Origin of the sequence: Thiohalocapsa marina (assembly GCF_008632335.1) — a bacterium.
Taxonomy (GTDB): domain Bacteria; phylum Pseudomonadota; class Gammaproteobacteria; order Chromatiales; family Chromatiaceae; genus Thiohalocapsa; species Thiohalocapsa marina.
Genome location: NZ_VWXX01000028.1, coordinates 1 through 50,549, shown reverse-complemented (window position 1 = coordinate 50,549; position 50,549 = coordinate 1). Strand labels below are relative to the sequence as shown.

The window sequence follows — 50,549 nt, the reverse complement described above, 5'->3', positions numbered from 1 at the left end:
TTCAACTGTGTCGGGCTTAAACCCCACCCCCCCCGGCGGTGGGGGCGGGGGGCGGTGGCGGTGGTTTAACCCGCCCTACCGTGCTCGACCGCGAATGATCTCCCCAGTGGCGAAACAGTCGCCGTCAGCCTCAGCGCCTCGGACCCAAGTCAGTCCACAGGACTGCCCCAAACAAGCGAGGTATCGAAGCCGGGTGATCGCGGTCAGATAAGCCCGGCAAGGCGACGACACCCCAAACGCCAGTCAAGGCCCGGAGCTGACCTGAGCGGGCTGGGTGGTCGTGGTCGGGGGTCTCGATCGCATGGATGCGATCGTGAAGCCTCCACGGACGGATTCACGGCGTCCCCCGACCGCGACCACCCAGCCCACTCAGGTCGAAACACCCCAACAAAACCCGAAGTACCCCAGCAAAACCCCAGTTCAGCTCAACCACCCCCGGTCCGCAACCGAACCCGTACCTGTCGAAGCGCCTCCGAGGAAACGGCACCCTCCGTCAAAACCACGGAGCGCCGCCGAAAACGCCCCACACGGAAATTCAACACCACCAGCCCAACGCCGACATAGGTGCTGGGCAACAACCGCGCCTGCTCCAGACCGCCATCCGCCCTGGTCAGCACCCAGCCCTCATCATCGTGCGCCACCTCCACAACAGACCACGGCGCCCGATGCAACACATGACACCAGAGCGAAAAGCCCAGACTCCCCAACACCAGCGCCCCAACGCCCAAGCGCATCGGCCACACCAGCGACGAAGCCTCCGGCGGCAACAGCCAGAGCACCGCCAGCGCCATCCCATGCACCAGCAATACATAACCCAGCAACCGCCGAGACAACGCCAGACGCAGCCTCAGCGGCGGTTTCAGTCGATGATCGCTCACCCCGGAGGGCCCGAGCCGGAAAGCCCGACCCGGGAAACCAGGTGATCAGCTCAACACCGTGCCCGCATAATCCGCCAGACCCGGATTACCCTGCACACCCTTCAGCTTCGGCGTATTGAGCTTGGCCAGCTTCACCGTCTTCACATCGCGCAGATAGGTGGCCACCGTCTCCCAGATCGGCTCATCCGGCGCCTGGCTGCCCACCGTGGCCCAGCCCGCCACCACGTACTTCTTGTCCGCCTCGATCCGGGTGCCGTCGTCGAGCTGCATCTCGGTGATGCGCTCACCCATGCCGGCGGCCGGATCGCAGACATAGTCCAGTCCGCCCACGCGCACCATGTCGCCGCCCTGCTGCACATAGGGGTCCTTGTTGAACAGGTTGTCGCAGACATCCTCCAGGATCGCCTTGATCTCCGCGCCCGACATCTCCCGACGATAGGTCTCCGGATAGGTGATGCAGGTCTGATCCATCACGTTGTCCATGGTGATCTTCTGCCCCGGCAGCACCGTGGTACCCCAGCGGAAGCCCGGCGACAGGCTGATCTGCGCGTCCTTCACCTTGCGCAACGCATCACAGATCACCTGATCGAAGGTCCCGTTGAAGTTGCCGCGCCGATACAGCAGCTCCTCGGCAGTGGCCAGCTCCTCGGTGAGCCTGTCCTTGTAGGGGGCGCGGACCTCCTCGATGTACGCCGCCATCTCCGCATCCGCCGGCAGCAGGTTCGAGAACACCGGCAGCAGGCGATAGCGGTAGTCGCGCAGCTTGCCGTCGCGTACGTCCAGATCCATGACACCGAGGAACTTGCCGTTGGAACCCGCATTGGTGACCAGCGTCTTGCCCCCGGCATTGTCGACCACGGTCGGCGCGGGCATGCCGTCGTGGGTGTGACCGCCAAAGATCACGTCGATGCCGGTGACGCGGGAGGCCATCTTCAGATCCACGTCCATGCCGTTGTGGGAGATCACCACCACCAGGTCCGGCGACTCCTCGGCGCGCACCTGGTCGACGATCTCCTGCATGCGCGCGTCCTGGATGCCGAAGGTCCAGTCCGGGATGAAGCGCGACGGATTCGCGATGGGCGTGTACGGGAAGGCCTGACCGACCACGGCCACCTTCACGCCGCCCACCTCCTTGAGGGTGTAGGGCTTGAACGCCAGCCCGGCATCCTCATCGAAACCGCCGAAGTCGGCGAAGCGGTAGTCGAACAGCGCCTCCTCGCGCACCTTGACGTTCTGGGCGACAAAGTCGCCGTTGAAGGCGCCGATGTTCTTGATCACCTCCTCGTCGCGGTAGGTGAACTCCCAGTGGCCGGTCATCACATCGACACCCAGCCGGTTGCAGGCGCCGACCATGTCCATGCCGCGGGTCCAGTAGGCGGTGCCCGAGCCCTGCCAGGTATCGCCGCCGTCCAGCAGCAGGGAATTGCCGTCGCCGCGTTCGGCGCGGATGCGGTCCACCAGGGTCTTCAGATGCGCGAAGCCGCCGACGGCGCCGAACTTCTCCGCCGCCTCGGGAAAGTTCAGGAAGCTGAAGGCATGCGCCTCGATGCCGCCCGGTTCGATGCCAAAGTGCTGCAGCAGGGCGTTACCCACCAGGTGCGGCGCCTTGCCGAAGGCCGGCCCGATGCCGATGTTCACGTTCGGCTCGCGAAAGTAGATCGGGTTGAGCTGGGCGTGGGTGTCGGTGATGTGCAGCAGCGAGACATTGCCGAACCGGGGCACCTCGTACAGATCGCTCGGCTGCCTTGCCTGCGCGAACACCGAACCCGGCAACATGCCGGCCGCACCGGCCAGGCCCACCAGCCGCATGAACTCGCGTCGTGAAATGGTCATTGGGGTATCATCTCCTCTGTCTCTGGTTCTTTGACTTCACCGGCATCCGGGCGCTGCGGCCGTCGCGTTTCGTGAGCGGCGCAATACCTGCCGGAAACAACCGACCGCCCGTCTGTCACAGGCGCGCTAGTATGCACATGCCCTCACCCGGTTTGCCATCTGTAGAATCACGACCAAATGCCGGGAAATGGCCAAGGGCCCTGCAGATCGCGCTCCGCTGGCGGCTGCCGCACCCCCGTTTCATCCGTCTGCCTGCTCCCTTGCTGGCCCCCTGGCCGGCGCTGATGGTGCCGGCGCTCCTGCTTGTTAGCGGCAGCGCGGCCGCGGACACCCCGGCCCCCTTCACCCTTGGTGATGCGCTGACCCGGTACTGGATCGCCGTGGTCGGCGGCGCCACCGTGCTGGTACTGCTGGTGGGCCTCACCAGCCGCACGCTGCAGCTCAACCAGCAGCTGAGCCGGGCCAACGCCAGGCTGGAGCAGCGCCAGCAGCTGATCCTCGACTCGGTTGCCGAGGGCATCTACGGCATCGATCGCGACGGTCGCACTACCTTCGCCAACAAGGCCATGGAACGCATGAGCGGCTGGCGCGCCGCAGAGATCATCGGCCAGAACAGCCATGAGTTGCTGCATCACACGCGCCCCGACGGCGAGCCCCATCCGCAGGAGACCTGCCCGGTGCACGCCACCTGCATGGACAGCCAGCCCCGGTTCGTCGACGACGACGTCTTCTGGCGCCGCGACGGCACCAGCTTTCCGGTGGAATACAGCGTCACGCCACTGCTGGGCGAGCGCGGTGAGACCATCGGCTCCGTCGTGGTCTTTCGCAACATCGCCGAGCGGCGTCGGCAGGCGGAGCGCATCCGCCAGTACGAGGTGGAGCAGGCCCACAACATGCGACTGAGCACCCTGGGGGAGATGGCCTCGGGCATCGCGCACGAGCTCAACCAGCCACTCACGGCCATCACCACCAATGCCCGCGCCTGCATCCGCCTGATCGAAGCCGGCCGCAGCGATGCCGAGCACTGCATCCAGATCGTCTCCAAGATCGCCGCCCAGGCGGAACGCGCCGGCGAGGTGATCCGTCACATCCGCAGCTTCGTGCGCAAGGAACTGCCGGAGGTGGCCCCGGTGGCCGTGGCGGAGATGTTCGAGACCGTGATGGTGCTGCTGGGGGCGGATGCGCGTCGCGCGAGCGTAGTGCTGACCCAGCGCATCAGCGCCGACGTCGACCAGGTGCTGGCACAGCGCACACAGATCGAGCAGGTTCTGCTGAACCTTGCGCGCAACGCCATCGAGGCCATGGCCGAGCAGATCGGCGAGCGCCGCGTGCTGCTGCTGGCACGGCGTCAGGGGTCCATGGTGGAGTTTCGCGTCGTCGACACCGGTCCAGGGCTGGGCCAGGGCTCACCAGAGTACCTGTTCGAGGCATTCGTGACCACCAAGCCTCAGGGGCTCGGTGTCGGGCTGTCCATCAGCGCCGGCATCGTCGAGGCCCACGGCGGCCGGTTGCGAGCGGATTCCACCCCCGGCATCGGCGCCACCTTCTACTTCAGCCTGCCCTGCGCGAGCAACGCAGGCGCGGAAACGATGGCAGTCACCACCGCGGATAGTGAAAAACCAGAGAAAGAAGCAGTACAATCCATGGCCGCTACAGTAGATTCCGCCGGAGACCGAGCATGAATGAAGAGCCGACGGTGTTTATCGTCGACGACGACAATGAAGTCCGCGAATCCATCGCGCTACTGATGGACTCGGTTGGTTTGCCCAGCGCCAGCTTCGATTCCGCCTGGGCCTATCTGAACTGTTTCGACCCGATGCGGCCGGGCTGTCTCGTGCTCGACGTGCGCATGCGCCAGATGAGCGGGCTGGAGCTTCAGGAACGCCTGGCCGAAGAGCCCATTCATCCCCCCATCATTATCATCACCGGTCACGGCGACGTACCGATGGCGGTGCGCGCGGTCAAGAACGGCGCGGTGGACTTCATAGAAAAGCCCTTCAACGATCAGACACTGCTGGACGCGGTGCAACGCGCCATCGACATCGACGCCGAGCGACGCGGCCATGCCGCAGAACTGGCCAACATCCAGGAGCGGCTGGAGCGGCTCACCAAGCGCGAGCGCGAGGTGCTGGAGCAGATCATCGACGGCAAGCGCAACAAGGTGATCGCCGCGGACCTCGGCATCAGCCAGTCCACGGTGGAGGCCCATCGCGCCAAGGTGATGGAAAAGCTGCAGGCGCGTTCGCTCTCCGAGCTCATGCGCCTGATGCTGGCAACCGACACGGATACCGCCCGGAGCCGGGACAGCGCCTGAGAATACACTGATCTGTTCGGCGTTCCTGGCGAGTGTCCACCGCATTCCGGCCTACCCCACTTTATTAGCAATAATCAACCTTGAGTTTGTTAGGCAGCGGGCCGATCATCTGCCGACGCGAAACCGACAACCAATACCGATCGAGGAGGATCTTCCATGCTGTCAAGACACAGCACCCTCAAGGGCGCACTGGCAGCCGCGTCGCTGACCCTGTTCAGCGCGGGCGCGTACGCCGAGATGCCGGCCATGCAGCTCGACGGCGACGTCGAAGCCGGCAAGGCGGTCGCCATGGACCGCGCCAAGGGCAACTGCATCGCCTGCCACGTGATCCCCGGTGGCGATTCGCCGGGGGCCATCGGCCCCGCGCTGGTGGCCATCCAGACGCGCTTCCCGAGCAAGGAGGAAGTGGCTCGCCAGATCTGGGATCCCACCGTGAAGAACCCTGAGGTGGTGATGCCGCCATTCGGCAAGCACGGCATCCTCAGCAACCAGGACTTCGTCAACGTCGTCGAGTACATCTGGTCCCTGTAACGGCCCGCCATCGAGCCCCATCCTGAGGAAGACTCGAAACAATGAACAAGACCACCGCCCTACTGACCGCTGCCTGCATCGGCGGCCTGCTCACCACCCCGCTCATCGCCAGCACCCCGGCCGAAGACCAGGCGGACTGGCAGGCCTACTTCCAGCAACGTTTCCCGCAGGTGCCAAAGGACGATTTCGTCAACGGCGTCTACTCCATCGACCCGGTGGGCCGCGAGAACTGGGAGGCCATCGAGGAGTTTCCGCCCTACGAGGCCGCCATCTCCGATGGTGAATCCATGTGGAACACCCCCTTCGCCAACGGCAAGACCTATGCCGACTGCTTTCCCGAAGGTCCCGGCGTGGCCGGTCAATATCCGCACTGGGACAAGGAACAGGGCCTGGTCATGACCCTGCCGCTCGCCATCAACCAGTGCCGCGAGGCCAATGACGAGAAGCCGCTAAAATACAAGAAGGGGCCCATCGCCGATCTGCTCGCCTACATGACCTATGAGTCCCGCGGTCAGGTCATCGACGTCGTGATCCCGGAGGATGACCCCCGTGCGCTCGAGGCCTACGAGCAGGGCAAGCAGTTCTACTTTGCTCGCCGCGGCCAGCTCAACTTCTCCTGCGCCAGCTGCCATGCGGGCAACTCCGGCACCACGCTGCGCACCGAGATCCTGAGCCCGGCCTTCGGCCACACCACGCACTTCCCGGTCTACCGCTCCAAGTGGGGCGAGATGGGCACGCTGCACCGGCGCTTCTCCGGCTGCAACAAGCAGGTGCGCGCCAAGGACTTCGAGGCCCAGGGCGAGGAATACCGCAACCTGGAATACTTCATGACCTACATGAACAACGGCCTGGCCTTGAATGGCCCCGGCGCCCGCAAATAACAACCGACTGACGCCCGGCGACCCGAGCGCCGGGTGTCTTTCCAGCACGATCGAGGAGTGACCCCATGAAGTTGAACAACCTGGCCACACGGCTGGTCATCGCCGTCCTGCTGATTGCAGTGCCGGTCACCGCGGCCTGGGCAACCACCCGGCAGGAGGCGGAAGACGCCATCGCCGAGGCCAAGGCCATGCGTGAGAAGGCCGCCGCCGCCGGCGTCACCGACAGCCAGGCGACGGAGATGATCGAAGAGGCCGAGGGCCTGATGCCAAGCCGGCAATACACCCGTGCCCGCATGATCTCCTACTGGGCGGTGCGTCAGGACGAGTTCGCCATGCAGGCGCTGGCCGGCGAAACCGCGGCCACCGACGACAAGGCAGCCCTGGCCGAGGCCATGATTGCGTCCGCTGAAGAGGCTCGCCAGAAGGCCGCGTCCGTCGGCGGCGAATGGCGCGACATCGGCAGCATGATCAAGTCTGCCCAGACGCTGGCCGGTGCCGGCGAGTTCGACCAGGCCATCGAGGCGGCCAGTGCCGCCAAGTTCCAGGCCGAGCGGGGCTACGAGCAGGCGCTGGCAGAACGCAATGCCGACTTCCCCGCGTTCATGCGCAAGTCCGCCGACTAGCCCCAAGGCCATGCCCCGGCCTGTGTCCGGCGCATCCCCCCACCCGCCCGAACATGCTCCCTCGAGAAGAGACGACATCACCATGAATACCACCGCCCCTGTCGGCTCCGGCCTGTTCCTTGGCCTTCTGCTCATCGGCAACTCGGCGTTCGCCGCCGACAACCGCATCTCCGCCTCCATCGAGACGGTGGAGGTCAAGCACAACGGCGAGACTGTCATCATCCAGCGCGGTCATGACCGCGGCGCCACGCTGCCGGAGATCTTCCAGAAGTCCGAGCGCGGCTGCCCGCCCTTCTGCATCCAGCCCATGGAGGCCGCGCCCGGTGTCGAGACCGTCGGCGAACTGGAGGTGCTCGACTACCTGAGCCGCATGTCCAAGGGAGACGACCGCATCCTGCTGATCGATTCGCGCACGCCGGACTGGGTCATGCGCGGCACCATCCCCGGCGCGGTCAACATCCCCTGGAACCGCATCAATACCGATACCGCCGGCACCTTCGAGACCCCTACCGAGGCCGAGGGTCTGGTGCATATCCTGGCCGACGAATTCGGCGCCTCGTACGACCCGGCCAATGAGACCTGGGACTTCAGCAACGCCAAGACCTTGATCCTGTTCTGCAATGGCATCTGGTGTCCGCAGTCCACCGCCAATCTGCAGACCCTGGTGGAACTGGGCTACCCGGTGCACAAGCTCAAGTGGTACCGCGGCGGCATGCAGGACTGGGTCAGCGTCGGCCTGACCTCGGTCAAGCCCTAGCGATTCGCCGGACAATCGCTTGACAGCAAGGCGCCTTCGGGCGCCTTTTTGCTTTCTGGATCGGGAGTTGCCGGCAAGAAACCGTCGGGGTAAATACGCGCAACCTTGCCACCACCGGCCGGCCAGGCGACCGGCAACCAGCCCGAAACAATACTTTCGATTTATAAATAGCAATCCCAAACGTATCATAATTCCGTAATATTCGAACGGACATCTGTCCCGAACCGCGCTTTCCCTGATGGGCCCCGCATGCTGAGTATCCTCACCGCCGTCGGATTCATGGCCACGCTCGGCCTGCTGCTCGCGATCATCCTGATCGTCGCCAACCGATGGCTGTATGTCTATGAAGACCCGCGCATCGATCAGGTCGAAGATCTGCTGCCGCGCGCCAATTGCGGCGCCTGCGGCACCGCCGGCTGCCGCCCCTTTGCCGAGATGCTGGTCAAGGGCGAGATAGAGCCGGGCCGGTGTACCGTCAATTCAACCGAGATGAATCAGGTCATCGCCGATTTCCTGGGGGTCGACCTGGGTGCCGGCGAGAAGCGCGTGGCGCGCCTGGCCTGCGCCGGCGGCGACCACGTGGCCGGGATGCGGGCCGCCTACCAGGGGCTGCACACCTGCCGCGCCGCGGCGCTGGTGTCGGGTGGCGGCAAGGGCTGTGCCTGGGGCTGCCTGGGCCTGGGCGACTGCGAGGTGGTCTGCGACTTCAACGCCATCCAGCTGGACCGTCACGGCCTGCCGGTGGTGGACGAGAGCAAGTGTACCGCCTGCGGCGACTGCGTGGATGTCTGTCCGAAAGACCTGTTCAGCCTGCATCCGGTGAGCCATCGGCTCTGGGTCGCCTGCAAGAATCTGGACTTCGGTGACGAGGCCGAGCGCCAGTGCGCCGTCGTCTGCACCGCCTGCGGGCGCTGCGCCCAGGACTCGCCGGAAGGCTTGATCGAAATCCGTGACAACCTGGCCCAGGTCGACTATGGCAAGAATGCGCTCGCCTCCAAGGTCGCCATCGAGCGCTGCCCAACCGGCGCCATCGTCTGGCTGGAGCCCGGCGGGCTGGTCCTGAAGGGGCGCGATGCCCGAAAGGTGATCCGCAAAGAGGCCTTGCCGATCACCTGATCGCCTGCAGAACCCAAATCGTGCAACACGTCAGGTGGACAGGCGCAGCGCCACCCACCGACGGGCCACTCACTCCAACCCCGCATTGGCTCGCTCGACGGGAGCCGACAGGGCGGGATCCAACACAGAGAAGTACCATGCTCGGCAAGAAAGACGAACAGCAGGTCAAGTATCCCGGCAAGCGGATGGCGATGGACGGCAACACCGCCGTCATCATGTGCGAACGCGAGGCCTCCGATGCTGCCGGCGCCTACCCCATCACCCCCTCCACCCAGATGGGCGAATACTGGGCCGAGGAGATGGCCAAGGGCCACCTGAACGTCTCCGGAAATCCGCTGATCTTCGTCGAGCCCGAGTCCGAGCACGCCGCCGCGGCGGTGACCGCCGGCATGTCCATGACCGGCCTGCGCGCCACCAATTTCTCCTCGGCCCAGGGCGTGGCCTTCATGCACGAGTCGCTGTACTCGGCGGTCGGCAAGCGCCTGCCCTATGTGCTGAACATCGGCGCCCGCGCCATCACCAAGGCCAGCCTGAACGTCCACTGCGCACACGACGACTATCACTGCATCGACGACACCGGCTTCCTGCAGGTGTTCGGCAAGAGCGCCCAGGAGGCGGCCGACCTGAACCTGATCGCGCGCAAGGTCGCCGAACTGACCCTGACGCCGGCCGCAGTGGGCCAGGACGGCTTCCTCACCACCCATCTGATCGAGCCCCTGCAGGTGCCTGAGCGTGGGCTGGTGGAAGAGTTCCTGGGTCGCCCGGACGACATCATCGACTGCCCGACCCCGGCGCAGAAGCTGGTCTATGGCGAGACGCGCCGGCGCGTGCCCCTGGTGTGGGACGTCGATAACCCCTTCACCTCGGGCTCGGTGCAGAATCAGGACGCCTACATGCAGGCCGTGGCCGCCCAGCGGCCCTATTTCTTCGACCATATCGCGGCCATCACCGATCAGGTCATGGATGAGTTCCATGGGCTTACCGGCCGTCGGTACCAGCGCGCCAGCGGCTATCGGCTGAAGGATGCGGACTACATCATCGTCGGTCAGGGCAGCATGATCACCCAGGCCGAGGCGGTGGCAGACTACCTGCGCGACACCCGCAAGCTCAAGGTCGGCGTCATCAACCTGACCATGTGGCGCCCCTTCCCCGGCGACCTGGTCGGCCAGCTGCTCAAGGGCCGAAAGGGCGTGGCTGTGCTCGAGCGTACCGACCAGCCCCTGGCCGAAGACCTGCCGATGATGCGCGAGGTACGCGCCGCGCTGACCAAGTGCCTGGAGAACGGCGCCGTCGGCAAGGGCGAGGCACTGCCCTATCCGGATTACGTCGCCTACCGCCAGGGCGACATGCCGCGGCTGTACTCCGGCTCCTACGGCCTGGGCTCCCGCGATCTGCAGCCCGAGGGCCTGATCGCGGCGGTGGAAAACATGATCCCTGGTGGCGCCCGGCGCCCCTTCTTCTACCTGTCCGTGGACTTCGTCCGCGAGCCCTTCGATCCCAAGGACGAGATCCGCATCCAGCGGCTCAAGGACGCCTACCCGCACATCGGCGACCTGGCCCTGCGCGGCAGCGAGAATCCGAACCTGCTGCCCAAGGGCGCCATCACCGTGCGCATGCACTCGGTCGGCGGCTGGGGCGCCGTGACCACGGGCAAGAACCTGGCCATGACCCTGTATGACCTGCTGGGCTTCGACATCCGCGCGAACCCCAAGTACGGCTCGGAGAAGAAGGGCCAGCCCACCACCTACTTCCTGTCGGCGGCACCTGAGCCGATCCGGCTGAACTGCGAATACACCTACGTGGACGTGGTGCTGAGCCCGGATCCGAACGTCTTCACCCACTCCAACCCGCTGGCGGGTCTGGACCGTGGCGGCAGCTTCATCATCCAGTCCAGCCTCGACAACGCCGAGCAGGTCTGGGCCAGCTTCCCGCCAGCGGCGCGCAAGTTCATCGTCGATCACGAGATCCGCGTATTCTTCATCGACGGCTTCCGCATCGCCCGCGAGGAGGCGTCCGATCCTGAACTGCAGTTCCGCATGCAGGGCATCGCCTTTCAGGGTGCCTTCTTTGCCGCCTCGCCGCTGATGCAGCGGGCCGGGCTCGATGAGACCGGCCTGTTCAAGGCCATCGAGGACCAGATCCGCAGCAAGTTCGGCGCCAAGGGCGAGCGCGTGGTGCAGGACAACCTGCGCATCGTGCGCCGCGGCTTCGACGAGATCGTCGAGATCACCGACAAGCCGGTCATCAGCGGCCAGCTCATGTCGCGCAAGGCGCCCGGCCTGCCGGTCATGCTCAAGCAATTGCCCGAGGGCGACGGCGGCGTTGGCGACGTGCACCGCTTCTGGGAGCAGACCGGCGCCTTCTACGCCAGCGGTCGCGGCAGCGACAACCTGGCCGATCCGCACATGGCCCTGTCGCTGATGCCCGCCTCCAGCGGCGTCTACCGCGACATGACCCAGATCCGCTTCAGCTATCCGAAATACCTGCCGGAGAACTGCACCGCCTGCGGCAACTGCTTCGCGGTCTGCCCGGACAGCGCCATCCCGGGGCTGGTCAACAAGGTCTCCGATGTCTTCGCCGCCGCCATCGCCAAGGTGGAGCGCGGCCTGCCCACCCAGCACCTGCGCCGCGAGACGCGCAACGTCGAGAAGCGCCTGCGCGCACTGGTGGAAGCCGCCGGCGAGGCCGCCGACATGCACGCGCTGATGGATCAGGCCGTGCTCGAGACACTGGCCGCCTACGAGGGCGAGCCGGAGCAGAAGGCGCAGATGGAGCAGGAGTTCGGCCTGCTGCTGCAGGCCCTGGGCGACTACCAGTTCGCCATCACCAAGCCCTACTGGAACAACCGCGAGAAGAAGCAGAAGGGCAGCGGCGGGCTGTTCAGCATCACCGTCAACCCCTACACCTGCAAGGGCTGCATGGAGTGCATCGAGGTCTGCGACGACGGCGCGCTGATCTCGGAGCCGCAGACCGACGAGGCCATCGAGCAGATGCGCGCGCGCTGGGATACCTGGCTGTCGCTGCCGACCACGGACCCGGACTTCATCCGCATCGACGACCTGGACGACAAGGTCGGCGCGCTGGAGACCCTGCTGCTGGACAAGTCAAACTACCAGGCCATGGTCTCCGGCGACGGCGCCTGCATGGGCTGCGGCGAGAAGACTGTCATTCACCTGTTCACGAGCACCGTCAGCGCACTGATGCAGGGCCGCGTGAAGCGCCATGTGGCGGAACTGGACGACCTGATCAATCGACTGGAGACCCAGGTGCGGCTCAAGCTGGCGGCCAACATCGACCTGGGCAACACCGCAGCCATCAACAAGGCCGTGGCGGCACACAAGGATGCCGACCTGCACCTGTCGGACCTGTCCGCCGAGCTGGACCAGGCCCAGCGCGGCGAGCCGGTGGATCAGGAATGGCTGACCTGGGTCACCGGCGTGCTCGACAAGCTGCGCCATCTGAAGGCCCAGTACACCGCGCCGCAGCCCCGCACCAACATGGGCATCGTCAATGCCACCGGCTGCACCTCGGTGTGGGGCGCCACCTTCCCGTACAATCCCTATCCCTTCCCCTGGGCCAACCATCTGTTCCAGGACTCACCCTCCATGGCGCTGGGCCTGTTCGAGGGGCACATGCGCAAGATGGCCGAGGGCTTCAAGGCCATCCGCATGGCACGGCTGGAACTGGACGGCGGCTACAACCCGGCGGAGCACGCCGAGGCCCTGACCTACTTCGACTGGCGCGCCTTCTCCGACGAGGAGTGGCTGCTCTGCCCGCCAGTGGTTGCCGTGGGCGGCGACGGCGCCATGTACGACATCGGCTTCCAGAACCTGTCGCGGGCCCTGATGACCGGCCATCCGGTGAAGATCCTGGTGCTCGACACCCAGGTCTATTCCAACACCGGCGGCCAGGCCTGCACCTCGGGCTTCATCGGCCAGGTGGCGGACATGACCCCCTACGGCAAGTCCATGAAGGGCAAGGTCGAGATCCGCAAGGAGATGGGCCTGATCGGCATGGCCCATCGCACCAGCTTCGTGCTGAACAGCAGCGCCGGCAACCTGACCCACCTGCTGGAGGGCTTCATCGACGGCCTCAATGCCCGCCGTCCGGCCCTGTTCAACGTCTACACCAGCTGCCAGCCGGAGCACGGCATCGGCGATGACATGTCCACGCACCAGGCGCGCATGGTCATCGAGTCCCGCGCCTATCCGCTGTTCCGCTATGACCCGGACGCCGGTACCAGCTTCGAGGAATGCTGCTCCATCGAGGGCAACCCGAACATCGACCAGGACTGGATCAGCTGGACCCTGAAATACACCGACGCCAAGGGCGAGCCGGCGGAGATGGAGGTGCCCTTCACCTTTGTCGACTTCGCCATGACCGAGGGCCGTTTCCGCAAGCACTTCCGCAAGGCACCGCCGGAGACCTGGAACGACAGCATGGTGCCCATCGCCGAGTTCCTGCAGCTGGACGAGGACGAGCGGGAAGGCCACTTCCCGTACGTCTGGGGCGTGGATGCCAAGAACCGGCTCATGCGGGTGCTGGTGAGCCAGGAGCTGGTCGCCTCCTGCGAGGAGCGCCTGGGCTTCTGGACCCAGCTGCGCGGCCTCTGCGGCGAGCTGAACAAGGTGGACATCGAGCAGGTACGCAACGAGGCCAAGGCCGACATGGCGCAAAGGCTCACCAGCAGCCTGCTGGCCATGGCCGGCGGCGACGCGTCCGCCCTGTCGGCGCTGACCGGCGGCGGCAACGGCCATGGCGGCAATGGCGCCGCCGCCGGCGGCAACGGCGCGGCCCAGCCTGCCGGCGCAGCATCAGGCGACTGGGAGCCGGTCTGGGTGGAAACGCCCGAGTGCACCGCCTGCGACGAGTGCGTGGTGATCAACCCCAAGATCTTCAAGTACAACGCCGACAAGAAGGTGGAGGTCATCGACCCCAAGGGCGGCTCGTTCAAGGACATCGTCAAGGCCGCCGAGAAGTGCACCGCTGGCTGCATCCATCCCGGCACGCCCTGGAACCCCGCCGAGGCCGGCCTGGACAAGCTGGTGAAACGGGCGGAGAAGTATCAGTAGAAGCCGCCAGCCGCCAGCTGCCAGCCACCAGCGCCAAGCCCTCCGCAGCCAGCAGACAGGACCTTCTGGCTGGAGGCTGGAGGCTGGCAGCTCCCCACCCAACCAACCTGAACGCCACACATGGGTCTTCAAAGCCTTTTCCATCGCCACCCGACGTTCGAGCACGGCATCTATCCCGTCGAGCACAAGGAGCTGACGGCGGACAAGCCGATCCGCCGGTTATCGTTTGCGCCTGAGCTGGTGATTCCGCTGGCGCAGCACAAGGGTGCGCCAGCGGTGCCCCTGGTCAAGGTGGGCCAGGAGGTGGTGCGCGGCGAGCCCATCGCGCGGGCCGAGGGATTCGTGTCCGTGCCGATGCATGCGCCGGCCACCGGCATCATCAGCGCCATCGAGCGGGTGCCCACCGCCGAGGGGCCGAAGGCGCCGGCCATCCGGCTCAAGGTCTACGAGGCTGCTAGCCAGCAGGTGCTCTATGACTTCGAGCGCGACCTGGAGGTCATGACCCCGGATTCGATCATCAGCGCCGTGCAGGACGCCGGCCTGGTCGGCCTGGGGGGCGCGGCCTTCCCCAGCCATGTGAAGATGCGCCCGCCGGAGGGCCGCACGATCCACACCGTCATCGTCAACGGTTGCGAGTGCGAGCCCTACCTGACCTGCGATCACCGCATCATGCTCGAGCAGACGGATGCGCTGTTCCGCGGTATCCGGCTGGCGATGAAGGCCACCGGCGCCCAGCGTGCCATCATCGGCGTCGAGGACAACAAGCTCGATGCCGTGGCACACCTGCGCAAGTACCTGGCCGGGGAAGCGGCCCGCGACCCGTCCGCCGCATCGGTCATCACCGCCCAGGCCGTTGAGACCAAGTACCCCCAGGGCGCCGAGAAGATGCTGATCAGCAGCCTGCTCGGCAAGGAGGTGCCGATGGGCGGCCTGCCGGCGGATCTCGGCGTCGCCGTCTACAACGTCGGCACCCTGGCGCAGATGGGCGACCTGCTGCCCAAGGGCCGCGGGCTCATCGAGCGCGTGGTCACCGTGAGCGGCCCCGCCGTGGAGCATCCGGGCAACTTCATGGTGCCCATCGGCACGCCGGTGCGCTTCCTGCTAGAGCAGGTGGGGCTCGCCGACGACGTCGGCGAGGTGATCCTGGGCGGCCCGATGATGGGCATGGCCGTCGCCTCGCTGGATGTGCCGGTGACCAAGGCCGTGTCGGGAGTGGTGGCGCTGCGGCAGGAAGACCCTGACCTGCACCAGCGCAAGGTCTACCCCTGCATCAAGTGCGGCGAGTGCCTGAAGGCCTGCCCCATTTCGCTCAACCCGTCCATGCTCGGTGAGCTGGCCCAGGCCCGCCAGTACCCGCGCATGGCCGAAGAGTTCAATCTGGATCAATGTTTCGAGTGCGGCTGCTGCGCCTATGTCTGTCCGTCAAACATCCCGCTGACCCAGTACTTTCGCATTGCGAAGTCGATCAACAGGGATCTGGCGAATGGATGAGATGCAAGGCCACAGCCTCCAGCCGCCGGCCGCCAAGCCGGCAGCGCTGACGTCTCCGCGCCCGGCCCTGAACAGGACCCCCGAACATGCCCGCTAAGCCCATCGAGATCCGGACCTCCCCGCACCTGAAGCGGGCCATGAGCGTGGATCGCATCATGCGCAGCGTGGTCATCGCGTTGCTGCCGATCTGTGCCTTCTCGATCTATCAGTTCGGCCTCAGTGCCCTGCTCTTGATCCTTACCACCACCGCCGTGGCCATGGCCACCGAGTGGCTGTTCGCACGGTTGAGCGGTCAGGGCAATACCCTGACGGACTGGTCCGTGGTCATCACCGGCATCCTGCTGGCCCTGACCCTGCCGCCGGGCTTCCCGTTGTGGATGGCGGCGGTGGCGGCCTTCGTCGGTGTGGCGCTGGGAAAGGCGCTGTTCGGCGGGCTCGGCTTCAATGTCATGAACGCGGCCCTGGTCGGCCGCGCCTTCGTGCAGGCGGCCTTCCCGGTGGCCATCACCACCTGGACGCCGGCCTTTGCACCCGGGCGTTTCACCGAGGTCATCCCCTCGACCCTGACCATGCCCTTCATGCAACCCGTCCCGGTGGCGGACTGGATCGCCGGACTACAACTGGACGCCTGGTCCGGGGCGACCCCGCTGGCGCTGCAGAAGTTCCAGCAGATCGAGCCGCCCGTGACCGAGGTCTTCACCGGCATGATCGCCGGCTCCGCCGGCGAGACCTCCGCCCTGCTGATCCTGCTCTGCGGGCTCTGGCTGGCGTTCAAGCGCGTGCTGGACTGGCGCATCCCGGTGGCGGTGATGGCCGGCGCCGCCCTCACCGCGCTGCCGTTCTGGCTGCTGGACAGCAGTGCCAACCCCAGCCCCGGTTTCGTGCTGTTCACCGGCGGTCTGATGCTCGGTGCCTGGTTCATGGCCAGCGATCTTGTGGGTTCACCGGTCACCGTCAGCGGCATGGTCATCTATGGCGTCTTCATTGGCGCACTGACCGTGATCATTCGACTGTTCGGTGGCCTGGTGGAGGGCGTCATGTATGCCATCCTGCTCGCCAACGCCGCGGCACCGCTGATCTCCAGCTGGACCCAGCCCAAGGTCTATGGCGCGGTCAAGCAGTCGCGCAAGGTGAAATAACGCCATGAACATCAAGGTCGAAGTCCAGGCCCAACAGCCGGCCACACCGAGCTGGGCCATGCTGCGCACCCTCGCCGGCATCGCCCTGTTGTCCGGCCTGCTGGTGGTGCTGATCTATCAGTACACCAAGCCCATCATCGCCGAGAACCAGCGCGTGCTGACCGAGCAGGCAGTGTTCGAGGTGCTGCCTGGCGCGGTCACCAAGGTCGATCTGCGGCTCACCGATGCCGGGCTGTCACCGGCGGACGCTGGCACCGAAGGTCTGCGGCTGTTTGCGGGCTTCAATGCCGACGGCACGCTACGGGGCGTGGCCTTCCCGGCGGCGGCACGGGGCTATCAGGACATCATCGAATTCCTGTTCGGTTACGACCCGGCCTGTGCCTGCATCATCGGCAGCAAGGTGCTGCGCTCCACCGAGACGCCGGGGCTTGGGGACAAGATCGACACCGACCCGGCCTTTCTGCAGAACTTCGAGGCCCTGGATGCCCGGCTGAATGCCGCAGGGACGGGCCTGGCCAATGCCATCGTGCTGGTCAAGCACGGCACCAAGACCGAGCCCTGGCAGATCGACGGCATCTCCGGCGCCACCATCTCCGGCAATGCCATGGCACGGGCACTGAACCAGTCCGCGCAACAGATCGTCCCGGTCATACAGCGCGACCGCGACGTGCTAAGTGCGGCGACACCGCGTCCTTGACGCGCGACGTCTGAAAGAAAACCGCAAAGACGCAGAGAACACAGAGAAACACGCAGAGCAAAGCAGTACGCATTCCTCTGGTCTTCCCTCCGCGCCCTCTGCGCCTCTGTGGTTGATACAGTTATCCATACAAGATGAGTACAAGGTGAGTCATGGCTAACCTGCCCAACACCACCGAGAACCTGAGCCTGGACACCTTTGTCCGCGGGCTCTGGCGCGAGAACCCGGTGTTCGTGATGCTGCTCGGCATGTGCCCGGTGCTGGCGGTGACCAACACCACGATGAACGCCCTGGCCATGGGGCTGGCCACCACCTTCGTGCTGGTCTGCTCAAGCGTGCTGGTGTCGCTGCTGCGCAACTGGATCCCCAAGCAGGTACGCATCGCCAGTTACATCGTCATCATCGCCACCTTCGTCACCATCGTCGACTACGGCATCCAGGCCATCAGCCTGGAGCTGTATGCGGCGCTGGGGGCCTTCATCCAGCTCATCGTCGCCAATTGCGTCATCCTGGGCCGCGCCGAGGCCTATGCCTCCAAGCAGCGTCTGCACACCACCCTGATCAACAGCCTGGGCATGGGCGCCGGCTTCACCATTGCCCTGCTCTCCCTCGGCACCGTGCGCGAGGTACTGGGCAACGGCACCCTGCTTGGCATCCCGCTGTTCGGCGAGAACTTCCAGCCCTGGGTGGTCATGATCCTGCCGCCGGGAGGCTTCTTCGTGCTCGGCACCTGGCTGCTGCTATTCAACTGGCTGCGCCTGCGCAAGGAGCGCAAGGCCCTGCAACACGCCGGAGTCCCCGCCAATGCAGGCTGAATCCCTCTACTCCATTTTTCTCAACGCCGCCATCGTCAACAACTTCGTGCTGGCGCTGTTTCTGGGCATCTGTCCATTCCTCGGCGTCTCGGCCAAGAAGGAGACCGCATGGAACATGGGTCTGGCAACCATGTTCGTGATGCTGGTCAGCTCGGCCGCCGCCTACGGCATCAACTGGTTGCTGACCGAGCTGGAGCTGGAGTTCCTGCGCCTGATCTGCTACATCGCTGTCATCGCCTCGGCGGTGCAGCTGGTGGAGATGTTCGTCAAGCGCTTCAGCCCGGCGCTGTTCCGCTCCCTTGGCATCTTCCTGCCGCTGATCACCACCAACTGCGCCATCCTGGGTCTGGCCCTGTTCCAGACCGCCAAGGAATACAGCTTCGTCCAGAGCCTGGTCTATGCGCTGGGCGCTGGCGTCGGCTTCATGCTGGCCCTGATGCTGATGGCCGGTCTGCGCGAGAAGCTGGAGCTGGCGCGGGTGCCGGACGTGAGCCAGGGCGCGGCCATGAGCCTGATGCTGGCGGGCCTGCTGTCGCTGGCCTTCATGGGCTTTGCCGGCCTGGGAGGCTCCGTTGGCTAAGCTCGCACTTGCCGTGCTGATCATCTTCACCGTGCTCGCGGGCTGGGTCTGGGTGCAGCAGCGCTATGCCCGCTTCGCGCGCCAGCACCCGGAGCTCGGGCCCTATCGCCCCGAGGGCGGCGGCTGCTCCTGCGGCAGCGGCCACTGCGAACGCTCCAGCGGTGGCGGTTGTTGACTCGCCAGGCCCCGAAAACTTTACCCCGCAGAGACCTAAAGCCGACAGAGGCAAGACAGGGACTCCGTCGAATCATTCCTGCCCTCTGCGTTCTCTGCACCTCTGCGGTTAGTTTCATCGACTTATCACGCTCACCAGGAGTCGAGACATCATGACTGAAGCCCCGGCCAACATCGGCCCGACCACCCAGGCGGTAATCAAGGACTCGCAGCGCATCACGCCGGACAACACCGCAGAGGTGCGCCACATCAAGCTGCAGGTACTCGACCCGGCCTTCCAGTTCGTCGAGGGCCAGAGCATCGGCGTGCTGGTGCCGGGACCGCATCCCTTCGGCAACCCCTACCACCTGCGTCGCTACTCCATCGCCAACGCGCGCAATCTGCCCGGCAGCGACGGTGTCGATATCGACCTGCTGGTGCGCCGCTGTTTCTACGTGGACGAGATCAGCGGCGAGCGCTACCCGGGCATCGCCTCGAACTACCTCTGCGATGCCGGGCCAGGCGCCGAGCTCACCATCAGCGGCCCGTATCACAGCCCGTTCAAACTGCCGCAGGACAATACCGCGAACCTGCTCATGATCGGCACCGGCACCGGCATTGCGCCCTTCCGCGCCTTCGCCCAGTTGATCTACGAGCGCCGCGGCGACTGGCAGGGCCAGGTCCGTCTCTATTACGGCGGTCGTAGCGGTCTGGACCTGATGTACGCCAACGACGAAACCAGCGATCTGGCCAACTACTACGACGAGAAGACCTTCAAGGCCTTCAAGGCCCTGGGTACACGGCCGCTCATGACCTCGTCCGAGGCCCTGGCGCAGGGCATCAACCAGAATGCCGAAGATGCGCTGAGCCTGATCCAGGCGCCCAATACCCACGTCTTCCTGTCCGGTCTGGAGAAGATCGCGCGGGTCTTCGACAAGGTCATGGCCGAGAAGCTCGGCAGCGACGATGACTGGAGCGCCTTGAAACGGCGCATGATCGACCAGGGCCGCTGGTCCGAACTCATCTACGAGTGACAACCGCGGCGAACCGCAAGGGCAAAAAAATCGCACAAACCCTTGCGCACCAGACAAAGCAGCAGTATACTGCGAAGCTCAGATGCGGGGTGGAGCAGTCAGGCAGCTCGTCGGGCTCATAACCCGAAGGTCGTAGGTTCAAATCCTGCCCCCGCTACCACTGAAATCTATCTGTACGGTCTGCGCCAATGCCTGATTGGCGCACATGACCGCAACAGCCATCCCGTACTTCCCCCTCACGATGAACTCGTCCAAGGTATTGCCTAGGGTTGCACCCAGGGCTTGCCGGATTACCCTGCGGGCTTACACGTCCCCCAGGTACTGCGACAAGGCGACGGCGCTCCTGGGCGTACCATGAGTTCCACAGCGGACAAGATCCTGTTCTCCATCATCGAATCCCCCGCCCACCCGCGGCTGGAGGGGCTCTGCCAGCGCCTGGGCATCCAGCAGGTGCGCCTGCCCTCCCAGCGCAAGGCATTGAAGGCGCTCAAGCGGACCATGCCCGACTGGGTGGTGGCGGAGTTCTTCTACGGCTTCGGCAACAACTACGCCGGCGCCAATGTCAGCAATCTGGATGTATTCCTTGCGAGTCTGCGCGCCACGGCACCGGCGGCGCGCGTGATCGTGCTGGTCGACAAGGCGCAGACTCAGTACGTCCCCCTGCTCGCCGAGCGCTTTGTGCTGCATGCGGTGCTGACGCTGCCGGTGACCGAGGAGGACATGGCGGCCATTCTGCGCGATGCCTAGGGTTCTTGATCGGGGCATGGCGTCTGAGTAGCCGTTTTCCGCACAAAGGGGTTGCACAGGTGAAAGCGATTTATTGGCCCCTGTGGTGTGGGAGGGGAGGATCTGGGGTTCATCAATGACGGACAACAACCATCGGTAGCATCATGATTGCACGGTACCCATCGCGATCATCATAGCGAGCCGACAATTCGTCATCCATGGCCTGCGGACTCAAACAGGCCCCAAACTTCAATGCCCCGATAAAATCCTCATCCAAAGGCACGGCATAGGCGTCAGCCCCTTGTGCTTGCAGGGCCCTGACGGCATCGATGATTGCCCCGGCATGGCTGAACCCATGCATGCCAACGCAGAAATCATCAGCAGTCAGCTTGTCGGCGATCCTCGCCAATTGATTCGCGATCACCGCATTGATCAACTTTCCGCCAAAGGTCCACCAGACAGCGGTTTCCTGGTCGGCAAACTCCAGCTGGGTTTTGCCCTGCTCAACCCAGTCGAAGCTCAGTTTCAACGTCTCCAGCATCTCCAGCGCCCGGCGGGAAAACCGGGCCGGTGGCTCCGGCTGCAGCATCACCCGGGGTACCGCCTGCGCCATGTCGAAGTGCATCGGCTGACCGCTGCTGAGCCATTGCGACCGCCCCTTGTGCTCTGACGGCTCGACATAAGCGATCCGTCGCGTCCAGTCGATGTATCGGGTTTGCCAATGCCGACCGGCCAGCACGATGACGGCTGGTCCTTCCTGTTTCACGGCAAAGGAGCGCTGATCCACCTCACCGATCTCCTGGCGTCCGTGAAACACCTTGACCAGCGGTGGCGACAGGAAGACCGAGAACAGCGCCAAGTAATTCTTGGGTCCAAACCGCTGCTCCCCCGCTGCCCCCATGCTGATCAAGCCCTGATCCTCATGCAGGATGCCAGTCTCCAGCATGTGGTCCAGCACAGCGTCGAGCCGCGCCTCTGCCAGTCCATCCAGCCCGGGCAGGCTCGGCAACCAGGACCGCCAATCGGCCCGCGTGATGCTCGATTCCTGCAAGGCCAGCCCCATGAGCTGCTGGGCCAGGATATGCAGCGGTAACGGAGGCGGGCGAATGGGCTCCACAAAACCTTCGGACCAGAGCTGCAGCAAGGCGGCGGCCTGGAGAAAGGCGGCCTCTCGGGTGATCAGAAACAGGCAATTGCGCGAGGTGCCGGCGCGGCGCCCGGTTCGGCCGATCCGTTGCAGAAAGGAGGAGACCGTCGCCGGTGCATCGATCTGAATCACCCGATCCAGATCACCGACATCGATGCCCAACTCCAGCGTGCTGGTGGCCACGATGACGCAATTGCTGCCGGCGCTGAATGCCTTCTCGGCGGCGGTGCGCTCCTCCAGGCTCAGGCAACTGTGGGACACATAGGTATCGACGCCCAAGGCCCGCAACTCCACCGCCAGCTGCTCGACCCTGGCCCGGCTGTCGCAAAAGACCAGGCGTTTCTCACCTCGGTGCAGCCGCGAGATCACGATGGCCGCATTTTTCAGGGTGCCGACCCAATCCAGTTCGACCTCGGGCTGGAGACCCGTCTCCGCCGGTGGCTTCAGGACATGGCCCGGCCGCTCACAGCCATGCGTCAGCCAGTCGCGCAATCGTTCCGGATTCCCCACCGTCGCCGACAACCCGAGCCGCTGCAGCTCACGCCCAGCAATGCGCGACAAGCGTTCCAGCAGGTACATCAGGTGCCAGCCACGATCGTCCCCGGCGAAGGCATGCACCTCGTCGATAATCAGGGTCTGCAGATGGGCGAAGAACAGCCAGTGGTCGATGCGTCGCGACACCAGCATCACTTCCAGAGACTCCGGCGTGGTCAGCAGGATATCCGGGGGGTCGACCACCAGCCTGGACTTCCTGGAGGGGCTGACATCCCCATGCCAGAGGGCGACCCGGCGCCCCAGCAGTCCCGCATAATAGGCCAGGCGTTGCTCGAGATTATTCAGCAGCGCCTTGATCGGACAGACATAGAGAACGCTCAAGCCCTGCCAGTGCTCGCTCAGCATCCGCGACAGCACAGGAAAGATCGCCGCCTCGGTCTTGCCACCGGCGGTGGGCGCCAGGAGGATGGCATGCTCGCCCCGTAAACCGGGCACGATGGTCGCCTCCTGCAGCGGACGCAGCCGCTTCCAGCCGAGACTATTGACGATGTGGTGCTGGAGTGCCGGGTGGAGCTGGTCAAAGGCGCTCATAGCTCGAGATCGATGTCGTCCACCCGATTCGCACCCCGGGCAGTACGCTCAGTGCCGGTCAGCTCATGGTCTTGCAGGGTCAAGACATAGTGCTGACGAGGATCGAAGTCCTCGAACTGATCCACCCGGTCCAGCACCTCACCCACCAGCTTCTTCAAGAAGATGCGTGGTGCGATCCCGACCTTGCCTCCCAGATCACCGGTCACCGCCTTTGCCAGCTGTTCGATGTAGCCATCATCCACCCGCCTGGCGATGCGATCCGTTGCCGCCTGTTGGGCGTAGAGATCCCGGACCTTGCGCCCGACTTCGCTGAGGGAATCCAGGTCGAAGCCCTTCAGGCGTATCTGCACGGCCCGGGGATTGTCAAAGCGCGCATCGGTGCTGAAGTCCACCGCCAGGCGTTGCGCCAATGGCGGCAAGCGCGGCACCCCCATGGGGCCCTCGAAGAAGGCCGCGGTCCCGGTGATCACCACATAGAGTCCCGGGAAACGGCCACTGTCGAGCTCGTCCATGATTTGCCTCAGGGCGTTCAGGCTCTTGTCACGCACGTCACTGCGCATCCGCTGCAGTGTCTCCACCTCATCCAGCACCAGCAACAGGCCGGGATGACCGGAATCCTTCAGGATGGTCAGCACCCCCTGCAGGAAACTCAGCGCCCCGAAATGATCGATATCGCCCTTGATCCTGGCGTAGCGCTTCACCGCTGCCGCAATGTTGGGTTGCCCGGCCATCCAGGCCAACAGACCGTCTGCGATCTCCTCCTGCTCTTCCATCAGGGCGCGACGGTAGGCACGCAGGGTCAGGGCAAAGGTCGGGGCATTGCGCACCACCTCGCCCAGGCGTTTCTCCATCAAGGCATCCGTGGCTGCAACCAGCGCCTCGACATCATCCGGATCGACCGCCCCCTGGGCGATGACATCCTCTTCCAGAGTGAAGAACCAGGCCTCGATGACCGTGCGGAAGGCGCCCGAGGGCGTATCCGGCGTGGTCAGGCGTTCCATCAAGCGCCGGTAGACCGTCTCCAGGCGGTGCAAGGGCGTCTCCGTTTCCGAGACCTGGACCTCAGAGCAGGCGAACCCCAGCTGATGGGCACGTTCGCGCAACCAGCGACAGATAAAGGTCTTGCCGCTGCCGTATTCGCCCCGGATCGCCTTGAACTGGCCTGACCCCCGGGCCACTTTCTTCAATTCGGCATCAAAGGCGGGCTCGAAACCGGACAAGCCAACGGCCAGCGCATCCAGCCCGTACTGCGGAACGGTGCCGCGCCGCAGCGCGTCGATGATCTCCTCCCGTCGCTGCTGACTGATGCTCATAGCTCAAACTGGGTCTTCAGGGAATCGACATTGAGCCGGACCGATTTCGCGGCCCGATCGATCGACAGCACCGGGTAACCGTCCAGGTTGAGCAGCTTCTGCACATTGGCCAGAAACCCATTGATGCGCAGGCCGGGAATGCCCAGTGCCTTGCCCAGGGCGCCCAGCATCTGTTGCCCGCCCCGCTCGGACAGATGGCGCAGCAGTCGCTCCAGCTGCGCGTCGTCGATGCCGCTGCGGCCATGGCGCGCCTTCATCTGTTGATAGACCGAGGACGCCAATAGCTGGCCGATCCAGTCGCTCTCCGCGTCGGTCGCCGCTTTGGGCTCCAGGGCGGCAAACAGGTCGGCCTGTCGCTGCTCAGGCTGCTTCGCTGTTGACGGGACTGCCGCAGGCGGCGCTTCAGCAACCCCCTCGCGGGCGTCTTCCCACTGCCACCAGTCAGGCACGCGGTGCGGCACCTCTGTCCAGTGTTCGATGGGATCCGTCTCACCGCCATTGCGATACACACCGAGCGGGATGACCAATTCCTGCAGACTGGCACCGCCGTGGTAGCCCTTTTTCTTGGCGGCATAGCGGATCTTTTCGGACCAGGGCAGCACCACCGCGTGACCGGGCTGTATCACTCGCTGACCCCGCACCCGCACTTCGCCGGATTCCACCTTTGCCTCCCCCGGCTTGAAGCGTTCCGCCTCGGACTCCGTCGCCCGGTAGGTCATGTCGTGATCGAGCACATGCCCATGATCACTGGTCATGACCAGCAGCCGTCCCGACTCCCGGGCCGCCTCCAGTATCTGCCGCAACAGGTGAACCGCTGCGACCGACCAGTGCAGGGCAACCTGTGCCCCACCGCCCAGATCATCGTCGATGGCGTTGATCACCGCAGCCACCACCCGATGCTCCTGACCGGCAATCACCTCGCGCACGCTGCTCGACAAGGCGCCGCTGCCTGGCTGCTGCAGGTCACTCTTGTGAAACAGGGTCGGCGGGTACTTGTTCGAGGCCAGGGACTTCAGCCCCTGATGGCCGGCAAAGGCCTTCTTTTCGTCATTGGCCACGCCCTCCCCCAGGGTGCCCGCCAGCAGGGAATACCGACTCACGCGGGTGATCGACGGCAGCGCAGCAAGCAGGCAGCCGGGGCCATCAGTGCCCTCCCGCTGCAGTTCGACCCAAGTGTGCCGCACCAGGTCATCGGACAACTCGCGATAGACCGCCTGGCTCATCCCATCGAGCACCAGCAGCAAGACCGGCCGCTGCTTGGCCAGGGGCACCAGAATCTCATCCAGGGCGCGTTCCACCGGGCAGATGCCCTGCCCCATGGAGTCACCCTGGGCCAGGGCAGCCAGGTGTTGGCCAAAGCCCTCGTTCATCTGCTCACGCCGCTCCGTCAGCCGCTGGTTGAGCGCCCTGTAGGCCGCGCTGACCCCTTCGTGCTCATCGCCCAGCCAGACATGACTGCGCGCCCAATCCACGAAGCCCCCTTCGCGGACAAAGTCCTGGATCATGCCCGCCGCGCTGTCCAGGGGCGTCGTCTCTCTGTTCAGCCAGGCACAGGCGCGCACCGCCAGCTCGGCGCGTCGCACCTGGTCCCTGCGCGCATCGGCCAACTGGTGGCGCTGCATTTGCCGCAAGGCCGCCTGAGCGGGGATCAGGGGTTTGCCCTTGATGGCCCGCTGCAGCGCCTTGGCGAACCGGTCCAGGCGTTGACCGAAGGCCATCGGCAGCAGATCGGAATCGATCGCCAGGTCCGCCAGGTCCAGGCTGGCCAGTATCTGTTCGGCCAGGGTCAAGCAGGCGGAGATCGACGGGGCACCGGACTGGCGCCTCTGTCGGACCAGGAAATCGGCCGTCTGCTGTCCGAAGCGGGTCAAGGTGTCTTCCGTCAGCCTGGCCCCACCCAGGTAGCGTTCACTCAACCGGCCCCGTGCCAGGAACAACGACTGGGAGGGCTTCAGCCCTGGTCGGTAGAGCATCGAGCAGATCAGCCCGACAGCGGCCATGTCACCGGCATGCCCCTGCTGCCAGAGACTCAGCACCACCGGGAACTGATCCCCGAGCCGGGGCTTCAACCAATCGCCCAGATGGTTCAGCACCTCCGCAGGCAGCGCCTTCACTCGGCTGTTGGTGGCGGGGTCCAACGACCAGCGCAACAACAGGTCCAGATCGACCTCGGCCTCGGTGTATCCCAGCCAGCCCAGCGCCAGGGCTTGCCAGGCCTGATCAAAGTCCAGTACCTCGCCAAAGCGGATGGCGCCCCGATAGGCCTCGTAGCTGTTCAGCAAGGCGTCCGCGATCCAGCGATAGTGCTTGACGGTCAGACGCGGATCGATCTGGCGTACCTGCAGCAACTGCTCCAGGGTGCGCCAGGGGCTGATGCGCTTGGGCTCGTTGCCCCAGAGGCGGGCCAGCACATCCTTGCCCAGCCGGGACTCGTCGAAGGGCGTCAACAACACCAGGTTGCGCTCGTTGGGTTGATGGCCGACCAGGCGCTCGCGCAGGGCCAGCTCCGACGGGCAGAACACCAGGCGGACCTCACGCCCGGCGACCTGGATGACGGACTCGATCGGCTCGATCGGCTCGGGCCAGACCAAGGCCACCGGGTCGGCGCCGGGCTCTGCGTTGAAGATCGCCTTGAGCTGGGTCAGTACCGGGTTCGGGATCACCGCATCGACCATCAGTCCGCCTCGCCGACGATCTGGTAGCTGATATCCACCAGCACCCCTTCATTCAGCTCTGCCTGAATATCATCGAGCAGGCAATGGGCCTCATGGGCACCCAGCCCCTGGTGTGCGCCGGACTTCAAGATCTTCTTTCCCTTGGATAGCGGCGGGTGTACCGTCGGGTTAACCTGTGGATTCACTGGCGGATTCACGGGCGGCGTTCGCCGCGTGATGATGCCGGTTGCCTCTTTTTGCGCCTGCCGCAAGGCATCGGCCAATGCGGTCACCAACTCGTCGGCCTGCAGCGCCTGAGTCACGCGCACCTTGACCTGCGCGCCCGCCGGGTCCGGACCGGTCCAGACCGTCTGCAGCAAGTCCCAGTTGTTGTCGGCCAGGGCGTTGCTCACGCGACTTGCGGAACGGATGCTTTTGCCCAGCGCCTGCAGGCTGGTCACCGGGGTCACCGCCGCCAGGCTGTCCACCAGGGCCACGCCTTCCAGGTCCTTCAGCCGTTCCAACAGGGTCAGGGCCAGCGCCGCGTTCTGGTAGCGGTGGCAGGACTTGTCGATGCCGAGCCGGTCCAGATGGCTGTCCAGATCGGCCTGCAGGTTGCGGCAATTCTCCAGGTCGGCGCTCACCGCCTCCTGAACCTGCCGTTGCAGCTGGTTCTGGTTGTTCGCCGTCAACAAGGGACTCGGTGTCAGCCCAAACAGGGCACCGGCATGCTCCAGGGCCGCCTGCCAAGGTTCCGGCTCCGCCAGTTCCTGCTTGACCAGCACCAGATCATCGGGGATCGACTTCAGGGTGACATCGTCATAGTCATTCCCATACCGGCTGTAGGCATACTGCCCCTGCTCGGCGAAGACCATGATCAGCAGATTCTGCACCGCCACCGGCAGCCCCCTGGGCCTGGGCTGATCCATGGCCTCGCGCAGCGCCTGCACCGTCACCGCCCCGCCCTGCCTGGCCAGTTCCCGACTGAGATGCTGGGGCCAATCCGTCTTGAAGATGAAATGCCGCTCGTGCATCTCGCCCAGGCCCAGCGGCTGGGCAATCTGGGCCATCAGGCCGCGCAGCCCGGCATCCACGTCGATCCGCCCGTGCGCGGCGCGGATGGCTCGACGAATCTGCTCATAGACCTTGCCCAGATCGGTCAGCTTGACCTCCGTCGAGAACTCGGGATGGTCGGGGTACTGGAAGGCCAGCGCCTGCCCCAGCAGTTGCTCGAACGCCATCCCCAGGGTCACGCCCTGCGGCGGACGCGGACTGAACCCCGGCTGCAGGGACAGGAACTGACTGGCCAGGTGCGCGTGATCATCCAGCGAACCGGGCAAGGGCTCCGCCACCCCGTAGGCGCCCAGCAGATAATCCTTGATCTGCTGGCGCAACTGGCTGCGCTGGTTGTCCAGCAGGCTCTTGGCACTGGCCCGATCTTGCGGGCTGAGGTGATCGCTGTACTGGTTGAAGCGGTCGTCGCTCTTGAAGATGTCCTCCAGGATGACGAGCTTGCCCAGGTTTCTCTGGGCCGCCTGGCTCAGGAAATAGGGCAACCAGCAGAGCGTGCGCGCCTGCCCGTCCTGGTCCTCGTACTCCTTGATCCGCGCCTGATCGTCCACCGGCGAATAGCCCCGGCTGTCGAAGGGATAGTCGATGATCACCTTCCAGTCGTCATCGCGGGACTCGAAGGTCTGGTTGTCAGTGATCTCGCGGATGTTCTGAAAGACCAGTTCGACCTGGCGACGGGTACCCCGCCACTTGAACTCGTGCTCGACGAACAGCTGATTGTCGTCCCGCACCCCGAAGGCCTCGAACAGCAGGCGCTTGATCAGCAGCCGTCGGTTCCCCTCGTTGTCATTGATCTGTGCCTTCTCCAGGATGCTTTCCGTGTCCACGCCGGACAGCTGGATGCCGATGGTCGGGCTGGCTCCGTCACTGATCTTGATCTCCCCCACCTGACCGGCCCACTTGCGGCACTTCTGCAAGACCGTCTGCGCCTCCCGACCGAGAATCGGCGACCGAATGGTGCCGTGGTTGAGGGCGGCCAACTTGTGGGCGGTGAGCTGCTTGAAGCTCTCGATCTCGGGCGCCAGGGCCGCCAGCAGCAGGGTCTTCAGCAGGCGCATGTCGTTACCAAAGGCGACCCGTCTGGGATCGCTGGCCGGCAGCTCGGTCAGGCCGGCAAAGGTCAGACCGTGCTCCGCCTCCAGCAAGGGGATCAGCTTGCGCTCGAACAGCCGCTTGGCGTTGTCGAAGTGCAGCCGCATCTGCTCGGAAAAGGGCTCGGCCTCGGAGGCGATCACGTCGTACAGGTCGCCCACCGGGATGATCCCGCCCAGGGTCAGGGTGTCGCGCTGCTCCACCAACAGGATCAGCATCACCTTCAGGGCGGTGCGCTCCCGCTGCAGGGCAGAGGACAGCGCCACCAGCGCCTGTACCAGGGCCGGGCTGAAGGGATAGAGGCTGCGGAACATCTGCCGGTCGCCGTGGCTGGTCAGCAGGATATTGAAGGCATCGGCCCGCATCTGCTCGGTCTGGGCGAAGGCCTCGGAAATCTGCGCCCGCGCCGACGCGTCGATCGGCCGCAGCAGGCGCCGCTCCGCGATCACCGGCAGGTTGCGATCCTCCAGGGTGATGGTATGAAAACGCCCCTCCCAGTGCTTGAGGGAATCGCTCAGCACCACCTGCTGGGCGCCCGAGTACTGGTCACCGACGAACTCGCGCAGGTCCCGCTGGCGGGCGATGAAGCTCACCATCGGCAGTTCCCGGGGGATGCCGGTCTCCACCAGCTTCACCACCTTCTGAATCTCGCGCTGGACGAAGCCCTGGTCCGACAAGTGACTGGCCAGCCACAGGATCAGCTCGTCCAGGAACAGGATGATGGCATCGTAGCCCAGGGCCTTGGCGTGCTGGGTCATCACCCGCAGCCCCTCGTCGAACTCGACATAGCCGCCGCTCTGGGTATTGGCCAGATCCGTGAAGGAGGAAAACAGGCTGCCGATCAGGTCACTGACCAAACGGGTGCGGTCATCCTCACCCGCCTGACCGTTCAGCACCGCATCGAAACTGACCGCATCCCAGCCACCGGCCGCATCACCCCAACCGTCATCCGCGCCGGAGGCCCCGCTGTGGGCATTGAGTGCGGCGAAGAAACCCGCATCCCCGATGTGGCCGCGCAGGGCGTTGGCATCGGCAAACAGGCGTTCACTCAGGTAGAAGCCCGGTACGGCCGCCTCGGGGTGCAATTTGCGCACATGGCGGGCGTAGCCGCCCAGCACCCCCGACTCCAGGCTGGCGGCACCGATCATGTGGTAGGGCACCAGCAGGATATTCTTGCTGCGCATCCAGTCGTCGTGCTTGCTGATCGCCGGCGCCAGCTCGGCGATGGCCCGGGCCTGGCTGTTGCCCTGCAACAGCAGATGCAGCACCGCCATGAAATGGGATTTACCGCTGCCGAAGCTGCCGTGCAGATAGGCGCCCTTGTTGCGGTTCTGCCCGGCGGTGACCGCGCTCTTGATGAAGCCCAGGGCGTTGTCGAAGCAGTTGGCCAGCTGCGGCGTGACCACATAGTCCCGCAGGGTCTGGTCGATGGCCTCGGCCTCCAGGCCGCTGGCCAGGTTCAGCACGAAATCTCCGCGCTGGACGCGCTCGGGGATCTCGATCAGGTCTTTGATCAGGGTCATGACCTCAGGTCCTACGCTTCAATTGGTTGTCGATCCAGGCCGGATCACGCCGGCTGTGAAAAACTGCAACCACGCGCACCTCTTGGCCCTGCATCCGATAGTAGATGGCATAGGGAAAGCGCTTGGACAACAGCCGATGGTAACGTCGGAACGCCTTGGCGTGGACACCGGCGGAAATCAGCAGGGAGTCGATGTCCGAAGACAAGGAATCCAGAAAATAGCCGCCCAACCCCGGCGCCTGGCGCTGGTAGAAACGAAAACCGGCCGCCAGATCACGGCGGGCCGAGCCGAGGATATGGATGATCACAACAGCTCGTCGCGCAGTTGCTTCTTGGCGGTTTCCCAGTCCTCAAACTCATCCTCGCCGCGCTCGATGGCCTGTTCCCGCTGAGCCAAAATCTCGCCATGCCATTGCGGCGATTCGATCACATCCGGGTCATGGCTGAGGGAGTCCCACAGGACTTCAATGGTCTGCAACTTCTCCTCAACACTCATCTCATCCAGGGGTAACTTCGGTAACATCGTCTCTCTCCACGTGAGTGCGGCCTGGGCCGCCATTGTCCCCCAGGTAAGGGTTCCCCAGGGCCAGGTTCCAGAACAGGCGCTTCAGCTTGCGATCTTGCGCCGGCGTCCGCGCGTGGCGGCAGGTGGGCGCCAGTCCAGCAGCGCATCCCGGGCGATCTCCAGTTGGCGCAATTCCTCCTGCAGGAAGCCCTCGTAGTAGTCGCCCATGCGCTCGCCGTATTCCGGGTCGATGGCGTTGTGCCACTGCTGCAGCCAGGGGATCAACTCATCCAGGGCCACCAGCATCGGCTGCAGTGCCCCGGCGCTCCAGCCCTCCTGCTCCTTGCGGTCCAGGTACCAGCTAGCGATGGCCTGCGCTCGCTGCAGGTGATCGAGTCCGGCCCAGCCGATCACCAGGGTGCTGTCACCTCCCTTCTCGCAGCCGGGCAGGCTGAACCAGCGCTCCTTGGGCACATCCAGCTTCCCCCGCAGGGGCCAGTAGCTGGCCTTGGCGAAATCCGCCTGGGCATACTTGGGCGGCAGCGGGATGTCGCCCACCTGCTCCCGCTTCAGGGTGGCCGCCGCCTCCGGGCTCAGGTGGTTGGGATCGGTCTCGGGCAGCTCGGTGCGGGCATCGATGGCATCCTCGGCCCGCTGCAGCGCCCAGGTCTCCTGCCAGGCGCGAAACTTGGGCAGCGCCTTGGCCTTGTAGCGGCAGGCGGCCATCTGCGGCACCTGGTCATCGGCCACCAACTGGGCCACCAGCGCCTGGGCGTCGAAGGTGTCGGTGCCCAGGTAGAGGGCCGCCACCTGCTGGAAGGCATTGTCATGTCGGACCCGGTCGGCCAGTTGGGCGCAGGTGAGGAGCTCCGGGGCGTGGCACTGGGCTTCCAGATGATCCAGCAGCCATTGTTCCAAGGCATCGGTAACCCGCATGCTATCCGATAGATTTTCAGCGTTGTATGCCCCGGCAGACTTGAACCAACGACGCTTGTATTCGGGGCGCTCAATCAGCCCGATATTCTTATTCGTCTTAATGAGGTGAATTCTTGCTCTAGTCCGCGCATCGTTTGGGGAATCGGGACGGGAGAGATAACGATACGCCCGATCATCACCAGACAGGGCGGGCATATCCTCCACATGACTCTGCCATATCAGGGATTCACAGCCAGATCCTTCGGACAGAAGGCCATACAACTCATAGCAAAGCCAATCCAGCTCTTCCTGCCATCGAACCATCCAGGCTCTTAGTTGTTCTCTTTCGAAAATGCTTTTTTCAATTGACTTCTTCAAGTCTCCTGAGCAATTTTGTTCGATCATATCCTTAAAGCTAAACCCTCCTATTAACTTGCCAAATTCATCCAGGAACTTAGTCAGGTCAAGCAGTTTTTCTCTTTGAAGGTCATTGAGTTCGGGAATGGGGAAACTTTTTAGCTTCGTGCCATCAAACTCGAATCTGAATTTCTCTGGATCATCCTGCAAAACGCCTTTATCGCTAGTCGCCCCTTTATTGTGAAACACCTGCTTCATCCAAAAGCAGGCGGTGGAGCTGTTGAGCAACCCGAGCAGGATGAGATGATCGTCCTCGCTGGCATCGGCAGGCAGCTTGATGACCGGCGCCGATCGATTGAATACCTTGCCGCCCCGGTCGAGGACGAAATGATTGTGGGTGGCGACGAAGGCGAAGGTGATGGAGAGAGGGATTTTGAAGCGTTCTCTTTGAAAACGACTCCACTCGAACCATGTCAAACCAATCTCGAAGTGATTTCCATTAGGCTCACGTCTCAGCCAAAGTGCTGTCCGGTGAGGCCAAAGAAATTTTTCCGAACTTTGCGACAAATGAGGTTGTAAAGTCTGGTCATACGGAAAACAAGTCGCACTTGGATCATCAATGGCCCAGTCTCGGACGCGATCACCTTCGATATTGTAAATGACATACTCAGACTCAATCCCGAATCTTAGTAAAGTCTCTCTCCTTGAGAAATAGATATCATCTGCGCGCGTCATGCAGACAAATCCAATCAATGAAATCAAATCCTCAAGTTTGCGATCTGCATTTGATTCGATTACTGATTTTAATTCTGTCGCCCCGCCGCCCCCAACACTCCAGGGATGTTTGCCATACAGCTCACGTTCCTGATCCACCACGCTGACAAAGGCGTTCTCGCTCCCCGGCTTTTCGATCAGGCTCAGGATGGACTGCCAGACCTGGCCCTGGGCCGCATCGCCTGGGGTGCTGGGCTCCCCGCGAATCCCCAGCACGGCCCGAATCCGCTCGGATTGGGGCTTCTGGTTGCGACCGAACAGGATCACCGTCGGGGTGCCGTGGCCGGGGATATAGGCGCCGGAGGTATCGATGACGTGGGTCAGGTCCTTGTGCGGCAGGTAGTCCTCGATCAGCTTCTTGCCGAATTCCCGTTTCATGAAGCTGTTGGTGGTGATCATGCCCAGGTAGCCAGCCGGCTGGTTGTCTCTTGCGCTCAGGGTCAGGTCGAAAAAGCGCTCGGTGAAGGGCACGCCCAAGGAGTATTGCCGGTGGCAGGTGGGGTATTTGGCTCGGTAGGCTTGATTCAGGGCGGCATCCTTGACCGTGATGTAGGGCGGATTGCCGACCACCACATGATATTGCTGGTTGAGAATCCGGCTCAGCTTTGCCTGGTCCTCCACCTCCAGCACATGGCGGATGGGCTCGTCGAGCAGGTCGCTCTGGTAGCCCTGGCCTCGTAAATCCTCGACCGCATGCCGCCGGCCATGGATCAGCGAATCCCCCACCGCCAGGTTGAAGTGGAAGTCCGGCGCCGCGCTGAGCCTGTCGCTACCAGCGGCCTTCATGGCGGCGATCAGCAGGCGGAAGCGGGCGATGGCGATGGCATAGGGGTTGATGTCCACCCCATGGACGGCATCCAGCGCCCGCTGGGCCAGGGCGCGGGCGTTGGTGGCCGGCTCGCGTCTGATCCAGGCGTCGAACAGGCGCTCGAAGGCGCTGAGCAGAAAGTGACCCGAGCCGCAGGTCGGGTCGATCAGCCGCAGTCCGGGCAGGCCGAAGCTCTGCATGGCCTTCTCCAGGCTGTAGTCGAGGATGAAGGACTCGACGAACTCCGGGGTCTGCAACAGGGCGTAGCGCTTGCGCACGGACTCGGACAGGTCTTGATACAGATCGCCGAGGAAGCGGGTGTCCCAGCGTGCATCGGTGAAGTCGTGGCGGATGGCGCCGGTGGCCGGGTCCAGTTGCTGGAAGAAGTCGATGATGGCCTTGGCGCCATCGGCCGAGACCGGCAGTTGCCAGAGCGGGTTGTGCTGGCGGTCCAGCAGCTCGCGCAGCACGGGCATTTGTTCCAATTGTTCAAACAGCTGGAACAGGTACTCCCGCTCGGCATGGGTGGGCTGTTCGCGGAAGTAGATGCCGATGCGGTCCCTGGCGTGCTGCAGCCGGCTGCCGGCCGGGCCGGACAGCAGGGGCTCGTCCAGCAGTTGGTTGTCTTCCAGGAAGCGGACGAACACCGCCGCCAGCAGCCAGGCCACGGCGGCCTGGGTGATCTGGGCCTCGCGCCAGGCGACGAAGTGTTCTGCCGTGCGGTTGGCGGCCTTGGCCTGGGCGTATTCGGCCTTCAGGTGGGCGCTGAGCTCGGGCCTGGCCTCGGCATAGGCCAGGATGTCCTGTTCGAGTCTGGGCAGCAGGGCTTGCAGGTCCTTGAGCAGTTGCTGGCGGTCGATCATGTCGAGGTTCCTTCGGATTGTCCCGTCAAGACGGCGAATTCAAGCCGTGGCCGCTGTGTCGGACAGGCTGGCGGGCAGTATCCAGGCGCGGGGCACGCGGGCAAATTCGCGGCTGCCGGCACCGCTGGGCACGGCTGCACCATCGATCATGGCGCCCGCGGTGGCTACGTCATTGGCGATCAGCAGCACCAGTGCCTTTGGCGCCCGGGCGTTCAGCAGGTGTTCGCGCAGCTCGGCCAGCCAGCTGTGGATGAGCCCGTAGCGGCCGATCAGCCCGGGCTCGGTCAGCAGCACGGGCTGCTGCGCCGCCTTGATCTCCGCCGCCATGTCGGGCAGGACCCGGCGCACCAAGCCCTGCAGGCGCGTCCAGTCGATGCTGTCTGGTGCGGCTGCATCGGCCTTGAGCACGACCTGCCAGTTTGGCGGCTTGGCCATGCCGTCACAGAGCTGGTGCAGATGGCGCAGCAACAAGGCATCGAAACTGATGGGTTGCAAACCATAGCACGCGATCAGCCTGTCTCTGGCCTGCAGCATCAACCCGGGCCGCACGGACAAGGCCAGGAAGCGGGCGGAATCGATGCTGGTCTTGACCAGTTGCTGGAACCGCTTGACCTGCTCGTCCGGCAGCTCAGCGCCGGCTTCATGATGGGTCAGGCTGAAATAGCTGGTCGTTTGGGTGGCAGAGCTGCTGAGGCTGGCCTTGGGCAGGAAGTAGGCGCCGTATTGGCCGTTGCGGTTGTAGCTGCCATCCCAGACAAAGCCCAGATCCAGGCGTTGCATCAGGCTGTCCAGCTGCGGTCGGCCCGGCAGGGGTGCGGCTTCGGGATAACGCCCCTGGATCCGCGACAGGACCTCGTCCACGCTCAGGACTTGCGATCCCAGCAGGGCGCCCTGGGCCAGTTCCAGGCTGCGCTCGGCGGCCATGCCGCGCGGGTAGAACTCGGCGCGACTGGACAGCGCGGCACTGTGCGAGGCGGCGACCGCCAGGCGTAGCAGCCGGTGGTTGCTGAGCCCGCCGAAGGATTCGGGGGCCATGACCGCCCGCAACCGCTCCAGGGCGCGGATCGGTGACAGCAGGGGGTCTTGCCGGGCACAGTCATCCGCCACTTGGCCAAGGGCTTCGGCATAGTCGGCCAGTTCCTCGCCCCGGTTGTTGCGGTTATCGGCAACCAGGATGCGCTGGCCGGAGCGGCGCATGATCCAGCGGGACTCCTGGCGATTCAGTTCGGTCTCGACGGCCACCCGGAGGATGGCACGCGCCCAGCGTTCGCGGGTCGGCGAGGTCTGCACCGAGCCCCGCCGCAACAAGGTCGCCTCGGCCAGTTCGCTGGCCGTCATCACGCCGCCGTTCTCTTCCAGCAGCTCTGCCAGGGTATTGCGCAGTTCGGTGATCTCCTTGTGTTTGCCCCACTGGATCAGCAGCCTGGCCTGGATGTCTCGGGCAGCAGCGGTATCCATGCCGATCTCGGTACAGAGCAGCACCAGCGTGGGCCAGTTGACCTGGTGGGGATCCACCGGCCCTTCCTGGTCGAGCCCGCCCAGGTAGGTATTGAGAAAGCGCAGGCGCTCCGGATCGCTGGCCTTGGTTTGCTTAGGCGCCACCAGGCGTTTCAGTTGATCGACGCTGGCGACGCCGGTCGATCCACCGGGTTTGGGCTCGATCTTGATCTGGGCGCCCAGGCGGGATTGCAGCCGACCGATCACCTCGGACAGCTCGCGCCGGGTGCGGGTGCCGACGCCGGTCATGCGCACCAGTTCGTTGCGTGGCAGCTGCATCAGCTCGTCCACCACATTGATGTTGAGGCGACTGAGGGTATCCATGGCCTGGGCCGACAGGGGCAGCAGGCCGATCTGGGTATCCGGCTGTGCCGCGTCGATGGCGCAGCTGGCCTGGTCGGCATCCCTGGCTTGGTCCCTGGCGGCCTGACTGAGCTGCAGGAAAATCTGGTGCCAGGCGCGGCGCATGTCTTCGGCATTGCCGAAGCGTGCCTTGATGTCGCGTGCCAGTGCCTTGCGGAAGAAGTCCAGCATGCTGTCGCGTACGCTGGGATCGAAAATGACGGGGTCGATCTCCAGCGCACCTTCGATCAGTGGCGGCAGGCCTTCGCTGGCCGCCCAGGCGGGCAAGGTGGCGGTCGCCATCTCGTAGAGGGTCAGCGCGGCGGAGAAACGCTCGGCGTAATCATCCCAGCGCCTGCGGCCGGGATCACGGATGAAGGGGTCCATGTAGGCCAGGGTACCCGCCGTGAAGTTCTCGGCGCTGGTCGCTGACAAGGAAAAGTCGAACAGCACCAGGTGCAGTTGTTTGCCCTGCTTCATCAGCCCCAGGTTTTCCGGCTTGATGTCGCGATGGGCGATGCCCTTTTCTTCCAGATGGCAGAGTGCGCTCAGCAGGTCATCGCCGAACCGCTCAAGCAGTTCCAGCTGGATGGCGCCTTCCTCCCGCAGGCGACGCGACAGTGCGCCCTCGCTGGCGTAGTCAAGCAACAGGCCGGTGTGGCCGACGAAATCGAGGGTGTCGTGGTGCGCGATGATCGCTTGATGCCGCAGCTTGCGCAGCGTCTCGCCTTCGGCTCGCAGGCGCTTGTTGTGGTCCATGTCGGCGGCCAGCTTGAGGACCAGTTCCTGACCTTGCCGTTCGACGACAAAGGCGACCGCGCTGGCGCCCCGACCGATCCGTTTCCTGACGCGGATACCGCCCTCGAACACATCACCCGGACGCGCTTCCGTCGGGTTGTCGTGACGCTGGCTATCGGGCCGGGTCAGTTCCTCTTCCACCAGGTCCAGGTACTCGATGAAGTCATCGGCCGAACCCATGCGGACTGCGACATCGGGATGGGTCGCATACTGGATCAGGTCCTGCAATTCCTGCCCCGCCCCATTCAGTTCATCGGTGATCTGCAGGCCCTTGCCCCGGCTCAGCTTGTCCTGCAGTTCCAGGTCATTGCGCGCCGGCGGCTTGCCGGTGAAGAGCAGATAGGCAATGGCACCCAGGGAAAACACATCCAGGTAGACGCTGTCGATATCGCTCGTCGAATGCGCTTCCAGCGCCAGGTACGGGCCGGCATCCTCCTGCATCATGCAGCTCATGTGGCTCATCAGGGTCAGCTGGCGGGTCTCGGACTCGAAGGCGCGATTGGCGGTCGACCAGTTGGCGATCTTCACGCCGAAGCCGCCGCTATCGAGCCGCTTGAGGTAGATGCTTTGCGGGCTCAGTGCACGGTGCTGGAGACGCTGGGCATGGGCAAAGCGCACCGTCTCGGCGATCTGCCGCAGCAAGGTGAGCGCATCCAGGGTCTCCAGTCGCTGCCCTTGGCCGAGTCCGAGCAGGTAGTGATCCAGCCGGGTGAGGGCGGGGTCGTATTCGTACACCAGCGCGGGACCCTGGTCATGCTGTTGGTAATCCAACGCCCGCAAGATGCCCGGATGCTCCAGTCCCTCCAACAGCCGAAACTCCAGCTTGGCCGCTTGCTGCAGGCGCTGGGCCTCCGCCTCCGACTTGCCATGGGTCAGATACACGCGAATGCGCCGATGCACGCCGGTCTCGGTGTGGGTGGCCAGCCAGTCCTGGAAGTTGTCCGACTCGTCGGTCAGCTCCTCGAGCGCATACAGGCCCACCCGCCGCGAACGCGGCGACTCCTTGATGCCGGCCTCCTCGATGGCGCGGGACACCAGTTTGGAAACGGGGCGGTTGAGCGGCTTGTGGGACCAGAGGGCATCCATCTGAACCAAGGCATCGAGTACGTTCTTGCGCGTGCAGACCTGAGCCCGCGCCGGCCCCTGCAGGCGGTTCAACACGTTCTCGGCGGACAGGAACACCAGGCTGTTGATGAAGGGGATGGTCTCCTTCGACTTCTTGACCGATCGCTGTGCCTTGAGCAGCGAGGCCAGCTTCTTGGCCTTGCGGTCGGCCAGCAGGCGCGGATTGTCGAACACCCGGGACCTGCCGTTGTGGGTCCAGACCCAACTGCTGGCATCACCGCTGATCTCGCCCGGATGCGATTTGATCTCGACCAGAAACAATCCCTTGGGGGTCAGGATCAGTGCATCCACCTCGTTGATGGAGCCGTCCTGGGCAATGAACTCGAAATTGCTCCACGCCCGGTAAGGCTCGTGGCTCGGCAAGTGGCTGCGCAAGAATTCAAGCGCCTCCCGTTCCCAGGCAAAGTCCGAGGGGGTGATTTGCTTCCAGAGGGCGTCCATGAGGAATCGGATTTCGTGTTCGATCGCGCTAACGAGATTTTTCTGTCAGATTCTTGTCCATAGGATGGCAGAACCTCGCCTATCCGTGGAAGGATTACAGCGGCGGCAGGCTTGTCGAGGCCCAGCGGCCATCATACTCCGGGCCACTGAAGCGGTAACCGGGAAGGAGCGCGTCAATCAGTGTCGCAAATCTGGGTTCCGGATGGTCACCAAGAGGATCCGTCATGACCAACACCCTGATTGCCATCGGCGACGTTCATGGCTGCGCCGGCCTGCTCGCAGAAACGCTCGCGCCACAGCTCCACTCAGGCGCTGAGCTCATCTTTCTGGGGGACTTGATCGATCGCGCGCCGGAACCCGATGGTGACCGGCGTGTGCTCGAGCAGATCTTCGCCCTGCAGGCCGATCCCGCAGCCTAGGGTCTGGCCGGCGTGACCGTGCTGCGCGGCAACCACGAGGACATGCTGCTCAATGTGATCTCAGCGCCCGAACCCGGTGATCGAGCCCTGGATCTCTGGCTGTGGAACGGGGGCGAGCTGTCCTTGTTGCCCTTTGCCCGCGCGCATCGGGCCTGGTTCGAGGCGCTGCCCTACTACGCCATTCGCGGGCCCTACCTCCTGGTTCATGCCGGCGTCCGGCCAGGGGTACCGCTCGAGGATCAACGCGAACGCGACCTGATCTGGATACGCGAGCCCTTCCTGAGCCAGGATCACGGCCTCCCCTATACCGTCGTTCACGGCCACAGCATCACGAACGATTTCGAGATCGAGCGGAGGAACCGCCGCATCGGGATCGATACGGGCGCCTTTCTGAGCGGGAAACTCACTGCATTGAGGCTGGAATTCGAAACAGCGAGTTGAATCTGGCAAGATTCCGCATCCACAGGGGATTGGCAGGACTGGTTCTGCGGCCAGATCGACGCCATGACGATGGCCGCACGATCGCCCTGATTCAGACCAACCGGATCAACCCATCCAAGCAATGACTCCGATCTGTGCACTCGATACCTGCGGTGGCGACCCGCGCCATCGGCCCATCCGCGGCCTTCTGTTGGACATGGACGGGGGTGCTCTACCATGGCGACGTGCCGCTGCCGGGCGCGCTGGACCTCTTGCAGCGCATCGGCGGTCTGCCGCACGTCTTCGTCACCAACAATCCGCGGCGCACGCCCGAGGAGGTCGCTGAACCGCGGAGGCGCAGAGGACACAGAGAATAAAGAGAGTCAATACAACGGATTTCCTTGGCGGTTGCTCTGCGTCCTCTGCGCCTCTGCGGTAAATCCCCGAGGTCAGCGATTGAAGGCTGAAGGCTGGCGGCTGAAAGCTGGCGGATGGCCACTCCACTCAGATCAGCGCCCGCCGAACCCGCGCCGACAGCCACTCGCTGGCGATGACGGTGGCCAGGATGACGATGAAGATCAGGGTCACCTGCGGCCAGGCGAGCACATCCACCGAGGCCTTGAGCTGCAGCCCGATGCCGCCGGCACCGACCAGGCCGAGCACCGTGGATTCGCGGATATTGATGTCCCAGCGGAACACCGCAATGCCGGCGAAGGCCGGCAGGATCTGCGGCACGATGCCATAGTCCAGCACCTGCGCCGGGCCGGCGCCCGTGGCCCGCACCGCCTCCACTTGTCGGGTGTCGATCTCCTCGATGGCCTCGTAGAGCAGCTTGCCGATGAAGCCCACCGAGCGCAGCGCGATGGCGATGACGCCGGCGAGCAGTCCAGGCCCGAGGATGGTGACCAGCAGCAGCGCCCAGATCAGTGCATTGACTGAGCGCGAGGCGACGATGATGAAAAGCGCGACGGGCCTGACCAGGAGCAGGCTCGGCGTGGTATTGCGTGCCGCCAGAAAGGCCACCGGCACGGCAATCAGGAGCGCGAGCAGGGTGCCCAGGGTGGCGATGTTGAGGGTGTCCCAGAGCGGGAGCCAGAGGCTGTCCATGTAGGACCAGCGCGGCGGCACCATGCGCGAGAAGAGGTCCGCGGCCTGAGTCGGGGCATCCCAGACGAACTCCCAGATCTGCTCCTGGGTCATCAGCGTCCAGCAGACGACGAACAGCAGCACCAGCAGCAGCCAGCCGAGCCAGCGCAGCAGTTCCGCCGCACGGCTGCGGCGGCGCCAGAGAGGCTGTCCCGCGCCGCTCATTGCACCTGCCTGCGCACCCAGCTGGAGCTGTATTCGGTGAGCATGACGATGGCGATGATCAGCAACAGCACGGCCGCGGCCGAGTCGTACTCGTAGCGGTCGATGGCGGTGTTGAGCGTGGCGCCGACGCCGCCGGCGCCGACGATGCCGATCACCGCCGACTCGCGGAAGTTGATGTCGAGCCGATACAAGGACAGGCCGATGAGCCGCGGCATCACCTGCGGCTGCACGGCATAGTTGAGCACCTGCAGCCAGGAGGCGCCGGTGGCGCGCACCGCCTCGGCCTGGGCCGCGTCGATCTCCTCGATGTCCTCGGCCAGCAGCTTCGACAGGAAGCCGATGGTGGCGAAGGCCAGGGTCAGGAAGCCCGCCAGCGGGCCGAAGCCGACCATGGCCACGAACAGGATGGCGACGATGATCTCCTGCAGCGAGCGCGAGACGGCGATGATGCCGCGGCAGAGCAGATAGACCGGCATTGGGGCCAGATTGCGCGCCGCGCCGATGCCGATGGGCACCGAGATCAGCACGCCAACCACCGTGGCCGTCAGCGTCATGGTGAGGCTCTCCATGAGACCCTGCTCGATGTCGCCCCAGCGGCTCTGGAAGTCCGGCTGCAGAAAGCCGCCGAGAAAGCGCAGACCGCGCTCCCAGCCGTCGGCGACGCGCGCCCAGTTGACCTCGAGGCTGCCGATGCCGAGGACCAGATAGCAGGCGACGGCGATGATCAGCGCCCAGCGCAGCCGCGCATCGGCGATCAGCGGCGGTCTTCTCCAGTGGCTGGGCCAGTCTCGGGACTGGTGTCGGCGCGGCGCCTGGTCGCGGAGGGTCGGTTCCGCCGTCTCAGAGGGCACGGGCGATGTCCTGGTCGTCCGGGATGCCGGCCGCGTCATCGGCCTCCTCATCCGTCTGGGCAGGCTTCAGCGGGCCCCAGTCTTCCTCGCCGTAGATCTCGGTCAGCACGGCCGGCGTGAGGCCCTCCGGGGGACCGTCGTAGACGACGCGCCCAGCCCGCAGCCCCACGATGCGCATCATGAACTGCTGCGCCAGGGCCACGTCGTGGATGTTGACGATGGCCGCGAGGCCGCGCTCGGCGCAGACCTCGCGGATCAGCCGCATGATCTGACGCGAGGTCTTGGGGTCGAGACTTGCCGTCGGCTCGTCCACGAGCAGCAGCTCCGGCTCCTGGGCCAGGGCGCGGGCGATGCCGACGCGCTGGCGCTGGCCGCCGGACAGGGCGTCGGCGCGCTTGTCCGCATGCTCGGTCAGACCGACACGCTCCAGCAGCCTGAAGGCATTCTCGATGTCGCGGGGCGGGAAGCGGCGGAACAGGCTACGCCAGAAGGACACATAGCCGAGGCGGCCGGAGAGGACGTTCTCCATCACCGTCAGGCGCTCCACCAGGGCGTATTCCTGAAAGATCATGCCCATGCGCCGGCGTGCCCGCCGCAGACCGCCGGCGTGCAGCGCCGTGATCTCGGTCTCGTCCAGAAAGACCCTGCCTGCGCTCGGCTCCACGAGCCGGTTGATGCAGCGGATCAGGGTCGACTTGCCGGCGCCGGAGGGGCCGATCAGGCCCAGCACCTGACCGGGCGGTACCTCCAGCGTCACATCGGAGAGGGCCTGATCGCCAGTGCGATAGCGCTTGGTCAGCCCGACCAGGCGCAGGCTACCAGCAGTCGTAGGAGACACCGTTGGCGGCATCGATGGCGCGGATCACATCCCAGTGCTGCTGGTAGGTGATGGGGATGAACTTGGCCTCGCCGGACTGCGCGAACTCCGCCTGCAGCGCCGACCCCTCCCAGGGGAAGCTGAAGAAGGCCTGCTTGATCTTCTCCTGCAGCTCCGGCTTGAGGTTGTAGACGTAGCCGTACCCCGTGGTCGGGAAGGTCTGCGAGGTGTAGAGGCTGACAATCTGGTCCGGCTCGATGACATCGCGCGCGATCATGCGGCTCAGCACCGAGTTGGCCACGGCCGCCGCCGGGTAGTCCTTGTTGGCGACGCCGATGATGGAATTGTCGTGCTTGCCCGAGAAGACCGGCTCGAAGTCGCGCTCGGCGACCAGGCCGAATTCATTCTTCAGGATCGCCGAGGGGGCCTTGTAGCCCGAATTGGACGTGGGCGCCGTGAAGGCGAGCTTGCCGCCCTTGATGTCCTCGACGCGCTCGATGCCGCTGCCGGGATAGGTGATGATCTCCATCTCATAGCCGTAGCTGCCGTCGTCGGCGGCCATCATGGCGAAGGGCACCAGGCCAGCGCAGTTCACGGCGAGCGGGTTGGAGCCGGTATTGAAGCCGGCCACATGCAGCCGGCCCGCGCGCATGGCCTCGATCTGAGCGGCGTTGGACTGTACCGGGAAGAACTGCACGCGCTTGCCGGTGATCTGCTCCATGTGCTCCAGAAATCCGGCCCAGACATCGGCGTAGACCGCCGGGTCTTCCACGGGCGTATAGGCGAAGACCAAGACCTTGGGGTCGATCTGCTGGGCCGGGTCCTCGGGCGTGTCGGCCACCAGGTCGCCGTCGGCATCCGTGAAGCGGGCATCCAGGGCGAACAGAGGCAGGGCGAGCAGGGTCAGGGCCAGGCCCAGTGCCGAGCCAAGCAGGACGCGGCGGCCGGAATGGATATGCGCAGTCATGTTGGAAGGTCCGTACGGCGGTTCGAGTGGCTTGAAAAACCGTGTCAGAATACGCGCGGTTTGTTACAGGCCTTTGACGCTGAATGCCAGCCGCGGGGACGATGCTGCGGTCATTGTCAGTCGAGTATCAGGCCGTCGTTGCCATCGATGCCGACGGCACCCACCTCGATAGGTGTGTTGACGCTGCCTTGTGATCACAGGACACTCTTCAGGCACCTTGGCCAGTTTGGAATCTGCATGATCGATACCGCGTGCTCAAGCGCCCACAACCTGCTCAGGAAGAGAACCGCAAGCTGGCACAGCAGGCTCGACCGTCTACCGGCATTGCGCGTCCTGATGCGACCGGAGCTGAGCCTGGCCGCCTACACCAGGGCGCTGTTCGGCTTGCTGCAGGCCCACGCCCAGGTCGAGCGCAGGCTGGACGGCCTTGCGGCAGACTGCCCGCCAGGGCTGCCCCCCTATCGCCCTCGCCTGCCCGCACTGCAGCTTGATCTGCAGCGGCTCGGGGCGACCGCGACCGCACCGCCACTCGAACCCTTGGCGGATGCCCATTCGCGGGAGCAACCGCCACTCCCCGCCACCCCCGCGAGCTATCTCGGGGTCCGGTACGTGCTGGAGGGCGCCACCCAGGGCGCGACCATCCTCTCGGCCGCGGTGGCGCGACGGCTCCCACAGCTGGTCGCCAGCGGGGCCTTCAATTACTGGGAGCTGCAGAAGACGGCGGCGTCCGACTGGGAGGCGCTGACCCAGCACATCGGCGCCCCTCGAGACGACCGCGAGCTGGCCGCGCTGACCGCCGGCGCTCAGTACGCCTACGGGTGCTTCATCGACAGCCTGTCGGCGTCGTCCGGCGATCGGGCGCAGCATGCCCGGCGCGAGCCGCTGCCCACGGCGGGCCGACGCCCCAGTCACCCGAGCTGACGTCCTGACGCGGCAGATCAAGACCCAGCCAGGCTCGGCCAGGCCCAACCCGTGAAGAGCCATCCCTCACCGACCTGCAACGCGGCACCAGCGCAAGCAGGAGGACAGCCTTTCTAAAATCGCGGGCAAAATCTGACAGGGCGTGAACAAGGCATGCGTGACCAACCGAAAATCCTCGATTGCGAGAACGAGCCCCTGGCCAACTCCGGATTGATCCAGCCCGGCGGCGCGCTGCTCTTCATGGAGAAGGGCTCGCGGCAATTCCGCTACGTCAGCGCGAATGCCGAATCCCTGCTGGGTGAGCCGGCCGCGGACCTGCTCGGCCAGGATGGCGACGATTGGCTCGCCGGCGTGCTGCCGGACATGGGCGCACTGCCCACAGCGGCCGGGCAACGGCTGCAATTGACGGCCGGCGTCGACCTGGGCGCGGGCGACCTGGACGTGCTGATCACGACCACGGGCTCCGGCTGGCTGCTCGAGCTCGAGCCCAGCGTGCCGGCCGATCAAGCGCAGCAGCCGCCATCGCTCGCGGCCATCACCGACACAATGACCACGGAGCAACTGCACCACGTCCAGCAGCAGCTGGTGGATGCGATTCGCCGCGTGATCGGTTTCGAGCGCGTCATGCTCTATCGCTTTCATCCGGACTGGACCGGCGAGGTCATCGCCGAGAGCGCCGCGGCCACCGCCAAGACCTATCTCGGGCTGCGCTTTCCGGCCTCGGACATCCCGGCGATCGCGCGCGCACTCTATGCCCAGACCCCCTACCGCCATGTGCCCGATACCCGGGCCACACCCATCCCCATCCTGAGTCGCAGCGGCGAGGCCACCGCCTTGGACCTGACCTGGTCCGACCTGCGCTCGGTCTCGCCGGTGCATGTCCAATACCTCGAGAACATGGGCGTGATGTCGTCGTTCTCGGTGTCGATCATGGTCGATGGTCGGCTCTGGGGGTTGGTCGCCTGCCATCATCCATCGGCAAAGACGATCCCGTTGGCGCGTCGCGATGACTGTCGGGCGCTGGTCTCAGCCTATGTGGACCACTTCAAGGTCTACCAGCGCTCGGTGCAGCAGGAGATTCACCAGGACCTGACCCAGTCGCTGGATCGGCTCCAGGCGGCACTCGATGCCGGCGCACCCATCGCCACCGCCTTCGCCGATCAGTTCGCGCCGCTCGCGCAGCGCTTCTCCGCCAGTGGCGCCGCGCTCTGGGTCGACCGCGACCTGACCCTGCTCGGCGACCCGGCCGACCCTGAGGCGCTGAGTGCGCTGCACGACTGGTGCCTGCGCGAGCAATCAGACGCGATCGCCGCCTTCGATCAGCTGCCCGAGGCCCTGCTGAGCCAGCTGGCTGATCAGCAGCGGGGATTCAGCGGGTTTCTGTCGATCGGGATGCGCGCGCTGCGGCATGGCAATGCCCTGCTGCAGCTCTACCTGCTGCGCCCGGAGGAGGTCAGCGAGATCGCCTGGGCTGGTGACCCTGAGAAGCCGTTAGCGGCGACGCCGGACGGGCTGCGCCTGTCGCCGCGCGACTCATTCGACAAATGGGTCGAGGTCCGCCGCGGCTTCAGCAAGCCCTGGAGCGACACCGATCGCTTTGCCGCCGAGCAGCTGCGCGAGCGCCTGATGCAGCTGCTGTGAGCAACGCTTGATGCTGCCTGCCTGTCCGCCCATCGATGTCGATCTGCTGCGTCCGCACCTGGGCCTGTTGCTCTGCTACGAGCGCCCGCTGGACGGGTCCGCTGAGCGCCAGCGGGTCTGGGGTGCAGCGCGCGCGAGCTGCTGCATGCGGTCACCGAGACGATCGACACCGACCTGGTGGTCATCGACGGCGATGGGCAGGTGATCCTGGTCAACCGCGCCTGGCTGGATAGCAGCGCCCTGCTCGGTGGTGGCGGCAGCGCGGCCGCGGACTGGCTCGGCCAGAGCCTGCCCGAGCAGGTCCGTGCCACCGACCACCCGGCGCTGGGCGGCAGCGCGTTCGCGACCGACATCCAAGCAGTCCAGGCCGGTGCACAGACCCACGCGGAGCGCGAGACCAGCGTCGCGCTGGCGTGGGAGACGCGTTGGCTCAAGCTCTTCGCCACCCGGCTTCAGGGTGCCTTGCCGGGCGTGCTGGTGCAGCGCGACGACACCACCGCGCTGAAGAAGGCGCAGCAAGCGCTGTTGGAACAGAGCACCTATCTGAACAGCATCCTGGATTCAGCGCGGACGCTCGGCATCATGGCGCTCGACGGCGAGCACCGCATCGCCTTTTTCAATCCGGCCGCCGAGGCGATCTTCGGTCTCACCGAGCAGCAGGCCATCGGCCGACCGCTCGAGGCCCTGGAAGCCAGCATGGGCCTGGATGGCGACTGTATCCGCGCCGGCCTGCGCACCGCTCAGGTCAGCGGCGAGGAGGTGTTCGAGTCGAGCGGTTTCGCCGGCCAGCCGGACCGACTGTTCGAGAGCCGCATCGCGCCGGTGCGGGCCGCCGATCAGCGCGCGCTCGGCTTCCTGTTGACGACGCGCGACGTCACCGACGAGCGCAGCTACAGGCAACGCATGGAGCAGCTCAACGAAGAGCTCGAGGAGCGTGTTCGCCAGCGCACCCAGGAGCTCGAGTACAGCCGAGCCAGCCTGGAGTCCGCGCAGCAGATCGCGGCCATCGGCAGCTGGGAATGGGATCTGAGCACCGACCAGCTGCGCTGGTCGGCCGAGATGTACCGCATCTTCGGGCTCGAGCCGAGCGCGGGTGAGCCGCCCCTGGAGACCCTGCTCGAGCTGGCCCATCCGGACGACCGCGCGCGGTTCGAGTCCGCCGTCCGCGCGCTGCATGATGCGGTCAGTCTCCAGTACGACATCGAATTCCGCATCATTCGCCGCGACGGCGAGGAGCACGTGCTACGCGCCATCGGCCGTCGCCTGGACAGCGCCAACGGCCGCGGGGCCAGGCTGCTCGGCACCCTGCAGGACATCACTGAGCGCTATCGCCTGATGGACGAGCTGGTGAAGGCGAAGGAGGCGGCCGAGTACGCGAGCCAGGCCAAATCGCGCTTCTTGGCCAACATGAGCCATGAGATTCGCACGCCGATGAACGCCATCATCGGCATGACCGAGCTCGTGCTCGAGAGCAAGCTCGATACGCAGCAGCACAAGCTGCTGAGATCCGCCTGCTCATCGGCGCATGCGCTGATGGCGATCCTGAACGACGTGCTGGATGTGTCCAAGCTGGAATCCGGCAAGATGTCGCTGGAGACCCTGCTGTTCAGCCTGCCCGAGCTGCTCCAGGAGATCGTCCAGGCCACCGAAACGATCGCGCGCCGCCAAGCGCTTGCGCTGCGGCTCGAGATCAGCGAGGGGGTGCCCGCTTGCGTCCTGGGCGATCCGACACGACTGCGGCAGGTGCTGGTGAATCTGCTCAGCAACGCCGTCAAGTTCACACCTCAGGGCAAGGTCCGGCTGCTGGTCGCGCCAGCCGCCGAGGCGGACAGCCTGCAGTTCTCGGTGATCGATACCGGCATCGGTATCTCGGCGGCCAATCTCGACAAGATCTTCGAGCGCTTCTCGCAGGCCGACCAGTCGACGACCCGGCGCTACGGCGGCACCGGCCTGGGCACCGCGATCGCCAAGGGCATCGTCGAGCAGATGCACGGGCGCATCTGGGTGGAGAGCGAAGAAGGTCTGGGCAGCCGCTTCCACTTCGTCGTGCCGCTGCCCGCGGCGCCCGGGGTCAGCGACTGCGGCAGCAAGACCGAGACCTCGCCCAACGACGAGCCTTGGACCTTGCCGCTGCGCATCCTGCTGGTGGAGGATATCGACATCAATCAGGAGCTGGTCGAGCTGCGACTGAGTCAGCGCGGGCACCAGGTGCGGATTGCGGATAACGGCCAGCGGGCGCTCGACCTGCATGCCGCTGAGGACTTCGACCTGATCCTGATGGACGTGCACATGCCGCAGATGAGCGGCGATGAAGCCGTGCGGATCATTCGGCAGCGCGAGCAGCAGTCGGGACGGCACATCCCGATCATCATGCTCACCGCCAGTGTATTGCCCAGCGACCAGCAACAGTGCTTTGATGCCGGCGCCGACGATTTTGTCGCCAAGCCCATCGACTTCGGCGAGCTGTACAGAAAGATGGCGCGGCACTTCCCGACGCAGCAGCGCCCGCTGGTCATCGCAGCCGCGGGCGCGGGCGCGGAACCGGCTCAACCCGCGGCGCCAGGGGATCTCCCGCCGCTGGTCGCGGTGGACGTCGAGGCCGGACGCCAGCGTTGGGGCGACCGGCGCAGCTGGCTCAAGGCGCTGCGACGGTTCGGACAGGACGATGCGCAAGTGCCCCGTCAGGTCATGCACTGGCTCGCTCAGGGCGAGCTGGACTCAGCGCGCGAAGCGCTCCATGCCCTCAAGGGGGTGGCGGGCAATCTGGGGGTCAAACGGGTGGCGGCCAGCGCGCAGCAGATCGAGCAGCTGCTGAAACAGCATCGGCAACCGGACCCGGCTCAGCTGGCTGAATTGCAGGCCGCGATGGACGAGCTGATCCTGGACCTCGAGCGCCTCGGGCCGGCGGTCGAGGACGCGCAGGCATACAGCTCGGACGGCCCGTTCCGAGATGCGGCAAAGGCAAGCCTGCTGCTCGACGCCCTCATCAGCGCGCTGGCCAGCTCCGAGCTCGACGACGCGGCCATCGAGGGACTCCGAGACGCGCTGACCCCAACGACGTTCGGGGAGCTGGAAGCATTGTTGGACGGTTTCGAGCTCGAGCGCGCGGAGCAATTGGCGCGGACACTCAAGGCGGCAGCGGACCCATGAGCAAAGACAGAGTGAAACGGTATCGCATCCTGCTGGTCGACGACGAGCCGGCCAACCTGAACGTCTTGCGTCAAATCCTGAAGCAAGACTATGACCTCGCCTTCGCCAAGTCCGGCCCCGACGCGCTCAAGACCCTCCATGAGCACAAGCCGGATATGGTGCTGCTCGACATCATGATGCCCGGCATCGACGGCTATCAGGTCTGCGACACCATCAAGCAGGACCCGCGCCTGAGCGATATCCCGGTGATCTTCTGCACCGCGATGGATGACGAGCTCGAAGAGCAACGCGGCTTCCAGATCGGCGCCGTCGACTACCTCACCAAACCGGTGCGCCCGAGCATCGTGCAGGCTCGCATCCGCACCCACCTGGCCCTGAGCGATCAGAATCGCAGCTTTCACCAGCGGGTCCTGAGTGCCGAGGCGGACCTGATCCAGTCTCGACTCGAAGCGCTGCGCATGCTCGGCCGAGCCGCCGAGTTCAAGGACAACGAGACCGGCTACCACGTCATCCGGATGTCGCTCTATTCCGAGCTGCTCGCGCGCGCCAGCGGCTGGACGGACGAGGAGGCCGAGGTCCTGCGCAACGCCGCCCCGATGCACGACATCGGCAAGATCGGCATCCCGGACAGCATCCTGCTCAAGCCCGGACGGCTCAATGAGGCCGAATGGGCCGTGATGCGCCAGCACAGTGAGATGGGCGCCAGGATCATCGGCGAGAGCGGCGGCACCTCCCAGCTCTACACCATGGCCGAAAGCATCGCCCTCAGTCACCATGAGCGCTGGGACGGAACCGGCTATCCGCGCGGCCTCGCTGGCGAAGACATACCGCTGTGCGGACGCGTGGTGGCGATTGCCGATGTCTTCGACGCCCTGACCTCGGTGCGGCCCTACAAAACGGCCTGGTCCGTTGAAGACGCCATTGACCACATCCAGCAGCAGGCCGGCAAGCACTTCGACCCGGAGCTGGTGCCGCGCTTCACCGAGCTGCTCCCCGAGATCCGACAAATCATCTCGGATTGGCAAGACCATTAGGAACGCGCCCAAAACAAGGTGAACACTGTAGGGCGGATAAACGAAGCGCATCCGCCGTTGTGGCCTGT

37 protein-coding genes and 1 tRNA gene are annotated in these 50,549 nt (G+C 65.0%); 24 read left to right on the top strand and 14 right to left on the bottom strand.

Going from position 1 to position 50,549, the window contains the following annotated elements:
• Positions 1–425: 425 nt before the first annotated feature.
• Together F2Q65_RS14715 and soxB are read right to left on the bottom strand one after the other, a co-directional pair.
• Positions 426–878 (bottom strand): protein YgfX, encoded by a 453-nt coding sequence (locus F2Q65_RS14715; protein WP_150094171.1) that lies wholly within the window; start codon positions 876–878, stop codon positions 426–428.
• A 45-nt stretch (positions 879–923) separates the two neighbouring features.
• Positions 924–2,711 carry a thiosulfohydrolase SoxB gene (gene soxB, locus F2Q65_RS14710; RefSeq protein ID WP_150094170.1) on the bottom strand — a complete coding sequence of 596 codons (1,788 nt, stop codon included), beginning with the start codon at positions 2,709–2,711 and terminating at the stop codon, positions 924–926.
• Between the two features lie 260 nt (positions 2,712–2,971).
• Between soxB and F2Q65_RS14705 the strand changes: the two genes are divergently transcribed.
• The 17 genes from F2Q65_RS14705 to F2Q65_RS14625 all read left to right on the top strand — a co-directional run bounded on the left by F2Q65_RS14705 (position 2,972) and on the right by F2Q65_RS14625 (position 20,661).
• Positions 2,972–4,393, top strand: coding sequence for a two-component system sensor histidine kinase NtrB (locus F2Q65_RS14705; RefSeq protein WP_170265749.1), 1,422 nt, complete (start codon positions 2,972–2,974; stop codon positions 4,391–4,393).
• A complete protein-coding gene (locus F2Q65_RS14700; RefSeq protein ID WP_150094168.1) occupies positions 4,390–5,025 on the top strand; it encodes a response regulator transcription factor in 636 nt (211 codons plus the stop codon). The genes F2Q65_RS14705 and F2Q65_RS14700 overlap by 4 nt, the downstream gene beginning before the upstream one ends.
• Positions 5,026–5,181: 156 nt before the next feature.
• On the top strand, positions 5,182–5,556 hold the full coding sequence (soxX, locus tag F2Q65_RS14695) for a sulfur oxidation c-type cytochrome SoxX (protein ID WP_150094167.1): 375 nt from the start codon (positions 5,182–5,184) through the stop codon (positions 5,554–5,556).
• Between the two features lie 41 nt (positions 5,557–5,597).
• On the top strand, positions 5,598–6,437 hold the full coding sequence (gene soxA / locus F2Q65_RS14690; protein ID WP_150094166.1) for a sulfur oxidation c-type cytochrome SoxA: 840 nt from the start codon (positions 5,598–5,600) through the stop codon (positions 6,435–6,437).
• 65 nt (positions 6,438–6,502) lie between these two features.
• Positions 6,503–7,060 (top strand): hypothetical protein, encoded by a 558-nt coding sequence (locus tag F2Q65_RS14685; RefSeq protein WP_150094165.1) that lies wholly within the window; start codon positions 6,503–6,505, stop codon positions 7,058–7,060.
• 82 nt (positions 7,061–7,142) lie between these two features.
• Positions 7,143–7,817 (top strand): rhodanese-like domain-containing protein, encoded by a 675-nt coding sequence (locus F2Q65_RS14680; protein WP_150094164.1) that lies wholly within the window; start codon positions 7,143–7,145, stop codon positions 7,815–7,817.
• Positions 7,818–8,066: 249 nt separating this feature from the next.
• Complete coding sequence (locus F2Q65_RS14675) at positions 8,067–8,933, top strand: RnfABCDGE type electron transport complex subunit B (RefSeq protein ID WP_150094163.1); 867 nt, start codon at positions 8,067–8,069, stop codon at positions 8,931–8,933.
• Positions 8,934–9,070: 137 nt separating this feature from the next.
• A complete protein-coding gene (locus F2Q65_RS14670) occupies positions 9,071–14,005 on the top strand; it encodes a 2-oxoacid:acceptor oxidoreductase family protein (RefSeq protein ID WP_150094162.1) in 4,935 nt (1,644 codons plus the stop codon).
• A 120-nt stretch (positions 14,006–14,125) separates the two neighbouring features.
• Positions 14,126–15,496, top strand: coding sequence for an electron transport complex subunit RsxC (gene rsxC, locus F2Q65_RS14665; RefSeq protein ID WP_150094161.1), 1,371 nt, complete (start codon positions 14,126–14,128; stop codon positions 15,494–15,496).
• An 86-nt stretch (positions 15,497–15,582) separates the two neighbouring features.
• The gene (locus tag F2Q65_RS14660) at positions 15,583–16,635 is read left to right on the top strand and encodes an RnfABCDGE type electron transport complex subunit D (protein WP_150094160.1); all 1,053 of its coding nucleotides are present in this window, start codon (positions 15,583–15,585) and stop codon (positions 16,633–16,635) included.
• Between the two features lie 4 nt (positions 16,636–16,639).
• Positions 16,640–17,332, top strand: a complete 693-nt coding sequence (locus F2Q65_RS14655; RefSeq protein WP_150094159.1) for an RnfABCDGE type electron transport complex subunit G — start codon at positions 16,640–16,642, stop codon at positions 17,330–17,332.
• Between the two features lie 152 nt (positions 17,333–17,484).
• Positions 17,485–18,147, top strand: coding sequence for an electron transport complex subunit RsxE (gene rsxE / locus F2Q65_RS14650; RefSeq protein ID WP_150094158.1), 663 nt, complete (start codon positions 17,485–17,487; stop codon positions 18,145–18,147).
• Entirely contained in the window at positions 18,137–18,727 is a 591-nt protein-coding gene (locus F2Q65_RS14645; RefSeq protein WP_150094157.1) for an electron transport complex protein RnfA, read from the top strand. The genes rsxE and F2Q65_RS14645 overlap by 11 nt, the downstream gene beginning before the upstream one ends.
• Positions 18,720–18,902: a hypothetical protein gene (locus F2Q65_RS14640; RefSeq protein WP_150094156.1), complete on the top strand. Its 183-nt coding sequence runs from the start codon at positions 18,720–18,722 to the stop codon at positions 18,900–18,902. Before F2Q65_RS14645 ends, F2Q65_RS14640 begins: the two co-directional genes overlap by 8 nt.
• A 151-nt stretch (positions 18,903–19,053) precedes the next feature.
• Complete coding sequence (locus F2Q65_RS14635) at positions 19,054–19,914, top strand: ferredoxin reductase domain-containing protein (protein WP_150094155.1); 861 nt, start codon at positions 19,054–19,056, stop codon at positions 19,912–19,914.
• Between the two features lie 83 nt (positions 19,915–19,997).
• Positions 19,998–20,074 (top strand) — tRNA-Met (locus F2Q65_RS14630).
• Positions 20,075–20,268: 194 nt separating this feature from the next.
• The gene (locus tag F2Q65_RS14625; RefSeq protein WP_150094154.1) at positions 20,269–20,661 is read left to right on the top strand and encodes a hypothetical protein; all 393 of its coding nucleotides are present in this window, start codon (positions 20,269–20,271) and stop codon (positions 20,659–20,661) included.
• Positions 20,662–20,773: 112 nt separating this feature from the next.
• Here the strand turns inward: F2Q65_RS14625 and F2Q65_RS14620 are convergent, their stop codons facing one another.
• The 8 genes from F2Q65_RS14620 to pglW all read right to left on the bottom strand — a co-directional run bounded on the left by F2Q65_RS14620 (position 20,774) and on the right by pglW (position 38,950).
• Positions 20,774–22,873 (bottom strand): DEAD/DEAH box helicase, encoded by a 2,100-nt coding sequence (locus F2Q65_RS14620; protein WP_150094153.1) that lies wholly within the window; start codon positions 22,871–22,873, stop codon positions 20,774–20,776.
• Positions 22,870–24,186 carry a BREX system ATP-binding protein BrxD gene (gene brxD, locus F2Q65_RS14615; protein WP_150094152.1) on the bottom strand — a complete coding sequence of 439 codons (1,317 nt, stop codon included), beginning with the start codon at positions 24,184–24,186 and terminating at the stop codon, positions 22,870–22,872. The genes F2Q65_RS14620 and brxD overlap by 4 nt, the downstream gene beginning before the upstream one ends.
• Positions 24,183–26,861, bottom strand: coding sequence for a BREX-2 system phosphatase PglZ (pglZ, locus tag F2Q65_RS14610; protein ID WP_150094151.1), 2,679 nt, complete (start codon positions 26,859–26,861; stop codon positions 24,183–24,185). The genes brxD and pglZ overlap by 4 nt, the downstream gene beginning before the upstream one ends.
• Positions 26,861–30,526: a BREX-2 system ATPase PglY family protein gene (locus F2Q65_RS14605; RefSeq protein WP_150094150.1), complete on the bottom strand. Its 3,666-nt coding sequence runs from the start codon at positions 30,524–30,526 to the stop codon at positions 26,861–26,863. The genes pglZ and F2Q65_RS14605 overlap by 1 nt, the downstream gene beginning before the upstream one ends.
• Positions 30,527–30,530: 4 nt before the next feature.
• Complete coding sequence (locus tag F2Q65_RS14600) at positions 30,531–30,833, bottom strand: type II toxin-antitoxin system RelE/ParE family toxin (protein WP_211354050.1); 303 nt, start codon at positions 30,831–30,833, stop codon at positions 30,531–30,533.
• The gene (locus F2Q65_RS14595; RefSeq protein ID WP_150094149.1) at positions 30,830–31,048 is read right to left on the bottom strand and encodes an addiction module protein; all 219 of its coding nucleotides are present in this window, start codon (positions 31,046–31,048) and stop codon (positions 30,830–30,832) included. Before F2Q65_RS14595 ends, F2Q65_RS14600 begins: the two co-directional genes overlap by 4 nt.
• An 84-nt stretch (positions 31,049–31,132) precedes the next feature.
• The gene (pglX, locus tag F2Q65_RS14590) at positions 31,133–34,747 is read right to left on the bottom strand and encodes a BREX-2 system adenine-specific DNA-methyltransferase PglX (protein ID WP_150094148.1); all 3,615 of its coding nucleotides are present in this window, start codon (positions 34,745–34,747) and stop codon (positions 31,133–31,135) included.
• 39 nt (positions 34,748–34,786) lie between these two features.
• Entirely contained in the window at positions 34,787–38,950 is a 4,164-nt protein-coding gene (pglW, locus tag F2Q65_RS14585; protein WP_150094147.1) for a BREX system serine/threonine kinase PglW, read from the bottom strand.
• A gap of 224 nt (positions 38,951–39,174) precedes the next feature.
• Here pglW and F2Q65_RS14580 point away from each other — a divergent pair, with 224 nt between their 5' ends.
• The 3 genes from F2Q65_RS14580 to F2Q65_RS20325 all read left to right on the top strand — a co-directional run bounded on the left by F2Q65_RS14580 (position 39,175) and on the right by F2Q65_RS20325 (position 40,166).
• Positions 39,175–39,369 carry a metallophosphoesterase family protein gene (locus F2Q65_RS14580; protein ID WP_150094146.1) on the top strand — a complete coding sequence of 65 codons (195 nt, stop codon included), beginning with the start codon at positions 39,175–39,177 and terminating at the stop codon, positions 39,367–39,369.
• 12 nt (positions 39,370–39,381) lie between these two features.
• Positions 39,382–39,810 carry a metallophosphoesterase family protein gene (locus tag F2Q65_RS14575; protein ID WP_150094145.1) on the top strand — a complete coding sequence of 143 codons (429 nt, stop codon included), beginning with the start codon at positions 39,382–39,384 and terminating at the stop codon, positions 39,808–39,810.
• A gap of 134 nt (positions 39,811–39,944) precedes the next feature.
• A complete protein-coding gene (locus F2Q65_RS20325; RefSeq protein ID WP_211354049.1) occupies positions 39,945–40,166 on the top strand; it encodes a hypothetical protein in 222 nt (73 codons plus the stop codon).
• A gap of 127 nt (positions 40,167–40,293) precedes the next feature.
• On the opposite strand, the gene phnE (F2Q65_RS14565) is transcribed toward F2Q65_RS20325, so the two are convergent.
• From phnE (F2Q65_RS14565) to phnD, 4 genes are read right to left on the bottom strand one after another with little or no spacing between them, the layout of a single operon-like run.
• Positions 40,294–41,100, bottom strand: coding sequence for a phosphonate ABC transporter, permease protein PhnE (gene phnE, locus F2Q65_RS14565; RefSeq protein ID WP_150094144.1), 807 nt, complete (start codon positions 41,098–41,100; stop codon positions 40,294–40,296).
• Complete coding sequence (phnE, locus tag F2Q65_RS14560) at positions 41,097–41,951, bottom strand: phosphonate ABC transporter, permease protein PhnE (protein WP_246156256.1); 855 nt, start codon at positions 41,949–41,951, stop codon at positions 41,097–41,099. Before phnE (F2Q65_RS14560) ends, phnE (F2Q65_RS14565) begins: the two co-directional genes overlap by 4 nt.
• A complete protein-coding gene (gene phnC / locus F2Q65_RS14555; RefSeq protein WP_246156254.1) occupies positions 41,941–42,789 on the bottom strand; it encodes a phosphonate ABC transporter ATP-binding protein in 849 nt (282 codons plus the stop codon). Before phnC ends, phnE (F2Q65_RS14560) begins: the two co-directional genes overlap by 11 nt.
• Positions 42,767–43,735, bottom strand: a complete 969-nt coding sequence (gene phnD, locus F2Q65_RS14550; RefSeq protein WP_150094141.1) for a phosphate/phosphite/phosphonate ABC transporter substrate-binding protein — start codon at positions 43,733–43,735, stop codon at positions 42,767–42,769. The genes phnC and phnD overlap by 23 nt, the downstream gene beginning before the upstream one ends.
• A gap of 237 nt (positions 43,736–43,972) precedes the next feature.
• Here phnD and F2Q65_RS14545 point away from each other — a divergent pair, with 237 nt between their 5' ends.
• The 4 genes from F2Q65_RS14545 to F2Q65_RS14530 all read left to right on the top strand — a co-directional run bounded on the left by F2Q65_RS14545 (position 43,973) and on the right by F2Q65_RS14530 (position 50,481).
• The gene (locus tag F2Q65_RS14545; RefSeq protein ID WP_170265747.1) at positions 43,973–44,656 is read left to right on the top strand and encodes a biliverdin-producing heme oxygenase; all 684 of its coding nucleotides are present in this window, start codon (positions 43,973–43,975) and stop codon (positions 44,654–44,656) included.
• 153 nt (positions 44,657–44,809) lie between these two features.
• Positions 44,810–46,297 (top strand): GAF domain-containing protein, encoded by a 1,488-nt coding sequence (locus F2Q65_RS14540; RefSeq protein ID WP_150094139.1) that lies wholly within the window; start codon positions 44,810–44,812, stop codon positions 46,295–46,297.
• A 177-nt stretch (positions 46,298–46,474) separates the two neighbouring features.
• Positions 46,475–49,447 (top strand): ATP-binding protein, encoded by a 2,973-nt coding sequence (locus F2Q65_RS14535; protein WP_150094138.1) that lies wholly within the window; start codon positions 46,475–46,477, stop codon positions 49,445–49,447.
• Positions 49,444–50,481, top strand: coding sequence for an HD domain-containing phosphohydrolase (locus F2Q65_RS14530; RefSeq protein WP_150094137.1), 1,038 nt, complete (start codon positions 49,444–49,446; stop codon positions 50,479–50,481). Before F2Q65_RS14535 ends, F2Q65_RS14530 begins: the two co-directional genes overlap by 4 nt.
• The last annotated feature ends 68 nt before the right edge of the window (positions 50,482–50,549 follow it).

What these genes read in the sequence shown, in the direction of transcription:
- soxB (WP_150094170.1), bottom strand. Translation starts at nt 2,711, where the DNA reads ATGACCATTTCACGACGCGAGTTCATGCGGCTGGTGGGCCTGGCCGGT.
- F2Q65_RS14700 (WP_150094168.1), top strand. Translation starts at nt 4,390, where the DNA reads ATGAATGAAGAGCCGACGGTGTTTATCGTCGACGACGACAATGAAGTC.
- soxX (WP_150094167.1), top strand. Translation starts at nt 5,182, where the DNA reads ATGCTGTCAAGACACAGCACCCTCAAGGGCGCACTGGCAGCCGCGTCG.
- soxA (WP_150094166.1), top strand. Translation starts at nt 5,598, where the DNA reads ATGAACAAGACCACCGCCCTACTGACCGCTGCCTGCATCGGCGGCCTG.
- F2Q65_RS14685 (WP_150094165.1), top strand. Translation starts at nt 6,503, where the DNA reads ATGAAGTTGAACAACCTGGCCACACGGCTGGTCATCGCCGTCCTGCTG.
- F2Q65_RS14680 (WP_150094164.1), top strand. Translation starts at nt 7,143, where the DNA reads ATGAATACCACCGCCCCTGTCGGCTCCGGCCTGTTCCTTGGCCTTCTG.
- F2Q65_RS14675 (WP_150094163.1), top strand. Translation starts at nt 8,067, where the DNA reads ATGCTGAGTATCCTCACCGCCGTCGGATTCATGGCCACGCTCGGCCTG.
- F2Q65_RS14670 (WP_150094162.1), top strand. Translation starts at nt 9,071, where the DNA reads ATGCTCGGCAAGAAAGACGAACAGCAGGTCAAGTATCCCGGCAAGCGG.
- rsxC (WP_150094161.1), top strand. Translation starts at nt 14,126, where the DNA reads ATGGGTCTTCAAAGCCTTTTCCATCGCCACCCGACGTTCGAGCACGGC.
- F2Q65_RS14660 (WP_150094160.1), top strand. Translation starts at nt 15,583, where the DNA reads ATGCCCGCTAAGCCCATCGAGATCCGGACCTCCCCGCACCTGAAGCGG.
- F2Q65_RS14655 (WP_150094159.1), top strand. Translation starts at nt 16,640, where the DNA reads ATGAACATCAAGGTCGAAGTCCAGGCCCAACAGCCGGCCACACCGAGC.
- rsxE (WP_150094158.1), top strand. Translation starts at nt 17,485, where the DNA reads ATGGCTAACCTGCCCAACACCACCGAGAACCTGAGCCTGGACACCTTT.
- F2Q65_RS14645 (WP_150094157.1), top strand. Translation starts at nt 18,137, where the DNA reads ATGCAGGCTGAATCCCTCTACTCCATTTTTCTCAACGCCGCCATCGTC.
- F2Q65_RS14635 (WP_150094155.1), top strand. Translation starts at nt 19,054, where the DNA reads ATGACTGAAGCCCCGGCCAACATCGGCCCGACCACCCAGGCGGTAATC.
- F2Q65_RS14625 (WP_150094154.1), top strand. Translation starts at nt 20,269, where the DNA reads ATGAGTTCCACAGCGGACAAGATCCTGTTCTCCATCATCGAATCCCCC.
- F2Q65_RS14620 (WP_150094153.1), bottom strand. Translation starts at nt 22,873, where the DNA reads ATGAGCGCCTTTGACCAGCTCCACCCGGCACTCCAGCACCACATCGTC.
- brxD (WP_150094152.1), bottom strand. Translation starts at nt 24,186, where the DNA reads ATGAGCATCAGTCAGCAGCGACGGGAGGAGATCATCGACGCGCTGCGG.
- pglZ (WP_150094151.1), bottom strand. Translation starts at nt 26,861, where the DNA reads ATGGTCGATGCGGTGATCCCGAACCCGGTACTGACCCAGCTCAAGGCG.
- F2Q65_RS14605 (WP_150094150.1), bottom strand. Translation starts at nt 30,526, where the DNA reads ATGACCCTGATCAAAGACCTGATCGAGATCCCCGAGCGCGTCCAGCGC.
- F2Q65_RS14595 (WP_150094149.1), bottom strand. Translation starts at nt 31,048, where the DNA reads ATGTTACCGAAGTTACCCCTGGATGAGATGAGTGTTGAGGAGAAGTTG.
- pglX (WP_150094148.1), bottom strand. Translation starts at nt 34,747, where the DNA reads ATGATCGACCGCCAGCAACTGCTCAAGGACCTGCAAGCCCTGCTGCCC.
- pglW (WP_150094147.1), bottom strand. Translation starts at nt 38,950, where the DNA reads ATGGACGCCCTCTGGAAGCAAATCACCCCCTCGGACTTTGCCTGGGAA.
- F2Q65_RS14580 (WP_150094146.1), top strand. Translation starts at nt 39,175, where the DNA reads ATGACCAACACCCTGATTGCCATCGGCGACGTTCATGGCTGCGCCGGC.
- phnE (WP_150094144.1), bottom strand. Translation starts at nt 41,100, where the DNA reads ATGAGCGGCGCGGGACAGCCTCTCTGGCGCCGCCGCAGCCGTGCGGCG.
- phnD (WP_150094141.1), bottom strand. Translation starts at nt 43,735, where the DNA reads ATGACTGCGCATATCCATTCCGGCCGCCGCGTCCTGCTTGGCTCGGCA.
- F2Q65_RS14545 (WP_170265747.1), top strand. Translation starts at nt 43,973, where the DNA reads ATGATCGATACCGCGTGCTCAAGCGCCCACAACCTGCTCAGGAAGAGA.
- F2Q65_RS14540 (WP_150094139.1), top strand. Translation starts at nt 44,810, where the DNA reads ATGCGTGACCAACCGAAAATCCTCGATTGCGAGAACGAGCCCCTGGCC.
- F2Q65_RS14530 (WP_150094137.1), top strand. Translation starts at nt 49,444, where the DNA reads ATGAGCAAAGACAGAGTGAAACGGTATCGCATCCTGCTGGTCGACGAC.